This window comes from Kluyvera ascorbata ATCC 33433, assembly GCF_000735365.1.
Lineage (GTDB): Bacteria > Pseudomonadota > Gammaproteobacteria > Enterobacterales > Enterobacteriaceae > Kluyvera > Kluyvera ascorbata.
In genome coordinates, this window is record NZ_JMPL01000015.1 from 1 (window position 1) to 57671 (window position 57671).

At 54.4% G+C, this 57671-nt stretch carries 52 protein-coding genes, 3 tRNA genes and 1 pseudogene (1 of these 56 running past the window's edge); 30 read left to right on the forward strand and 26 right to left on the reverse strand.

Annotation, left to right across the window (positions count from 1 at the left end; genetic code table 11):
• Nucleotides 1-2: 2 nt before the first annotated feature.
• The 4 genes from GKAS_RS06120 to GKAS_RS06135 form a co-directional block, all read right to left on the reverse strand.
• Nucleotides 3-74: transfer RNA gene (locus GKAS_RS06120), tRNA-Gln, on the reverse strand.
• Between the two features lie 23 nt (nucleotides 75-97).
• Nucleotides 98-182, reverse strand: a tRNA-Leu gene (locus tag GKAS_RS06125).
• Between the two features lie 9 nt (nucleotides 183-191).
• Nucleotides 192-268: transfer RNA gene (locus GKAS_RS06130), tRNA-Met, on the reverse strand.
• 200 nt (nucleotides 269-468) lie between these two features.
• A complete protein-coding gene (locus GKAS_RS06135) occupies nucleotides 469-834 on the reverse strand; it encodes a hypothetical protein (protein ID WP_035892675.1) in 366 nt (121 codons plus the stop codon).
• A 206-nt stretch (nucleotides 835-1040) separates the two neighbouring features.
• Here GKAS_RS06135 and GKAS_RS23720 point away from each other — a divergent pair, with 206 nt between their 5' ends.
• Genes GKAS_RS23720 through GKAS_RS06160 form a run of 5 tightly spaced genes read left to right on the forward strand, consistent with a single transcriptional unit; the run spans nucleotide 1041 to nucleotide 4756 of the window.
• The gene (locus GKAS_RS23720) at nucleotides 1041-1367 is read left to right on the forward strand and encodes an HMA2 domain-containing protein (protein ID WP_072011359.1); all 327 of its coding nucleotides are present in this window, start codon (nucleotides 1041-1043) and stop codon (nucleotides 1365-1367) included.
• A 19-nt stretch (nucleotides 1368-1386) separates the two neighbouring features.
• Nucleotides 1387-2085 (forward strand): YtxH domain-containing protein, encoded by a 699-nt coding sequence (locus tag GKAS_RS06145; protein ID WP_051910728.1) that lies wholly within the window; start codon nucleotides 1387-1389, stop codon nucleotides 2083-2085.
• Entirely contained in the window at nucleotides 2069-2380 is a 312-nt protein-coding gene (locus GKAS_RS06150; protein ID WP_035892677.1) for a magnetosome protein MamC family protein, read from the forward strand. The genes GKAS_RS06145 and GKAS_RS06150 overlap by 17 nt, the downstream gene beginning before the upstream one ends.
• Nucleotides 2367-2675 carry a YtxH domain-containing protein gene (locus GKAS_RS06155; protein WP_035892678.1) on the forward strand — a complete coding sequence of 103 codons (309 nt, stop codon included), beginning with the start codon at nucleotides 2367-2369 and terminating at the stop codon, nucleotides 2673-2675. The genes GKAS_RS06150 and GKAS_RS06155 overlap by 14 nt, the downstream gene beginning before the upstream one ends.
• Nucleotides 2672-4756: a heavy metal translocating P-type ATPase gene (locus GKAS_RS06160; RefSeq protein WP_035892679.1), complete on the forward strand. Its 2085-nt coding sequence runs from the start codon at nucleotides 2672-2674 to the stop codon at nucleotides 4754-4756. Before GKAS_RS06155 ends, GKAS_RS06160 begins: the two co-directional genes overlap by 4 nt.
• 74 nt (nucleotides 4757-4830) lie before the next feature.
• On the opposite strand, the gene asnB is transcribed toward GKAS_RS06160, so the two are convergent.
• From asnB to nagB, 5 genes are all read right to left on the reverse strand, one after another.
• Nucleotides 4831-6495, reverse strand: a complete 1665-nt coding sequence (asnB, locus tag GKAS_RS06165; RefSeq protein ID WP_035892681.1) for an asparagine synthase B — start codon at nucleotides 6493-6495, stop codon at nucleotides 4831-4833.
• A 389-nt stretch (nucleotides 6496-6884) separates the two neighbouring features.
• Nucleotides 6885-7637, reverse strand: a complete 753-nt coding sequence (locus tag GKAS_RS06170) for an HAD-IIA family hydrolase (RefSeq protein ID WP_035892682.1) — start codon at nucleotides 7635-7637, stop codon at nucleotides 6885-6887.
• Nucleotides 7638-7705: 68 nt separating this feature from the next.
• Entirely contained in the window at nucleotides 7706-8926 is a 1221-nt protein-coding gene (nagC, locus tag GKAS_RS06175; protein ID WP_035892684.1) for a DNA-binding transcriptional regulator NagC, read from the reverse strand.
• 8 nt (nucleotides 8927-8934) lie between these two features.
• Nucleotides 8935-10083 carry an N-acetylglucosamine-6-phosphate deacetylase gene (gene nagA / locus GKAS_RS06180; RefSeq protein ID WP_035892685.1) on the reverse strand — a complete coding sequence of 383 codons (1149 nt, stop codon included), beginning with the start codon at nucleotides 10081-10083 and terminating at the stop codon, nucleotides 8935-8937.
• 57 nt (nucleotides 10084-10140) lie between these two features.
• Nucleotides 10141-10941: a glucosamine-6-phosphate deaminase gene (nagB, locus tag GKAS_RS06185; RefSeq protein WP_035892686.1), complete on the reverse strand. Its 801-nt coding sequence runs from the start codon at nucleotides 10939-10941 to the stop codon at nucleotides 10141-10143.
• A 341-nt stretch (nucleotides 10942-11282) separates the two neighbouring features.
• On the opposite strand from nagB, the gene nagE reads away from it, so the two are divergent.
• From nagE to GKAS_RS06205, 4 genes are all read left to right on the forward strand, one after another.
• On the forward strand, nucleotides 11283-13232 hold the full coding sequence (nagE, locus tag GKAS_RS06190) for a PTS N-acetyl glucosamine transporter subunit IIABC (RefSeq protein ID WP_035892687.1): 1950 nt from the start codon (nucleotides 11283-11285) through the stop codon (nucleotides 13230-13232).
• A gap of 187 nt (nucleotides 13233-13419) precedes the next feature.
• Complete coding sequence (gene glnS, locus GKAS_RS06195) at nucleotides 13420-15078, forward strand: glutamine--tRNA ligase (RefSeq protein ID WP_035892688.1); 1659 nt, start codon at nucleotides 13420-13422, stop codon at nucleotides 15076-15078.
• Nucleotides 15079-15545: 467 nt separating this feature from the next.
• Entirely contained in the window at nucleotides 15546-16952 is a 1407-nt protein-coding gene (chiP, locus tag GKAS_RS06200) for a chitoporin ChiP (RefSeq protein ID WP_035892689.1), read from the forward strand.
• Between the two features lie 49 nt (nucleotides 16953-17001).
• On the forward strand, nucleotides 17002-17337 hold the full coding sequence (locus tag GKAS_RS06205; protein ID WP_035892691.1) for a ChiQ/YbfN family lipoprotein: 336 nt from the start codon (nucleotides 17002-17004) through the stop codon (nucleotides 17335-17337).
• A 111-nt stretch (nucleotides 17338-17448) separates the two neighbouring features.
• On the opposite strand, the gene fur is transcribed toward GKAS_RS06205, so the two are convergent.
• From fur to ybfF, 4 genes are all read right to left on the reverse strand, one after another.
• Nucleotides 17449-17901: a ferric iron uptake transcriptional regulator gene (gene fur, locus GKAS_RS06210; RefSeq protein ID WP_035892692.1), complete on the reverse strand. Its 453-nt coding sequence runs from the start codon at nucleotides 17899-17901 to the stop codon at nucleotides 17449-17451.
• Nucleotides 17902-18197: 296 nt separating this feature from the next.
• Nucleotides 18198-18728 (reverse strand): flavodoxin FldA, encoded by a 531-nt coding sequence (gene fldA, locus GKAS_RS06215; RefSeq protein ID WP_035892693.1) that lies wholly within the window; start codon nucleotides 18726-18728, stop codon nucleotides 18198-18200.
• A gap of 150 nt (nucleotides 18729-18878) precedes the next feature.
• Complete coding sequence (gene ybfE, locus GKAS_RS06220; protein WP_035892694.1) at nucleotides 18879-19172, reverse strand: LexA regulated protein; 294 nt, start codon at nucleotides 19170-19172, stop codon at nucleotides 18879-18881.
• A 129-nt stretch (nucleotides 19173-19301) separates the two neighbouring features.
• Nucleotides 19302-20066 (reverse strand): esterase, encoded by a 765-nt coding sequence (ybfF, locus tag GKAS_RS06225; protein ID WP_035892695.1) that lies wholly within the window; start codon nucleotides 20064-20066, stop codon nucleotides 19302-19304.
• A gap of 182 nt (nucleotides 20067-20248) precedes the next feature.
• On the opposite strand from ybfF, the gene seqA reads away from it, so the two are divergent.
• A complete protein-coding gene (seqA, locus tag GKAS_RS06230) occupies nucleotides 20249-20821 on the forward strand; it encodes a replication initiation negative regulator SeqA (RefSeq protein ID WP_035892696.1) in 573 nt (190 codons plus the stop codon).
• A gap of 38 nt (nucleotides 20822-20859) precedes the next feature.
• The gene (pgm, locus tag GKAS_RS06235) at nucleotides 20860-22500 is read left to right on the forward strand and encodes a phosphoglucomutase (alpha-D-glucose-1,6-bisphosphate-dependent) (protein WP_035892697.1); all 1641 of its coding nucleotides are present in this window, start codon (nucleotides 20860-20862) and stop codon (nucleotides 22498-22500) included.
• Nucleotides 22501-22540: 40 nt separating this feature from the next.
• On the opposite strand, the gene GKAS_RS06240 is transcribed toward pgm, so the two are convergent.
• The 10 genes from GKAS_RS06240 to kdpF form a co-directional block, all read right to left on the reverse strand.
• Entirely contained in the window at nucleotides 22541-23017 is a 477-nt protein-coding gene (locus GKAS_RS06240; RefSeq protein ID WP_035892698.1) for a pyridoxamine 5'-phosphate oxidase family protein, read from the reverse strand.
• Nucleotides 23018-23078: 61 nt separating this feature from the next.
• The gene (potE, locus tag GKAS_RS06245) at nucleotides 23079-24395 is read right to left on the reverse strand and encodes a putrescine-ornithine antiporter (protein WP_035892700.1); all 1317 of its coding nucleotides are present in this window, start codon (nucleotides 24393-24395) and stop codon (nucleotides 23079-23081) included.
• Complete coding sequence (gene speF, locus GKAS_RS06250) at nucleotides 24392-26587, reverse strand: ornithine decarboxylase SpeF (RefSeq protein ID WP_035892701.1); 2196 nt, start codon at nucleotides 26585-26587, stop codon at nucleotides 24392-24394. Before speF ends, potE begins: the two co-directional genes overlap by 4 nt.
• Before the next feature lie 366 nt (nucleotides 26588-26953).
• On the reverse strand, nucleotides 26954-27058 hold the full coding sequence (gene speFL, locus GKAS_RS24785; RefSeq protein ID WP_115074594.1) for a leader peptide SpeFL: 105 nt from the start codon (nucleotides 27056-27058) through the stop codon (nucleotides 26954-26956).
• Nucleotides 27059-27335: 277 nt separating this feature from the next.
• On the reverse strand, nucleotides 27336-28013 hold the full coding sequence (gene kdpE / locus GKAS_RS06255) for a two-component system response regulator KdpE (RefSeq protein WP_035892702.1): 678 nt from the start codon (nucleotides 28011-28013) through the stop codon (nucleotides 27336-27338).
• Entirely contained in the window at nucleotides 28010-30697 is a 2688-nt protein-coding gene (kdpD, locus tag GKAS_RS06260) for a two-component system sensor histidine kinase KdpD (RefSeq protein ID WP_035892738.1), read from the reverse strand. The genes kdpE and kdpD overlap by 4 nt, the downstream gene beginning before the upstream one ends.
• A gap of 2 nt (nucleotides 30698-30699) precedes the next feature.
• A complete protein-coding gene (gene kdpC / locus GKAS_RS06265) occupies nucleotides 30700-31275 on the reverse strand; it encodes a potassium-transporting ATPase subunit KdpC (RefSeq protein WP_035892703.1) in 576 nt (191 codons plus the stop codon).
• A 10-nt stretch (nucleotides 31276-31285) separates the two neighbouring features.
• Nucleotides 31286-33334 (reverse strand): potassium-transporting ATPase subunit KdpB, encoded by a 2049-nt coding sequence (kdpB, locus tag GKAS_RS06270; RefSeq protein WP_035892704.1) that lies wholly within the window; start codon nucleotides 33332-33334, stop codon nucleotides 31286-31288.
• A gap of 20 nt (nucleotides 33335-33354) precedes the next feature.
• Nucleotides 33355-35034: a potassium-transporting ATPase subunit KdpA gene (kdpA, locus tag GKAS_RS06275; RefSeq protein WP_035892705.1), complete on the reverse strand. Its 1680-nt coding sequence runs from the start codon at nucleotides 35032-35034 to the stop codon at nucleotides 33355-33357.
• Nucleotides 35035-35124 (reverse strand): K(+)-transporting ATPase subunit F, encoded by a 90-nt coding sequence (gene kdpF / locus GKAS_RS24520; RefSeq protein WP_035892707.1) that lies wholly within the window; start codon nucleotides 35122-35124, stop codon nucleotides 35035-35037.
• Nucleotides 35125-35429: 305 nt separating this feature from the next.
• Here kdpF and GKAS_RS06285 point away from each other — a divergent pair, with 305 nt between their 5' ends.
• Both GKAS_RS06285 and phrB read left to right on the forward strand, forming a co-directional pair.
• Nucleotides 35430-35636 (forward strand): YbfA family protein, encoded by a 207-nt coding sequence (locus tag GKAS_RS06285; protein ID WP_035892708.1) that lies wholly within the window; start codon nucleotides 35430-35432, stop codon nucleotides 35634-35636.
• A gap of 177 nt (nucleotides 35637-35813) precedes the next feature.
• Nucleotides 35814-37234, forward strand: a pseudogene (gene phrB / locus GKAS_RS06290) (deoxyribodipyrimidine photo-lyase).
• Between the two features lie 57 nt (nucleotides 37235-37291).
• On the opposite strand, the gene dtpD reads toward phrB, so the two are convergent.
• Nucleotides 37292-38773 (reverse strand): dipeptide permease DtpD, encoded by a 1482-nt coding sequence (gene dtpD / locus GKAS_RS06295; RefSeq protein WP_035892709.1) that lies wholly within the window; start codon nucleotides 38771-38773, stop codon nucleotides 37292-37294.
• A 281-nt stretch (nucleotides 38774-39054) separates the two neighbouring features.
• On the opposite strand from dtpD, the gene GKAS_RS06300 reads away from it, so the two are divergent.
• The 6 genes from GKAS_RS06300 to nei all read left to right on the forward strand — a co-directional run bounded on the left by GKAS_RS06300 (nucleotide 39055) and on the right by nei (nucleotide 43468).
• Complete coding sequence (locus GKAS_RS06300; RefSeq protein WP_035892710.1) at nucleotides 39055-39798, forward strand: type 2 GTP cyclohydrolase I; 744 nt, start codon at nucleotides 39055-39057, stop codon at nucleotides 39796-39798.
• A 15-nt stretch (nucleotides 39799-39813) separates the two neighbouring features.
• Nucleotides 39814-40470, forward strand: a complete 657-nt coding sequence (gene pxpB / locus GKAS_RS06305) for a 5-oxoprolinase subunit PxpB (RefSeq protein ID WP_035892711.1) — start codon at nucleotides 39814-39816, stop codon at nucleotides 40468-40470.
• The gene (gene pxpC / locus GKAS_RS06310) at nucleotides 40464-41396 is read left to right on the forward strand and encodes a 5-oxoprolinase subunit PxpC (protein WP_035892712.1); all 933 of its coding nucleotides are present in this window, start codon (nucleotides 40464-40466) and stop codon (nucleotides 41394-41396) included. The genes pxpB and pxpC overlap by 7 nt, the downstream gene beginning before the upstream one ends.
• Complete coding sequence (gene pxpA, locus GKAS_RS06315; RefSeq protein WP_035892740.1) at nucleotides 41386-42120, forward strand: 5-oxoprolinase subunit PxpA; 735 nt, start codon at nucleotides 41386-41388, stop codon at nucleotides 42118-42120. Before pxpC ends, pxpA begins: the two co-directional genes overlap by 11 nt.
• Nucleotides 42121-42376: 256 nt before the next feature.
• A complete protein-coding gene (locus tag GKAS_RS06320) occupies nucleotides 42377-42532 on the forward strand; it encodes a Hok/Gef family protein (RefSeq protein ID WP_035892715.1) in 156 nt (51 codons plus the stop codon).
• Nucleotides 42533-42676: 144 nt separating this feature from the next.
• Nucleotides 42677-43468 carry an endonuclease VIII gene (gene nei, locus GKAS_RS06325; RefSeq protein WP_035892716.1) on the forward strand — a complete coding sequence of 264 codons (792 nt, stop codon included), beginning with the start codon at nucleotides 42677-42679 and terminating at the stop codon, nucleotides 43466-43468.
• A gap of 101 nt (nucleotides 43469-43569) precedes the next feature.
• Here the strand turns inward: nei and GKAS_RS06330 are convergent, their stop codons facing one another.
• Nucleotides 43570-44853, reverse strand: coding sequence for a citrate synthase (locus tag GKAS_RS06330; RefSeq protein WP_035892717.1), 1284 nt, complete (start codon nucleotides 44851-44853; stop codon nucleotides 43570-43572).
• Between the two features lie 204 nt (nucleotides 44854-45057).
• Nucleotides 45058-45165 carry a hypothetical protein gene (locus tag GKAS_RS25520; protein ID WP_420828620.1) on the reverse strand — a complete coding sequence of 36 codons (108 nt, stop codon included), beginning with the start codon at nucleotides 45163-45165 and terminating at the stop codon, nucleotides 45058-45060.
• A 324-nt stretch (nucleotides 45166-45489) separates the two neighbouring features.
• Here GKAS_RS25520 and sdhC point away from each other — a divergent pair, with 324 nt between their 5' ends.
• The 11 genes from sdhC to cydB form a co-directional block, all read left to right on the forward strand.
• Nucleotides 45490-45894, forward strand: coding sequence for a succinate dehydrogenase cytochrome b556 subunit (sdhC, locus tag GKAS_RS06335; RefSeq protein ID WP_035892718.1), 405 nt, complete (start codon nucleotides 45490-45492; stop codon nucleotides 45892-45894).
• On the forward strand, nucleotides 45888-46235 hold the full coding sequence (gene sdhD, locus GKAS_RS06340) for a succinate dehydrogenase membrane anchor subunit (protein ID WP_035892719.1): 348 nt from the start codon (nucleotides 45888-45890) through the stop codon (nucleotides 46233-46235). The genes sdhC and sdhD overlap by 7 nt, the downstream gene beginning before the upstream one ends.
• Nucleotides 46235-48001, forward strand: a complete 1767-nt coding sequence (gene sdhA, locus GKAS_RS06345) for a succinate dehydrogenase flavoprotein subunit (protein WP_035892721.1) — start codon at nucleotides 46235-46237, stop codon at nucleotides 47999-48001. Before sdhD ends, sdhA begins: the two co-directional genes overlap by 1 nt.
• 15 nt (nucleotides 48002-48016) lie before the next feature.
• On the forward strand, nucleotides 48017-48733 hold the full coding sequence (gene sdhB, locus GKAS_RS06350; RefSeq protein WP_035892722.1) for a succinate dehydrogenase iron-sulfur subunit SdhB: 717 nt from the start codon (nucleotides 48017-48019) through the stop codon (nucleotides 48731-48733).
• 294 nt (nucleotides 48734-49027) lie between these two features.
• Complete coding sequence (gene sucA, locus GKAS_RS06355) at nucleotides 49028-51829, forward strand: 2-oxoglutarate dehydrogenase E1 component (RefSeq protein ID WP_035892723.1); 2802 nt, start codon at nucleotides 49028-49030, stop codon at nucleotides 51827-51829.
• 13 nt (nucleotides 51830-51842) lie between these two features.
• Entirely contained in the window at nucleotides 51843-53063 is a 1221-nt protein-coding gene (gene odhB, locus GKAS_RS06360; RefSeq protein ID WP_035892725.1) for a 2-oxoglutarate dehydrogenase complex dihydrolipoyllysine-residue succinyltransferase, read from the forward strand.
• 93 nt (nucleotides 53064-53156) lie between these two features.
• Complete coding sequence (sucC, locus tag GKAS_RS06365) at nucleotides 53157-54323, forward strand: ADP-forming succinate--CoA ligase subunit beta (RefSeq protein ID WP_003022927.1); 1167 nt, start codon at nucleotides 53157-53159, stop codon at nucleotides 54321-54323.
• A complete protein-coding gene (sucD, locus tag GKAS_RS06370; protein ID WP_035892726.1) occupies nucleotides 54323-55192 on the forward strand; it encodes a succinate--CoA ligase subunit alpha in 870 nt (289 codons plus the stop codon). The genes sucC and sucD overlap by 1 nt, the downstream gene beginning before the upstream one ends.
• A 57-nt stretch (nucleotides 55193-55249) precedes the next feature.
• The gene (locus GKAS_RS25440; protein WP_281630966.1) at nucleotides 55250-55378 is read left to right on the forward strand and encodes a hypothetical protein; all 129 of its coding nucleotides are present in this window, start codon (nucleotides 55250-55252) and stop codon (nucleotides 55376-55378) included.
• A gap of 665 nt (nucleotides 55379-56043) precedes the next feature.
• Nucleotides 56044-57606 (forward strand): cytochrome ubiquinol oxidase subunit I, encoded by a 1563-nt coding sequence (gene cydA / locus GKAS_RS06375; RefSeq protein WP_035892727.1) that lies wholly within the window; start codon nucleotides 56044-56046, stop codon nucleotides 57604-57606.
• 15 nt (nucleotides 57607-57621) lie between these two features.
• Nucleotides 57622-57671, forward strand: partial view of a cytochrome d ubiquinol oxidase subunit II gene (gene cydB, locus GKAS_RS06380; RefSeq protein WP_035892728.1) — the 5' end (the start) only. 1090 nt of this gene lie beyond the right edge of the window; only the first 50 of its 1140 coding nucleotides appear in the window; its start codon is at nucleotides 57622-57624; the stop codon falls past the right edge of the window.

The following is a 57671-nucleotide window of genomic DNA, read 5'->3' on the forward strand; positions in this document are numbered from 1 at the left end:
GGCTGGGGTACCTGGATTCGAACCAGGGAATGCCGGTATCAAAAACCGGTGCCTTACCGCTTGGCGATACCCCATCCGTGCAACGCTTATTGGTGAATGGTGCGGGAGGCGAGACTTGAACTCGCACACCTTGCGGCGCCAGAACCTAAATCTGGTGCGTCTACCAATTTCGCCACTCCCGCAAAAAAAGATGGTGGCTACGACGGGATTCGAACCTGTGACCCCATCATTATGAGTGATGTGCTCTAACCAACTGAGCTACGTAGCCATCTTTTTTTTCGCGTTACCTTATCGGCGTTGCGGGGCGCATTATGCGTATTGAGCCCAATACCGTCAACACCTTTTTCAATGAAATTCACCGGAATGTGACTGTTTGGTTGGGTTGTGAACAGCCTGGCGCATTATTCGGCAATTATTGGTTATTTCGCGTTAAATCATGCCATCAATACATCCGGATTCACTGCAAGGTTATCGCGTTAATACGCTAACAAGAGAAACCACCGGACCACCCACGGTACGCTTAAGCGCGCCGAAAGCCAGCGTTTTTAATAAATGACTGGCCCCTACGCGTAGGGTGTTCTCGATGTAGCTTTTATCTTTCTGGCTGCTAAGCCATTGCGCCTGTTCCAGCTCATTAAGCAGGGTTGAGGCAGAAATACGCGCGGGATCGAAGCTTACCGCCACGGAACCGGCATATAAGCGGTGAATCACCTCTTTAATACCGTCACGGGCGCGCAGTTGCTCAATCAACTTTTCAACCTCGTGCGGATGGCGCTGTATCCAGCTTGAGCGGATGCGGATGCGATTGGGAGTCTGGTGCAGGTAAGGAGTCATAGCCGCCTCATTTTTACTTATATAGTGGTAATGAGAGTAATTTATATTTGCATTCCGCCCATGTCCAGCCTTCACCGCACGCAGCGCAAAAAAGAATCGGACGCTCCCTTTTGACGCATCGCAAGAGAAGGGCGATTAGTGCTATCTGGCGTTTTCTATCTGTGATTTCATTAATACCACCTATAAATATCAGGGTATTAAATGATATGCCTGCTGAATCCTTGGGCGACTTACTGACTTTGCGCCGCTTTGTTGAAGTGGCACACCATATCCCCGGGCGCTTACGCCTGCGGTTTTCCAACAAGCTTATAGCCAGCCTTAGCCAGGGGAAGCTCAAGCAGCTTGATGCTTATTGCTCTCCTGAAGGGTACCTCCGGCGTTATCAGATCAATAGCGATACCGGCTCTATTGTCCTTGAGTACGATGCAGCCGCGATTCGCCCGCACATCCTCAATCAGCTGTTTGGTCAGGATGGCGAGCAGGCCCAGCAGGCGCTGGAGCAACTGGCCGCCATTCTTAGCCCCTCTCACTAAATGAAAAAGGACAGTCATCATGAGCACCAATGACAACAACGCACAGCAAGTTCCACCGGCCGGTTACTATCCGCCATACGGCTACCCGTGGTATCCGTACCCACCAATGCCGCAGGGAATGGCGTGGCCGCAGAACGGGCAGGTTCCTCCTCAGCCACAGATGCCACCGCAGCCGCAAATGCAGATGCCACCACAAATGGCGATGGGGTTCCCACCTATGGGCTTCCCTCCGGCACCTCAGGGCGCGGTGCCTCCACAGTTTGCTCACCCGCATCACCATCATCACCATGCTGCCGCGCAGCAGGGCGTGGACTGGAGCCAGTACGCGCAGCACGTAGTTGATGGCGCGATGGGCGACCAGGCTGGCCTGCTGAAAAATATCATCAGCACCGTTGGGATGGACGACAAAGAGTTCTGGAAAGGGGCGATGGTTGGGGCGGCAGTGACGCTGCTGCTGACTAACGATTCCGTGCGCGGCATGCTGATGCAAACGCTGGCGGGCGCAGGTGACATGCTCAAAGCCGGTTCCAGCAAAGTCAAAGACGGCGTGAAGAATAGCTCTGAGGCCATCAAAGAGACGGCAACCTCCAGCGCGGCTATCTTTCGCGACACCATGAAAGCAGGAAAAGAGGGCTTTCAGGAGTCCGTAGAGCGCCATCGCCAACCGGGTGCCATGCCGTTTGATGATGAGGACGTAGCGGATGAACAACAGCCGTGACAGACAAAACCGAGTAGGCCGCGCCGCTATTGCCGGCGCGCTTGTCGGGGGAAGTGCTGCCTGCGCGCGTGAATGGCAGCGCTACCAGGAAAATGAACAAACGCTGAATGAAGCGGCCTGCACGGTGATGAAGGCGACGGCGAAGGCCAGTCTTATCAGCGGAACGGTGATGGCGATAGCGGATGCCAATAAGACCCGTCCGCTGCAGTCCGTGCTGACCCTTATCGGGGTGGGTGCCGCTTCTCTTTATCTTATGGATGCGATAGCTAAGCGAGGAAACGATGAATCAGCCTGAATACCTGTACAACCCATGGACCGGTGCGTGGGAACGTAATCCGGCAGCCATGCCGGTGCAGGCACCAGCGGCAACGACAAGCAATAGCCGCACCCACCTGTTAACCGGGCTGGTGGCCGGTGCGGCAATCACCTATCTTCTGACCAACCGTAACGTACAGCAGGGGATCACCAATACGGCGAGTAAAGCCTGGGGTACCGTGCGAGGCGAAATGGAAGAGATGAAAGAACGCATTGCCGATCTGCAGGCGGAACTGGACTACTACCGTAGCCAGAATAAGGATGAGATCGAGTGAGTGCGGTAGGCGAACGGGTTACCGTCGTTCACCAGATCCCCGGACGTGTGCGCCTGCGAATCGCGGCGCTAGGTGACTATCCGGATGCCGCTGGGTGGCTGAAACAGCAGATCCTGACGCTGCCCGGCGTCAGCGGTGTGCGCATTCGTCCTTCGGCGCGCAGTGCGGTGATCCAATGGGATCGCGCGCGAACGTCACTTGCCGCCATTGTGGCGGCGGTGGAAACGCTGGACTGGCAAGCGGCGGACGACTGCGAGTTTGAAACCGAATACTGCGGCGGCGATAACCTCCTCAACCTCGCTGGGTTGGCGCTAACGCAGGTGCTGCCGCCTCGCTGGGCGCGTCTACCGGCGGCGCTGTTGACCGCTCCAACTATCCTGGAAGGGGCGAACACCCTAAGCCAGGGGCAGTTGAAGGTCGAAGTGCTGGATGCGCTGGCGTTGAGTTTGTCGATGCTGCGCGGGGATAACCGTACCGCCATGCTGACGCAGTCGCTGCTGACGCTTGGTGAGTACATGGAGCAGGAGACCAGCCGTCACTCCGATGCGTTGCTGGCTGACCTGATGCAGCCGCGCGAGCACCCGGTATGGGTTGAGCGCGATGGCGAAAGCGTGGAGATCAACAGCAGTGAGCTGGTGGCGGGCGATGTGATGCTGCTTGGTCCGGGGGATAATATCCCGGCCGACGGCACGGTGCTGCGCGGTATTGCTCAGGTCAATCAGGCGTCGATGACCGGGGAAAGCGTGCCGGTACGTCGTGAACCGGGCTCCTGGGTCTATGCGGGAACGCAAATCCAGGACGGAAATGTCGCGATTACCGCCGAGCAGGTTGGGGAGTCTTCCTCGACGGCGCATATTCGCCGCTTTATCCGCGATTCGCTGACCCAGCGTAGTGAAACCCAGCAGGTCACTCAGGCCATGGCCGACCGTCGCGTTGGCATCACGCTTGGCGTGGGCGCGGCGGTGTTTGCCATGACTCGTAGCTGGCAGCGTCTGGCCTCCGTCTTCCTCGTGGACTATTCCTGTGCGCTGAAGCTCAGTACACCAATCGCTTTTAAATCGATTATGTACCGGGCTGCGCAGAACGGTCTGTTGCTGAAAGGTGGGCGAGCGATCGAGAAGCTGGCGGATGTCGATACGGTGGTGTTCGATAAAACCGGTACCCTGACTCACGACGAGATGCAGGTGACGGATGTCATCAGCTTCAACGACCAACTGGTGCAGGCCAAGCGTCTGCTGGCGATTGCTGCCTCGGTAGAAGAGCACAGTAATCATCCGCTGGCCCATGCGGTCGTGGCGGCGGCAGAACACCACGAACTGCCGCATATTGCGCATGGTGAAGTGGAGTATGTCATTGCACATGGTCTGCTTTGCGCGCTGGAAGATCATCAGCTGGTGATTGGCAGCCGCCACTTCCTGGATTGCCACTACGACATCGATTTCACGCCGTATGAAGCGGAGATCGATGAACTGGCGGCCCAGGGGCGGCACCTGCTGTTTATCGGTTTTGATAATCAACTGGTGGGGATGATCGGCCTGCAGGATCATCTGCGCGATGAAGCCTCTGAAGTGATTGAGCAGCTTAAAGCGTCCGGCATTCGCCAGGTGGTCTTGCTGACTGGCGATCGCGCTGAGAAGGCGTGCCAGCTTGCAGAACGCGTAGGCATTGACCGCTACGTTGCCGAAGCCACGCCGGAGAGTAAGGTCGAGGTGGTGAAAGCGTTGCAGGAGGCGGGGCACAAGGTGATGTTCGTGGGCGATGGTATCAACGATGCGCCGGTGCTGACGCAGGCGGACGTTGGTTTAGCCATGAACCAGAGTACAGAGCTGGCGCAGCAGGCGGCGGACGCCGTGCTGTTACAGGACAACCTGTATGGCGTGGTTACCGCGCGTCAACTCTCACTGGAGGCAATGAAGCTGGTGAACAGCAACATCAAGCTGACCGAGTGGGTGAACAGCGCCATTATGCTGGCAGCGGCGCTGGGCTGGTTGACGCCGGGGGCGAGTGCCATGTTGCATAATGGGACGACGCTGGGCGTGTTGCTGCGATCGCTGGCGGCGAAGAAGGGGCGTAGGGAGTAGTTTTGCTCTCACCCCGGCAAATAAAAAGCCCCTGATGTCACCATCAGGGGCTTTTTTCTATCTCACTGCCATGCTTACTTGTAAGCCGACTGGTGCACGCCTACCGCACGACCAGAAGGATCGTCCATGGTTTTGAACGCTTCATCCCACTCAATCGCTTTCGCGGAAGAGCATGCAACGGATGGGCCGCCTGGAACGCATTCCGCAGCGCTTGGCACCGGGAACAGCTCTTCAAAGATTTCACGGTACAGATAGCCTTCTTTAGACGTTGGCGTGTTGTACGGGAAGCGGAAGTGCGCAGTTTCCAGTTGCTGATCGGTCACCTGTTTCGCCGCCACTTCTTTCAGAGTATCAATCCAGCTATAGCCTACGCCGTCGGAGAACTGCTCTTTCTGGCGCCATGCAACGCTTGCTGGCAGATACGATTCGAAGCACTCACGCAGCACGTGTTTTTCCATCTTGCCGTTGCCGCACATTTTGTCCTGTGGGTTGATGCGCATCGCCACGTCGAGGAATTTTTTATCCAGGAACGGTACACGCGCTTCCACGCCCCAGGCGGACATCGCTTTGTTGGCGCGGGCGCAGTCGTACATGTGCAGCGCCTGCAGTTTACGCACGGTCTCTTCATGCAGTTCTTTGGCATTTGGCGCTTTGTGGAAGTACAGGTAGCCGCCAAACACTTCATCAGAACCTTCACCGGACAGCACCATTTTGATGCCCATCGCTTTGATTTTACGTGACATCAGATACATCGGCGTTGAGGCACGAATGGTGGTCACGTCGTAGGTTTCGATGTGATAAATCACGTCGCGAATCGCATCCAGGCCTTCCTGCACGGTGAAGTGAATTTCATGGTGCACGGTACCCAGGTGGTTTGCCACTTCCTGCGCGGCTTTCAGGTCAGGAGACCCTTCCAGGCCGACGGCGAAGGAGTGCAGCTGCGGCCACCAGGCTTCTGAGCGTTCCTGATCTTCTACACGGCGCGCGGCGAATTTCTTGGTGATTGCCGAGATAACCGAAGAATCCAGGCCGCCGGAAAGCAGCACGCCGTACGGTACGTCAGACATCAGGTGGCTTTTCACCGATTCTTCCAGCGCCTGGCGCAGTTCGTTTTTGTCGGTTACGTTGTCTTTAACCGCATCGTAGTCGAACCAATCACGCTGGTAATACTGACGGATTTCACCGTCTTTGCTCCACAGATAGCTACCGGCAGGGAACTCCTGAATGGTGCGGCAAACTGGGGTCAGTGCTTTCATTTCAGAAGCGACGTAGAAGTTACCGAATTCGTCGTGACCCATGTACAGCGGGATAATACCGATATGGTCGCGGCCAATCAGGTACGCGTCTTGCTCGCTGTCGTACAGCGCGAAGGCGAACATCCCTTGCAGATCGTCGAGGAATTCTGGACCTTTTTCCTGATACAGCGCGAGGATGACTTCGCAGTCAGAACCGGTCTGGAACTGGTAACGGTCGCCGTATTCAGCGCGCAGTGCCTGATGGTTGTAGATTTCACCGTTGACGGCCAGAGCGTGCGTTTTCTTTTCGTTATACAGCGGCTGGGCACCGGCGTTGACGTCAACAATCGACAAGCGTTCATGTGCGAGAATCGCTTTATCACTTGCGTAGATCCCAGACCAGTCCGGGCCACGGTGGCGCATCAGGCGGGAGAGCTCAAGCGCCTTTTTACGCAGCTCGACCGCATCAGTTTTAATATCCAGTACACCGAAAATAGAACACATAGACTTCTCCGTTAACCCTGTTGTGCTGTGAAATTGTGCGGCGCTGTACTGTCGCAGCGTCTTTGCATGACTAAAAAAATGCCGCAAAGGGCGAGCAGGCGCAAGGTTTTTTCAGCCCCTGAAAGAAATAATGCAATAGGGGTTAATGAATACTAAAAAATACGTACGTTAACTTCTCTATTATTGATGAATTGTTATTTTAAACGTGTTTTTTTTAGTGAATATGTTTTCTGTGGGGCAAGTTGTTAGCCAACTCTTCAGATATTGCCGGGTGACGTTAGAACGGGTCTAAGCAACAGAAAAAAAGAAGAGAGAAGTCAGAGGGATTCGTTGGACCGATGCCCGAGCGGGCACCGGTGTTGCCGCTGCCATTTGCAGCGGCTGGATCATTAAAGGATATCGATTTCGGCAACCGATGGGTAAATCCACGATGGCCTGAACGGCATATTGTCGATGTCATCAACGGTGGAGACGCCAGAGAGAACCAGAATGGTCTCGAGCCCTGCCTGGAAGCCAGCCAGAATATCGGTGCGAAGATTATCGCCGACGATAACCGTCTGCTCAGAGTGGGCCTGCATTTTGTTCAGTGCGGCGCGGATGATCCACGGGCTTGGCTTGCCAACAACAAACGGCTTACGGCCAGAGATTTTTTCGATACCGGCGCACAGTGCGCCACAGGCTGGGTAATAGCCGCGGCCATGGGTGTCTGGGTTTGTGGCGATGAAGCGAGCGCCATTGGCGACGAAGAATGCCGCCTTGTGCATCATTTCCCAGTTAAAGGAACGTGTTTCACCCACGATAACGAAGTCCGGGTTGACGTCGGTAATGGTGAACCCGGCTTTATAGAGCTCGTGGATCAATGCCCCTTCACCAACCACGTACGCTTTTTTCCCTTCCTGGCGGCGCAGGAAATCGGCGGTTGCCATGGCGGAGGTATAAAACACGCTGTCAGGCACGTCGATGCCTGCGGTGGCGAAGCGGTTTGCCAAATCCTGGCCCGTCTGTGAAGGGTAGTTGGTCAGACAGAGAAACGGCATACCTTTATCCAGTACGCGTGCGACGAATTCCGCCGCACCCGGCACGGCAACGTTGTCGTGCATCAGCACGCCGTCAATATCACAGATTACATTCTGAATGGTCATGGACTACCTGGCGTTTGTTTTTAAAGAGGCGTAATTATACACGTTATCCCCGGCGTTGCCTCTTAGGACTAACCTTCCAACAAATGTTGTAGCAGGATACCGTTGAGCATTGCGCGCTTGACCAGCGCAAATGCGCCAATCGCGGAGCGGTGGTCGAGGGTTGAACGTACCACCGGCAGATTCTTGCGAAAAGCCTTTAAAACCTGCGTGTTAATGCAGCCTTCAATGGCGGGCAGCAGCACGCGGTCGGCCTCGATGATTTCACCGGCAATTACCACTTTCTGCGGGTTAAACAGGTTAATGGCAATGGCGATGGTTTTACCGAGATGACGGCCTACATGCTCAATCACTTCGGTTGCCAGCGCGTCGCCCTTGTTAGCGGCTTTGCAGATAGTTTTGATGTGGCAATCGTCGAGCGTTACACGGCTTTGGTAGCCCTGCTCCAGCAGATGACGCACGCGTTGCTCAATAGCGGCATTGGCGGCCACGGTTTCCAGACAGCCAAAGTTACCACAGTGGCAGCGCTCGCCGAGCGGATCGACCTGAATATGACCAATCTCACCGACGTTGCCGTTGCGGCCGATAAAAATGCGCCCGTTGGAGATAATGCCTGCGCCGGTGCCGCGATGCACACGCACCAGAATGGAGTCTTCACAGTCCTGGCTTGCACCAAAGTAGTGCTCGGCCAGCGCCAGGCTGCGGATATCGTGACCCACAAAACAGGTCACTTTGAAGCGTTTTTCCAGCGCTTCAACCAGACGCCAGTTTTCCACCGGGATGTGCGGCATATAGCGAATAACGCCGCTCTCAGGGTCAACCAGCCCAGGCAGAATTACTGAAATAGCAATCAGCTCACGAATTTTACGCTGGCACGATTCAATAAAAGTACCGATGGTGTTAAGCAGGGCATGTTCCAGCGTTTCCTGGGTGCGCTCAGGTAGCGGATAATGCTCTTCAGCAACCGCTTTACTGCTTAGATCGTACAGCGTGAGGGTCGTGTCGTGACGGCCAAGACGAACGCCAATGGCGTGGAAATTACGGGTTTCGGTAATGATGGAGATAGCGCGGCGGCCTCCGGTGGAGGCCTGCTGATCGACTTCTTTGATCAATCCGCGCTCAATAAGCTGACGCGTGATTTTGGTCACGCTGGCGGGAGCAAGCTGGCTCTGCTCGGCAATCTGAATACGCGAGATTGGCCCATGCTGGTCAATCAGGCGGTAAACGGCCGCGCTGTTAAGCTGTTTTACGAGGTCAACATTACCAATTTGAGCTTGTCCGCCTGATGTCATACTTTCTCTTACTCAGTAACGACCTCGTTGCCATTAACGATGGTCTTGATGATTTTAAAGTCGTGCGTGAATGCGGTCAGGTTCGCGACCTTGCCCGGTGCAATGCTGCCGAGACGTTTTTCAACGCCAATGGCGCGAGCAGGGTAGAGCGTTGCCATGCGAAGCACTTCGTCGAGCGCAATATTGGCATGTTCTACCAGATTGCGAACGCCTTCGATCATGGTCAGCGAGGAACCGCTCAATGTACCGTTTTCATCAACACAGAGTCCATTACGGTAGTATATTGTTTTACCAGCAAAAATGAACTGATCAATATCGGCGCCTGCCGGTGCGGTGGCATCGGTTACCAGACACAGCTTATCGCCTTTCAGGCGCTTGGCGTTACGGATATTGATGTAGTCCACGTGCAGGCCGTCAGCAATGATGCCGCAGTAGATTTCGTTCGCATCCAGGATAGCCCCGGTCAGACCCGGTTCGCGGCCAGACATATAAGGCATCGCGTTAAACAGGTGCGTCGCGAAGGTGATACCTGCGCGGAAACCTACGCGTGCTTCTTGCGCGGTGGCGTTGGAGTGGCCCGCAGAAACGACGATACCGGCATTGGCCAGCGCGGTGATGACTTCCGGTGCAACCATTTCGGGTGCCAGGGTCACTTTGGTGATGACGTCTGCGTTATCACAGAGGAACTTCACTAATTCAGCATCGGGTTTACGCACGAAGCTTGGGTTGTGAGTGCCTTTTTTCACCAGATTCAACCACGGGCCTTCAAGGTGCAGACCCAGCGCCTGGTTAGGATGCTTCGCCAGATATTCGCGCATCACGCGGATACCCTGTTTCATCAGGTCGTCGCTGGTGGTGATGAGCGTAGGCAGATAGTTGGTGCAGCCTGATTTCTCGTTGGCTTTCTGCATGATTTCCAGCGTTTCAACGGTGACCGCTTCGGCGGTGTCGTTGAACTGAACGCCGCCGCAGCCGTTAAGCTGAACGTCGATAAAACCAGGGGCGAGAATGGCGCCATTAACAGAACGCTGTTCGACGTTCGCTGGTACATCGGCCAGTGGGCAAATACGTTCAATAAGGCCATTGGCGACGATAATCGCATGGTCATCCAGAATTTCGTGGCCGGTATAGATTCGGCCATGGGTTAATGCATACATTACGACCCCCGGTGTTCTAAAAATTTGTCCCGCGGTAGACCACGGGACGATAAGACATTACAGGCCTTTAATATTTTCAGCTTCTAATTCATTGAAATATTTCAGGGTCTTGACCTTCAACTCCATGGTAGAAGGTTCGTCGCAGACAATCAGCGATTTCGGATGCAGCTGCAGACAGGTGATGGTCCACATATGGTTAACGTTGCCTTCAACCGCTTGCTGCAGCGCCAGCGCTTTAGTTGATCCCTGCACCAGAATCATCACTTCTTCAGCGTCCAGCAGTGTACCTACGCCAACGGTCAGCGCATATTTTGGTACCAGTGCAACGTCGCCGTCAAAGAAACGGGAGTTTGCGACGCGGGTTTCATGCGTCAACGTTTTGATACGGGTACGGGAAGAAAGGGAAGACGCCGGTTCGTTGAACGCGATGTGACCATCGTTGCCCACGCCACCCATAAACAGGTGAATTTTACCGTAAGAACGAATTTTTTCTTCATAACGACGACATTCTGCGTCAACATCCGGCGCGTTGCCGTTCAGCAGGTTGATATTTTCTTCTGGGATATCAATGTGGTCGAAGAAGTTGCGGTGCATGAAGCTGTAATAGCTTTCCGGATGCTCTTTTGGCAGACCAACGTATTCGTCCATGTTGAAGGTGACGACATGCTTAAAGCTCACCTGGCCCGCTTTATGCATTTCAACTAATACTTTATAGGTTGCCAGCGGGGTGCCGCCGGTTGGCAAGCCGAGGACGAACGGACGGTCCGCGGTAGGTTTGAAAGCATTGATACGGTTAACGATGTGGCGGGCAGCCCATTTGCCGACTTGTTCAGCGTTAACGAGAGGAATCAGTCTCATTCTTCACCTCAAAATGTAAAATGTAAGAAGTTGGCGGATGGCATCTCCGTACACGCTTTAAGCGTCACCTGTTTGCATCGTCAGGGAGCAATCCGTTTTGATTTTTTGAATCATAAAATAAGTTTTCATGGTTAGCCAGCGAAAGGGAGTGGTGATAACAATATTTGGTGACAATAGTCACAAAAAACACGTGTTTAATTTGCGATACGAATTAAACTTCCACACACTCATAATCCTCAGAGTTGTGATTGCAGTTTACAAGACATCGCAGTGTCATGCTTTTTTGCACAATAAAAAAATGGCTTAAATGAGCCGTATCGGGGGCTCGTAGGGGGAATAAGATGAATATTTTAGGGTTTTTCCAGCGACTAGGTAGGGCGTTACAGCTCCCTATCGCCGTGCTGCCGGTGGCGGCGCTGTTGCTGCGATTCGGTCAGCCAGACTTACTTAACGTGCCGTTCATCGCGCAAGCGGGCGGGTCTATCTTTGATAACCTGGCGCTGATTTTTGCCATCGGTGTGGCATCCAGCTGGTCTAAAGACAGCGCGGGTGCAGCAGCATTGGCAGGCGCGGTCGGTTATTTCGTACTGACTAAAGCAATGGTCACCATCAACCCAGCCATTAACATGGGTGTCCTGGCAGGTATCATTACCGGTCTGGTCGGTGGTGCCGTTTATAACCGTTGGGCGGGTATCAAACTGCCTGACTTCCTGAGCTTCTTCGGCGGCAAACGCTTCGTGCCAATCGCCACTGGCTTCTTCTGTCTGGTGCTGGCAGCCATCTTTGGCTACGTGTGGCCACCGGTGCAGAACGCCATCCACGCAGGTGGTGAGTGGATCGTTGGCGCTGGCGCGCTGGGCTCCGGTATCTTTGGCTTCATCAACCGTTTGCTGATCCCAACCGGTCTGCATCAGGTGCTGAACACCATCGCCTGGTTCCAGATTGGTGAGTTCACCAACGCGGCCGGTGCGGTCTTCCACGGTGACATCAACCGCTTCTATGCGGGTGACGGCACTGCGGGTATGTTCATGTCCGGCTTCTTCCCAATCATGATGTTTGGTCTGCCGGGTGCGGCGCTGGCGATGTACTTCGCAGCACCGAAAGCGCGTCGTCCAATGGTTGGCGGTATGCTGCTGTCCGTGGCGGTCACCGCATTCCTGACCGGTGTAACCGAGCCGCTGGAATTCCTGTTCATGTTCCTGGCGCCGGTACTGTACCTGCTGCACGCGATTCTGACCGGCGTTAGCCTGTTCATCGCAACGCTGCTGGGTATCCACGCAGGCTTCTCCTTCTCCGCAGGCGCTATCGACTACGTGTTGATGTACAGCCTGCCGGCAGCAAGTAAGAACGTCTGGATGCTGGTGGTAATGGGTCTGGTGTTCTTCGTTATCTACTTCGTGCTGTTCAGCGTGGTTATCCGCATGTTCAACCTGAAAACACCAGGTCGTGAAGATAAAGACGACAACGTGGTGACTGAAGAAGCCAACAGCAACACCGAAGAAGGTCTGAATCAGCTGGCAACTAACTACATTGCCGCGGTTGGTGGTACTGACAACCTGAAAGCGATTGATGCCTGTATTACCCGTCTGCGCCTGACCGTAGGCGACTCCGCGAAGGTGAGCGACGCGATGTGTAAACGTCTTGGCGCTTCCGGTGTGGTGAAACTGAACAAACAAACCATCCAGGTTATCGTGGGTGCGAAAGCTGAGTCTATCGGCGACGCGATGAAGAAAGTCGTTGCTCGTGGCCCGGTTGCCGCAGCAGCAGCGGAAAGCGCAGCGCCAGCAGCACCAGCGGCGGCAAAACCGCAGGCTGTGGCTAACGCCGCGACCGTAGAAACTCTGGTTTCTCCGATTACCGGTGATGTGGTTGCGCTGGAGCAGGTTCCTGATGAAGCCTTCGCCAGCAAAGCGGTCGGTGACGGTGTGGCGGTTAAACCAACGGATAAAACCGTAGTTTCCCCAGCAGCGGGCACCATCGTGAAAATCTTCAACACCAACCACGCGTTCTGCCTGGAAACTGACAAAGGCGCGGAAATCGTTGTCCACATGGGTATCGATACCGTGGCGCTGGAAGGTAAAGGCTTCAAACGTCTGGTTGAAGAGGGGGCAGAAGTGAAAGCGGGTGAGCCAATCCTGGAAATGGACCTGGACTTCCTAAACGCCAATGCGCGCTCGATGATTAGCCCGGTAGTTTGCAGCAACAGCGATGATTTCGGTGGTCTGGTGATCAAAGCCGAAGGTCATGTGGTTGCCGGTCAAACGCCACTGTATGAGATTAAAGGTAAATAACTGCTCCTGAGTAAAGTGAGTTAAGTGCCTTAAGCGGCGGGGGGAAATCCTCCGCCGCTTTTTTTTGCAGCAAATACCCCCATATTCGATATTCCATCGCCTTTTTTGTGCAACAAATAGTTGTCTCCGGGCGCGGCTTATAAGATCATGTGCCGTTATACGTTGTTTACGCTTTGAGGAATCCACGATGAGTGAGGCTGAAGCCCGCCCGACTAACTTTATTCGTCAGATCATTGATGAAGATCTGGCTACCGGTAAGCACAACACGGTGCATACTCGTTTTCCGCCAGAGCCGAATGGCTATCTGCACATCGGCCATGCGAAATCCATCTGCCTGAACTTTGGCATTGCGCAAGATTATCAAGGCCAGTGCAACCTGCGTTTCGATGACACCAACCCAGTTAAAGAAGACATCGAATACGTTGAGTCCATCAAAAACGACGTCGAGTGGTTAGGTTTTCACTGGTCTGGCAACGTCCGTTACTCTTCTGATTACTTCGATCAGCTGCATGCCTACGCGGTCGAGCTTATCAACAAAGGCCTGGCGTACGTTGATGAACTGACGCCTGAGCAGATCCGCGAATACCGCGGTTCGCTGACCGCACCGGGCAAAAACAGCCCGTACCGCGATCGCAGCGTGGAAGAGAACCTGGCGCTGTTCGAAAAAATGCGTACTGGCGGCTTTGCTGAAGGTACTGCCTGCCTGCGCGCTAAAATCGATATGGCTTCGCCGTTTATCGTCATGCGCGATCCGGTGCTGTACCGCATTAAATTTGCCGATCACCACCAGACCGGCACCAAGTGGTGCATCTACCCGATGTACGACTTTACTCACTGCATCAGCGATGCGCTGGAAGGCATTACGCACTCCCTGTGTACGCTGGAATTCCAGGACAACCGTCGTCTGTACGACTGGGTGCTGGACAACATCACCATCCCGGTTCACCCGCGCCAGTACGAATTCTCGCGCCTGAATCTGGAATACACCGTGATGTCCAAGCGTAAGCTGAACCAATTGGTAATGGAAAAACACGTAGAAGGCTGGGATGACCCACGCATGCCGACCATTTCCGGTCTGCGTCGTCGTGGTTATACCGCGGCGTCTATCCGTGAATTCTGTAAGCGCATCGGCGTCACCAAGCAGGACAACACCATTGAGATGGCTTCGCTGGAATCCTGCATTCGCGAAGATCTCAACGAAAACGCGCCGCGCGCGATGGCGGTTATCGACCCGGTTAAACTGGTTATCGAAAACTACCCGCAGGGCGAAAGCGAGCTGGTTTCTATGCCTAACCATCCGAATAAGCCGGAAATGGGTAGCCGTGACGTGCCGTTTAGCGCTGAGATCTGGATCGACCGAGCGGACTTCCGCGAAGAAGCTAACAAGCAGTACAAGCGCCTGGTGATGGGTAAAGAAGTTCGTCTGCGTAACGCCTATGTGGTGAAAGCAGAGCGCGTAGAGAAGGATGCTGAAGGCAATATCACCACCATCTTCTGTACCTACGATGCTGATACCCTGAGCAAAGACCCAGCAGATGGCCGTAAAGTGAAGGGCGTCATTCACTGGGTTAGCGCGGCACATGCGCTGCCGGTTGAAATTCGTCTGTACGACCGTCTCTTCAGCGTGCCAAACCCTGGTGCCGCAGAAGACTTCCTGTCGGTAATGAACCCAGAGTCACTGGTTATCAAGCAGGGCTACGCTGAGCCGTCTCTGCAGGCCGCTGAAGCCGGTAAAGCGTTCCAGTTCGAGCGTGAGGGTTACTTCTGCCTGGACAGCCGCTACACCACGGCTGAGAAGCTGGTGTTTAACCGTACCGTTGGTTTACGAGACACCTGGGTGGGGTAATTAACACCCAATAATAAAAACGCCGCCCATGCGGCGTTTTTTTTGCCTCGTTTTTAACGAAAACTTTCGTTGGAATAACGGTGTTCTTTCGGATGAAAAAATACGTCCCCTCATAGTTTCGCGTAGCGAATTAATGCAAACCTTCTAAGCCTAAGCGCTTCTTCATTTTTGATCTCTTCTATCACAGAAACATTATGTAAACGCTCTCATTCACATTTAACCCAGAGCCCACAAGGCCTGACGTGAATATGTTTCAATAACGCACGCTGTTACAAACAGAAACCAAATATGTGCGCTTTGTCATAATCCTGCACTCTCGTTGAGGAAAAGGATTGATAATTCGCGTCGCGAAAAATAGTCTATCGGTGTAGCGAAACACCTTTTTTAAGAAGTTCATTTTTTTTAAAGTTTTTATTTTTTGCTTCTGCTTTGCAGCGGCATTTTTAAAAGTCAAAGAGGATATAACTATGCGTACGTTTAGTGGCAAACGTAGTACGCTGGCGCTGGCTATCGCCGGTGTGACAGCAATGTCAGGCTTTATGATGACCCCGGAAGCAAAAGCAGAAGGTTTCATCGATGATTCTACACTGACCGGCGGTATCTATTACTGGCAGCGTGAGCGTGACCGTAAAGATGTCACCGATAATGACAAATACAAAACCAACCTTTCTCATTCCACCTGGAACGCCAACCTCGACTTCCAGTCTGGCTATGCTGCCGATATGTTCGGTATCGATATTGCTGCGTTCACCGCAATTGAAATGGCGGAAAGCGCAGAAAGCGGTCACCCGAACGAAATTGCGTTCTCCTCTAAGAACAAAGGCTACAGCGAAGATTACAGCGGCGATAAGAGCGGTATCAGCCTGTATAAAGCGGCAGCTAAATTTAAATTAGGGCCTGCATGGGCTCGCGCAGGTTACATCCAGCCAACCGGTCAGACGCTGCTGGCGCCGCACTGGAGCTTTATGCCAGGTACCTATCAGGGTGCTGAAGCCGGGGCCAATTTCGACTACGGTGATGCTGGCGCGCTGAGCTTCTCCTACATGTGGACCAACAACTACAAGGCGCCTTGGCACCTTGAAATGGACAACTTCTATCAGAACGATAAGAAGACCAAAGTTGATTACCTGCACTCCATCGGTGCGAAATACGATTTCAAAAATGACCTGGTGCTGGAAGCCGCATTTGGTCAGGCAGAAGGCTATATCGATCAGTACTTCGCCAAAGGTAGCTACAAATTTGATATCCCTGGCGGCCCGCTGACCACCAGCTACCAGTTCTACGGTACCCGTGACAAGGTGAGCGATCACGGCGTCAACGACATCTATGACGGCACCGCATGGCTGCAAGCATTAACCTTCGGCTACAAGCTGCAAGAAGTCTTCGACTTCCGTCTGGAAGGGACCTGGGTTAAAGCAGAAGGCCAGCAGGGTTACTTCCTGCAGCGTATGACGCCAACCTACGCCTCCTCTAACGGTCGTCTGGATATCTGGTGGGATAACCGCTCTGACTTCAACGCCAACGGCGAAAAAGCGGTCTTCTTCGGTACTATGTATGACCTGAAAAACTGGGATCTGCCGGGTTGGGCAGTGGGTGCTTCTTACGTTTACGCATGGGATGCTAAGCCAGCGACCTGGCAGATGAACCCGGATGCGTACTACGACAAGAACAACAAGATCAAAGAGTCTGCCTACAGCCTCGATGTGGCATACACCGTACAGGATGGTCGTGCGAAAGGTACGCTGTTCAAACTGCACTTCACTCAGTATGACAACCACTCCGATATCCCAAGCTGGGGCGGTGGTTACGGCAACATCTTCCAGGATGAGCGTGACGTGAAATTCATGGTTATCGCACCGTTCACCATTTTCTGATGCTAACGCGGCAGGGGGAAACCTCTGCCGCCGCTAAGAGGCTCATCGTATGAAAAAACTGATTATTGTTGCGCTGATGGCCGCCGGGTTAACCGCCTGTGCGCAATCTCCTGCGCCGAAGGAAGATAGCAAGCTGAAGGATGCCTACAGCGCCTGTATTAACACCGCAGAAGGCAACCCGGATAAAATTCAGGCCTGTCAAAGCGTACTGAATGTGCTGAAGCAAGAGAAAGCACACGAGCAGTTCGCGAACCAGGAAAGCGTGCGCGTCATCGACTACCAGAAATGCATTAACGCTAGAAAAATGGGTAATGATGAAGCAGTAGCAAAAAACTGCGATAAGATCTGGCAAGAAATTCGCAGCAACAATACGCCGCAGAAATAGGCTTATGCTGATAATAAAAAACCGCTGCTTGCAGCGGTTTTTTTGTGGGTGTCGTAAACGCAGGGCATAAAAAAACCAGCGCATAGGCTGGCTTTTCGAGAGGCAGTACGCTTATTTTGCGACTGCGTCATGCGCGTGTTCATCTTCACGGCAGTCGCCTTCAGCGCAGTGACCGTAGAGATAAAGACTGTGGTTCGTTAAGCGAATACCATGCTTCGACGCGATTTCACGCTGACGAGCTTCGATGGAATCATCGCTGAACTCGATCACTTTGCCGCAGTCGAGGCAAATCAGATGATCGTGGTGATGCTGCTGGGTCAGTTCGAAAACGGATTTACCGCCTTCAAAATTATGACGAGTCACGATGCCGGCGTCATCAAACTGGTTAAGTACGCGGTAAACCGTGGCCAAACCAATCTCTTCACCCATGTCGATCAGGCGTTTATATAAGTCTTCCGCGCTGACATGGTGGTTATCCGGTTCCTGAAGGACTTCCAGAATCTTTAACCGTGGAAGTGTGACTTTCAGGCCAGCCTTCTTTAATGCGGTATTGTTGTCAGTCATGCGGAATCTGTCCTGTTGCTAAACGATCAACTTCCATCAGTGAAAGTATCACAGAGAATGCACCCGAATTAATGCGTCTCATTATAGAATGACCCTATTGAAATGAAAACAGCAAGAGCCGGGTAAACTAAGCTATCAAAAACGAGGCTTCACCGACAAAGTTACGATGAGACCGCGCTAAATCAGAAGATATTGTACAGGTATGCGCTAAAAAGTTAAAAAATTGTAGCTATTATTTTAATTGCTTTTACCTATTAATGAGGCGTAGTTTCATCACTACGCCTCACTGTTTTGCATCAGGCGTTTTTGATCTCTTCCAGGTGCAGCTCTTCTGCAACCTGCTTAACCCATTTTTCAACGCGTTCAGCGGTCAGCTCAGGCTGACGGTCTTCGTCGATGGCCAGACCAACAAAGTGGTCGTCATCGGCCAGGCCTTTAGACGCTTCGAAATGGTAACCTGCCGTTGGCCAGTGACCGACGATGGTCGCGCCGCGTGGTTCAATGATGTCGCGAATGGTACCCAGCGCATCACAGAAATATTCAGCATAGTCTTCCTGGTCGCCGCAGCCAAACAGCGCGACCAGCTTGCCGTTGAAGTCCACTTCTTCCAGCGTTGGGAAGAAATCGTCCCAATCGCACTGCGCTTCGCCGTAGTACCAGGTTGGGATACCCAGCAGCAGAATATCGAATGCTTCCAGATCTTCTTTGCTGCTCTTGGCAATGTCGTGAACGTCAGCGACATCTTTACCAAGCTGTTTTTGAATCATTTTTGCGATATTTTCGGTGTTCCCGGTATCGCTACCGAAAAAGATGCCAACGATTGCCATGAGTAAAATAACCTCTTGAAACTTAATGATATGGTGGTGGCTTATTGCCCACAGATAAGGGCAATCATAGCAGAACTGAGAAGCGTGCGGAAACCGCTATCGTGCCGTACTGCACACTCTGCTACATGAAAGTGTGTTTTGGGGGGATTTTCAGACTTTCCCCTGTCCGTGTAGCTGGGCCAACTGGCTCATCAACATCTCTTCGATGAGTTCGCTACGGCTCATATCACGGGCAGTCGCCAGCTCGTTGAGCGCATCAACGGCTTCGTTATTCAGCTTCAGCTCCACGCGTTTCAGACCGCGCACTTTGTCGCGTTTTAACTGATTACGCTTATTAATGCGCAGCTGTTCGTCACGCGAAAGCGGATTGGTTTTTGGTCTTCCCGGCCGACGCTCATTTGCGAACAAATCTAAGGTCGTACGGTCCGTTTGTTCTTTTGCCATGGTTCTGAGTGACTTCGGGGAAACAAGCTACCGGGCGGTGCCCAGTGCAGACAGCGCGCAATCATACATCAGTGAGACCCACACGCCAACGACCACGGCCATTCTGGCGCGCGGTCGATGCATTTTTAATCATTCACTGAGGTAACGACGGATAGCCCGCAGTACCGCGTCCGGTTTTTCGGCGTGAACCCAGTGGCCCGCACCGGCGATGACGTGTGCTTTTGCCTGGGGGAATTGAGCCAGCAGCGCGCTGCGGTAGGCTTCGGTGACGTACGGTGAATTGCCGCCGGGAATAAACAGAGCAGGGTGGTCCCAGGCCGGAATGGCTTCCCAGCCCACGATATGCGGGTATTGCTCCCACAACACCGGTACGTTAAAGCGCCAGGCGCCGTCGACGAAGGATTTCAGCAGGAACTGAATCACACCTTCTTCTTTTAAGTATTCGCGCATTACCGTCGCGGCCTGCTGGCGAGTTGCCACACCGGCGCTGGTGACGGCGTTAATGGCCGCAAAAATCTCATCGTGGCGACGGACGTGATAATCCACCGGTGCAATATCAATTGCGACCAAGCGGTCGATGCGTTCTGGGGCCAGCGCGGTAAGCGCCATCACCGCTTTGCCACCCATGGAATGGCCGATAACCGTGGCTTTTCCGATGCCGTTGGCATCAAGCGTGTCGAGAAGATCCTGAGCCATGGCGGGATAGGTCATCTCATCGGCACGCGGTGAGAGGCCATGGTTACGCATGTCGACCTGGATGATATCGTGATCGGTAACCAGGTCGCGGGCCAGGATACCCAGATTATCGAGGCTGCCGAACAGGCCGTGGACGAGAACGATGGGAGAATTATTGTGCAGGTTTTGTGCAGATTGCGCTCGGACATTCAATTTCATAGCAAAGTTCTTTTTTTCGCATTGTCGGGTTAGGGTATCATGTTGGACATTCTAACGCTCAGGGGCAAGAGAGGAACTCATCCGAATTTTGCCGTCTTCCTGGTTTGGCGCTACCCGCTGTTGGGTTTTGACTTTATAATCCCAATGAATTGTATTCAGAAAAATTATCGCACCGGATTAAGATGAAAACGATCGAAGTTGATGACGAGCTCTATCGCTATATTGCGGCTCACACTCTGCACATTGGCGAGAGCGCGTCCGACATTTTACGGCGTATGCTGAAATTCTCCGCCGCTTCCCAGCCCGTGGCTGCTGCCGCTGCGCCGGTCGTCAAAGCAGAACCGGCTCCTGCTCCGGCCCCGGCTGCTGCTCCCGTTGCTGACGTAAAAACGGTGAAAACCGCCAAAGATAAAGTTCGTGCCATGCGCGAGCTGCTGCTCTCTGATGAGTATGCCGAGCAGAAGAAAGCGGTTAACCGCTTCATGCTGGTTCTGACTACGCTGTACGCTCTGGACAACAAAGCGTTTGCAGAAGCTACCGAATCCCTTCACGGTCGTACCCGTGTCTATTTTGCGGCTGATGAGCAAACGCTGCTCAAAAACGGCAATCAGACAAAACCAAAACAGGTTCCGGATACGCCATACTGGGTCATTACCAATACCAATACAGGCCGTAAATGCAGCATGGTCGAACACATCATGCAATCAATGCAATTCCCGGCGGAATTGATTGAGAAGGTTTGCGGTACTATCTAATACTGACAATCTAACCCTTGCATAAGAAGGACCAGGCAATGGCAAACCATACCCGTGCAGGACAACCTGCACAGCAGAGTGATTTGATCAACGTCGCACAACTGACGGCGCAGTACTACGTGCTGCAGCCTGACGTGAGTAACCCGGAACATGCGGTGAAGTTCGGTACGTCCGGACACCGTGGGAGCGCGGGTCGTCACAGCTTCAATGAAAAGCATATTCTGGCCATTGCTCAGGCGATTGCTGAAGAGCGCGCGAAAAATGGAATTACGGGCCCATGCTATGTCGGGAAAGATACTCACGCGCTCTCTGAGCCGGCGTTTATCTCCGTTCTCGAAGTGCTGGCAGCAAACGGGGTGGATGTCATTGTTCAGGAAGACAATGGCTTTACGCCAACTCCAGCGGTATCTAACGCTATCCTGGTTCACAACAAAAAAGGCGGCAAGCTGGCCGATGGGATCGTGATTACGCCATCCCACAACCCACCGGAAGACGGCGGCATCAAGTACAACCCACCAAACGGTGGCCCGGCTGATACCAACGTCACCAAAGTGGTTGAAGACCGCGCGAATGCGCTGCTGGCAGCAAATCTGGAAGGCGTGAAGCGTATTTCGTACGACGCGGCACTGGCTTCCGGTCACGTGAAAGAAGTCGATCTGGTGCAGCCGTTTATTGAAGGGCTGGCGGATATCGTCGATATGGCGGCTATCCAGAAAGCCGGTCTGACCCTGGGCGTTGACCCGCTGGGCGGTTCCGGTATCGAATACTGGAAGCGTATTGCTAAGCACTACAACCTGAACCTGACCATCGTTAACGATCACGTTGACCAGACTTTCCGCTTTATGCACCTCGATAAAGACGGCGCGATCCGTATGGACTGCTCCTCCGAGTGTGCCATGGCGGGCCTGCTGGCGCTGCGTGATAAGTTTGACCTGGCGTTTGCTAACGACCCGGACTATGACCGTCACGGTATCGTCACGCCGGCTGGCCTGATGAACCCGAACCACTATCTGGCAGTGGCAATCAACTACCTGTTCCAGCATCGCCCGCAGTGGGGCAAAGACGTTGCCGTGGGTAAAACCCTGGTCTCTTCAGCAATGATTGACCGCGTGGTGAACGACCTGGGCCGTAAGCTGGTAGAAGTACCGGTCGGTTTCAAATGGTTCGTTGATGGTCTGTTCGACGGTAGCTTCGGCTTCGGCGGCGAAGAGAGCGCGGGCGCTTCCTTCCTGCGCTTCGATGGTACACCGTGGTCTACCGATAAAGACGGGATCATCATGTGCCTGCTGGCGGCGGAAATTACTGCCGTCACCGGTAAGAATCCGCAGGAGCACTACAACGAACTCGCGGCTCGTTTCGGCGCGCCAAGCTACAACCGTCTGCAGGCTAGCGCCACTTCCGCACAGAAAGCGGCGCTGTCTAAGCTCTCTCCAGAAATGGTGAGCGCCAGCACGCTGGCGGGTGACCCGATTACCGCGCGTCTGACGGCGGCACCGGGTAACGGCGCTTCTATCGGCGGTCTGAAAGTGATGACCGACAACGGCTGGTTCGCGGCGCGTCCATCCGGTACCGAAGATGCCTACAAGATTTACTGCGAAAGCTTCCTCGGTGCTGAACACCGTAAGCAGATTGAGAAAGAAGCGGTAGAGATTGTCAGCGAAGTGCTGAAAAACGCCTGAGTGATGGGGTAAGAAAAAGGGAGCCGAATGGCTCCCTTTTTTATCTCTCCGCGTGCTGGCGGCAGGTTAACATCTGGCAATCGATGCGCACGACGCAAACCGCTTTCAGCATGTCATCCCGATAGCTGAATGTTTGTCCCGGCACGGCCTGGCGCATAATGACATTTAGTCCGTGCACCATTTCCTCACGTTCATGCAAAATAGTCGCCCATCCGCTGGCAATAATACTGGAATAAGCAAAGCTATAGTCGCATGCATCGGCAGCCGGAATTAATTGGTGATCGCCATCAATTTCAAGACTAATAGCAGGGTCTTTACGCAGTAAACGCATCTTTTTTCCGCTACGCGCGCCGTGAAAATAGAACGTCCAGCGCCCGTCTTCATGCGTATAGCCGAAATTGACGGGCACAATATATGGGCTGTACTCATCGTTAAGGGCGATGCGGCAAATCTGATGGTGCTGAAGCAGACTACGAATTTTATCGGTGTCGCTGACGATGCGTTCTGGATTGCTCATGATGATGGTCTTATCAGAAAAGAAGAAAAGTGGGCTGCAGTGGTCTGCAGCCCGGATAGATTTAACCGTGTTTGTTTTTCAGTTCAAAGCGCGGCGATACCAGCCCGTACAGCGTCCAACCGAGGAACGTCACGATGGAACCGTACAGCATCGCTTCTTCGCCGGAAGAGTAGAGCGCATAGAAGCTATACATTGCCCCAATGAATGCTACGAAGTTGGCGATGCGTGCTTTGTTCACCGGCACGTTAGCCATCCGCTGGATAATCACCAGCGCAGCCATCGACAGGATGTACGGAATAATGTTGGTCACGACGGCCAGGTTAACCAGCACGTTGAACTGGTTGTTCAGCGACGGGCTAATGGTCATCAGCGACAGCCCGGACTGGATAATCACGATGACCAGCATCCCCTGAACCGGCGCATCAGCACTGCTGACGCGGGAGAAGATTTTCGGGAAGTAACCTTCGTCCGCCGAGGATTTGAACACCTGAGCAATGGTGAACTGCCAGCCGAGCAGCGAACCGCAACAGGACATCACCATCAGCGCCATGATCACTTTCCCGACTTCCGGGGTGAACATCTGCGCGAAGGCCAGGCCGAACGGCGCGGTGGAGTTGGCCAGGTCCATGTTTGGCACGATACCGGCAATCACGTTGGTGGAGACGATGTAAATCACCGCCGCCCCGAGCGTCCCGCCGAGCACGGCAATCGGCACGTTACGTTCCGGATTTTCCACCACTTCGGCGTTGGCACAGGCAGATTCCAGACCAAGGAACGCCCACAGCGTCATGGCAATAGAAGAACCGACGGCGCTAAAGAACGGCACGTGGTGCGGGTTCCAGGATTCGACGTACATTGTCGGGCTGAACCAGTACCAGCCGATGATGCACAGACCTACCACCGGAATAATGACGCCCCATACCGTGATGCTGCTGATCTGCCCGGTAATGCGCGCACCGCCGAAGTTAGCAACGGTACAGATCCACAGCACGCCGATGGTGGCAAGCCCGATCTGCACCGGGCTCAGTGCGGCACCGAAAAGCTCGGTACCGTAACCCACCGCCGAAATGGCGATAGCGACGTTGGCAATCAGCAGTGAAACCCCGTAGGTATAGTTAGCCATAAAGTTGCCCGACTTACCGAAGGCATACTCCGCGTAGCCGCCCATACCGCCGGGTTTCTTACTGAACATCCCACATTTTGCAAAGGCCCAGGCCAGCGCCATCGAGCCGACGGCGGTGACCAGCCAGGAGATAATGGAGATGGTGCCGACTTCAGCGAGTTTGGTGGGCAGCATGATAATCCCGGAGCCCATCATGTTCACCATTGTCAGGATGGTGAGCTGAACAACACCCATCTTATTGTTGGCTTTGCTCATAATTTCTCCCCTTTCAGCAGGGCAGGTTGCGGCTGCTGAGTCTCAATCACGTTGCACCACACTTCTTTGCGGCCGTCGTGTTCCTGGATATAAACCCCCTGCAGCTCTGGCGCGAAGCCTGGCAGCAGGTTGATGCCTTCTTCCAGCGCTTTGAAGTAACGCAGAACGGAATCACCCCAGATTTCCCCAGGAACAACGCACAGCACGCCTGGAGGATACGGCAGGGCACCTTCGGCGGCGATTTTGCCTTCCGCCATCGACAGCGGTACCAGCTCAACCTGACCACGAAGGTAGGCGTAGTTGGCGTCCTGCGGATTCATGCTGACGCGTGGGAAGTGTGATTTACGGAACATCTCTTTTTGCAGCTGTTTCACGTTGTGACGCGCATACAGGTCATGCATTTCCTGGCAGAGCTGGCGCAGGGTGTAACCGGCATAGCGGTCTTTATGCTGACCGTAGAGCGATGGCAGAACCTCTTGCAGCGGCGCATCGGCTTCCAGCAGCGTTTCGAAACGGACCAGCAGCGCGACGAGCTGTTGCAGCTTGGCCATATCTTCCGCTGGCGTCAGCAGGAACAGGATGGAGTTGAGGTCGCATTTTTCCGGCACCACGCCGTGTTCACGCAGGTAGTTCGCCAGAATGGTGGCCGGTACGCCGAAGGTGTCATATTCGCCTTCAGCATTAATGCCCGGGGTGGTCAGCAGCAGTTTGCATGGGTCGACAAAGTACTGATGTTCAGCATAGCCTTCAAAACCGTGCCAGCGCTCGCCCGGTACGAAGTGGAAGAAGCGCAGATCGTTGGCAATGGTTTCGGTCGGCCATGACTGCCATGCTTTACCGTCAATTTCGCCTGGTACGAACGGGCGAATATGGTGGCAGTTATCGAGGATAAGCTTACGCGCTTCGATACCGTTGGAAACGCAGTCCATCCACATATTGCGGCCAGCCTGACCTTCATGCATACGGGCGTTCACGTCCAGGGCGGCAAACAGCGGGTAGAACGGACTGGTGGAGGCGTGCATCATAAAGGCGTTATTGAGGCGTTTATGCGGAACATAGCGCTGTTGGCCTTTGATATGGCTATCTTTCTTGTGAATCTGTGAAGTCTGAGAGAAGCCTGCCTGCTGTTTGTGCACCGACTGAGTGACCAGAATCCCTGGGTCGTTTTCGTTGAGTTCAAGCAGCAGCGGCGAGCAGTCGGCCATCATCGGAATAAACTGTTCATAGCCAACCCACGCGGAGTCGAACAGGATGTAGTCGCAGAGATGACCAATTTTATCAACCACCTGACGGGCGTTATAGATGGTGCCGTCGTAGGTGCCAAGCTGAATCACCGCCAGGCGGAACGGGCGCTGATTACGCGCGCGGTTTGGCGCAACTTCGGCAATCAGTTCACGCAGATAACCCTCTTCAAAACAGTGGGCATCGATACCACCGATAAAGCCGTACGGGTTGCGCGCGGTTTCCAGATAAATTGGCGTAGCCCCCGCCTGTAACAGCGCGCCGTGGTGGTTGGATTTGTGGTTGTTGCGGTCAAACAGCACCAGGTCACCCGGGGTGAGCAGGGCGTTCAGCACCACTTTGTTAGAAGACGAGGTGCCGTTCAAGACGAAGTAGGTTTTATCAGCGTTAAACACTTTGGCGGCGTGCTGCTGTGCAATGCACGGCGCACCTTCGTGGATAAGCAGATCGCCCATCGCCACGTCGGCGTTGCAAAGGTCAGAGCGGAACAGGGTTTCGCCAAAGTATTCAACAAACTGGTTGCCCGCAGGGTGACGGCGGAAGAATTCACCCCCCTGATGCCCCGGGCAGTCAAACGCGCTGTTACCCTGTGCCACGTAATCAACCAGCGCGCTGAAGAACGGTGGGCGCAGGTTCACTTCATACTTGTGCGCGGCCGATTCCAGCTGACGACCATAGAAGTCATTGCGGGTTTCGTCATGCTCGAATACCCCTTGAATACGTGAGAGATATTCGGCGGGAACAATCTGGTCTTTATTAATAGCAATAAATACTGGCAGGTTATAACCCGTCGCATCTATTTCATCGAGTTTACCGCACTCAACGTCTTCAATAGATAATACGGCAGCAGCAACATCAATAAAGTGAGTGTCGCAGGTATTGATAATAGCGCGCTGGGTAGTAAAACAGTCCGGGCAAGTACGGCTTACGGCAATTTTTAATTCAGACATTTTTCATCTCTTTATTTTAGGTAATAGCAGTCCCTCAATTTCCCGAATGAGAAATTGATATCGCCGGAAAAAAAGCAAAACGATCTCGCTGACAATAACGTCAGGGCGTGAGCTTCTTTTGAATGTGGCAAACCCAGCCGGTCCGGTGGCCGGAAGCTTTTACCCGTCATACTTCAAGCTGCAAGTGCGTTGGCTGCGTTCGTTCACCCGAATGACTTACTAGAGTAAGCTCATCGGGATTCACTCTCTTGCCGCCTTCCTGTAACTCGAATTATTTAGGGTATAGGTTTGTCAGAGCGAGCGCTGGCTACAGGCGTGAGCCCGTATTAGCAGGGAATAACTGCGAGGCGCCCGAAGTCGGGAGACTTATCGGGCGTTAAAGAAGTGAAAATCGAAACTACTGCGATGGGCAAACATCATAATATGTGTTGTCCGTCGAATATGAGGCATCAATCGGTTATTGTTTTCCATTTCGTATACCTTCGATGAATATCTTATGGCGAGGTCATTTTATCTCTGAATTGGTTCAAAACTGTGAGATTGATCAATATAACAAGATCAATAGTGAAATTATCCATTATTGGTAGTGGTGATGCCAGGATTAAATGCTGTTTTGTTTAAATATTGTAAATAAACTGTTTAATAATTATTTTAAATAAGGGTAATGACGCCGAGTAAATATTTTCGGCTTGAGGTTAATCTTGCGGTGAAATAATAAATAAAGAATAGAGAGGTTATGAATAAATATTCATAACATAAACCGATAACCAATTCCGGTTTCGGTTAATAAATGCTGTGGGCGCGCGGGATCTATTTCCAGCTTCTGGCGAAGGTGCCCCATATAAATGCGCAAATAGTGACTATGTTCTACGGCGTTGGGTCCCCAGACCTGGTTAAGCAGTTGGCGCTGGGTGAGCACTTTTCCCGCGTTGTTGAGCAGCACCGCCAGCAGACGGAATTCAATAGGGGTGAGGTGAATTTCTTCTCCGCCGCGAGTGATACGACGCGCGGCGAGGTCGACGGTGGTATCTGAAAAGGTCACGATAGGATCATTCGGCTGGCTGCCCGCATGGCGGCGTAGCGCAACGCGCAGACGAGCCTGAAGCTCGCCAATACCAAAAGGCTTACTGAGATAGTCATCCGCACCCGCGTCGAGCGCGGCAATTTTATCGCTCTCTTCGCTGCGCGCTGACAGCACGATAATCGGCACCGGGCTCCACTGGCGAATATCACGGATAAAATCCAACCCGTCGCCATCGGGCAGACCGAGGTCGAGAATGATCAGGTCAGGCTTGCGCGTGGCGGCTTCCAGCAGGCCTCGCTGTAGCGTGGGGGCGTCAAAAACGCGCAGGTCTTCTGCCTCCAGCGCGGTGCGCAGAAAACGGCGGATGGCTTGTTCATCTTCAACAATTAAAACGCTGGTCACAGGCCGTCGTGTCCCTCATCAAGTTCTGGCGGTTGTTCTAACGCTAGTGTAACACGAAAACAGGCGCCGCCTTCCGGGCGGTTGCTGGCGGTGAGTGTACCGCCGTGAATATCGACGATCGCCTGGCAGATAGCGAGCCCCAACCCCACGCCGGGGATCGCAGACTCTTTATGCCCACGGGTAAACTTGGCAAAAAGATGTTCTTCCTGCCCGCCGGGAATGCCGGGGCCGCTGTCCCAGACGTCTAGCAGCAGATGGTCATCTTTGGTGGTGGCAGCGATACCGATCTCCGCTTCGCTACCCGCGTATTTCACGGCGTTCTCCAGCAGGTTAATCAGCACGCGCTCGAACAACGGGCCGTCGATATGTACCAGCATCAGCGGGTCGGGCAGGGAGAGGGCGATATGCCGACCGTTAAGGCTCGGCTCCAGCATACGCAGCGCGCTACCGACCACTTCCTCAAGCGTCAGCCACTCTTTATGCAAATTAAAGCCGCCCGACTGTAGTCGCGCCATATCCAGCAAATTGTTCACCAACCGGGTGGTGTTGAGCACGTGCTGGCGAATTTCGTTGGCCTGAGGCGCGTACGGCGAGCCGCTGCTGGCAAGGTCGAGCGTCAGGATTTCCGCCTGGCCGAACAGCACGGTCAGCGGTGTGCGCAGATCATGAGAAAGCGCTGCCAGTAGCGAGTTGCGCAGGCTCTCGCGGGCGCTGATAAGCCGCGACTGCGCTTCGCTTTCGGTTAACGCCAGGCGTTCCAGCGCGCTGGCAACCAGCAAGGTGAAGGTTTCCAGCAGACGCTGCTGCTCGGGGATCATCAACTGGCGCAGGTTATTGGGTTCGACCACGATAAGTCCGTAGGTTTTATCGGCGCTGCGCAGCGGGAGGAGCAAGTAGGGCACGCCGGGCAGGGTATCGGTTCCCGCACCGGCCGGTAGCCCTTTATCAAAGCTCCAGTGGGCGATGGCTTCATCCCACGGCGTCATGCCCTCCTGGTGGGTCAGTGACGTCAACGCGCCGTGTTCATCCGGCATCAGTACCTGGCTACGGGCGTGGAAGGTGGTGCGAATATACTGCTCGCAGGTGTGGGCGATATCGTGGGCGTTGCGGCCCACGGCAAGCGCTTTGGACATCTCATAAAGATGACGGGTGCGTTGCTCACGATAGCGTGCAACGCGCGCCTGATAACGGACGCCCGCGGTAAGATTACCAATAACTAACCCCACGGTGAGCATTACGCCGAAGGTGAGCAGGTACTGCACGTCGGAGACGGCAAGCGTCCCGCGTGGGGCGATGAAGAAGAGGTCGAAGCTGACCACGTTAATCACCGTGGCGAGCACCGATGGCCAGCGGCCGTAAAATAGCGCGACAATCACCACGCCCAGCAGATAAAGCATCACCAGGTTGGCGGCCTCAAAGGCCATCAGCCATTGGTTGGCAATCAGCGTAATACCGGCGCACAGCCCCAGCGCCACCAGACAGCCGCGAATCTGTACCCGCCACTTATCCATAAATGGTCGCTGATCGCGCGATCGCTCCGGCAGGGGAAGCGGCGATTCATCGACGCCGACGACCAGCAGATCCAGCTCTGGTGCATGGCGGGCGAGCCGCTCACCAAAGCGTTCGCCTCGCCACCAGTGGCGCTTTTTCTGACGGCCAATCACGATTTTGCCAAGATTGTGCTCGCGCGCGTAGCGGATCACCGCCGCCTCTTCCGACGGCTCAGAAAGCGTAGCCGTTTCGGCACCCAGCTCTTGCGCCAGACGCAGGGCGTTGAGAATAGCCCGACGCTGAGGTTCGGGCAGGCGGTGCAGGGTAGGGGTTTCCACATATACGGCATGCCAGACGCTGCCAAGGCGGGCCGCCAGGCGCGCGGCGGAGCGCACCAGCTTTTCGCTGCCGCTGTGGTGGCCGATACACAGCAAAATGGCATCACGGGTGTGCCAGACTTTTTCTTGCCCTTGACCATCGCGCCAGGCGCGCATTTGATCGTCCACGCGGTCGGCGGTACGGCGCAGCGCCAGTTCGCGCAGGGCAATCAGATTACCTTTGCGGAAAAAATTCTCGATGGCGCGTTCGGCCTGCCCGGCAAGATAGACCTTACCTTCGTTCAGGCGCTGACGCAGATCGTCCGGGGGAAGGTCGACCAGCACCACCTCGTCGGCGGCATCAAAGAAGGGATCGGGTACCGTTTCGCGTACCTGAATACCGGTGACGCCGCTGACGATATCGTTGAGACTCTCCAGATGCTGAACGTTAACGGTGGTGAAGACATCGATGCCCGCTTCCAGCAGTTCATCGATATCCTGCCAGCGTTTAGGGTGACGCGAGCCGGGCGCATTGCTGTGTGCCAGCTCGTCCATCAATACCAGCGCCGGACGACGGGCGAGGGCGGCATCGAGATCAAACTCGTAAACGTAGCGCCCGCGATAGGCGCTGCGCTTTGGTGGCAGGAGGGTGAGGCCGCTGAGCATTGCGGCGGTCTCTTTACGTCCGTGTGTCTCCACCACGCCCGCCAGAATATCGAGCCCTTGTGCCCGCAGACGCTGCGCCTCGGCCAGCATCGCCCAGGTTTTTCCTACCCCAGCACAGGCACCGAAGAAAATCTTCAGCTTACCGCGGTGCGCTTCGGCGGTTTGTTCCAGCAGGCGGTCCGGGTTGGGACGCAGCGGCTCGTCGGTCATCATCAGTTATCCTTGTGGGCATCCAGCGCCATATTCAGCTTAGTAATATTTACCACAGGTTGTCCGAGAAAGCCGAGCAGCGGAGAGTTTGTCGCGGCTTCAACTTCTTTACGCAGCCACTCCGCCGGGACGTTACGCGCTTTGGCAATACGCGGTACCTGCCACAGCGCGGCGGCTGGCGTCAGATTCGGGTCCAGGCCGCTGGCGGAGGCGGTAACCAGCTCAACCGGTACTTCATGGCTGGCATCCGGGTTAGCGGCACGCAGCGCGGCGATACGGTCGGTAAACAGTTTATCCAGCGCCGGGTTGCTGCCCGCGAGATTACTGCCGCCGGATGCCATCGGGTTATCCGGGGCGTCCGAGGTCGCGGAAGGGCGACCCTGGAAATAGCGGGGATCGGTAAAGTTCTGCCCGATCAGATACGATCCGCGAATCTCATGGTTTTCGATAATTAATGACCCTCCCGACTGCGCCGGGAAGAACCACTGCCCCAGCGCGGTGGTCAGCAGAGGGTAGAGCCCCCCGGTGATAAGCGCCAGGAACAGAAAAATCACGATAGCAGGACGTAATGCAGACATGGCTATTTCCTCAGACCAGACCCAGCAGGGTCAGCAGTAAATCGATAACTTTAATGCCAATAAACGGCACAACCAGACCACCTGCGCCGTAGATCCACAGGTTACGGCGCAGCATGGCCGAGGCGGAGAGCGGGCGGTAGCTCACCCCTTTTAGCGCCAGCGGCAGCAGGAAGACGATAATCAGGGCGTTGAAAATCACCGCGCTCAGAATGGCCGAGTCAGGCGAGTGCAGGTGCATGATGTTGAGCACGCCCAGCTGCGGCCAGCTTGCCGCGAACGCCGCTGGAATGATGGCGAAGTATTTGGCGACGTCGTTGGCGATACTGAAGGTGGTCAGGGAACCACGAGTCATCAGCATCTGTTTACCGATATGCACGACTTCAATCAGTTTGGTGGGGTTTGAGTCCAGATCCACCATGTTGCCAGCTTCTTTCGCCGCCTGGGTCCCGGAGTTCATCGCCACCGCTACGTCGGCCTGCGCCAGCGCCGGAGCATCGTTAGTGCCGTCGCCGGTCATCGCCACCATGCGACCTTCAGACTGATACTGACGAATCAGCGCCAGTTTGGCCTCCGGCGTGGCTTCGGCCAGGAAATCATCCACGCCCGCTTCGGCGGCTATCGCGGCCGCGGTGAGGCGGTTGTCACCGGTGATCATCACCGTTTTGATACCCATTTTGCGCAGCTGAGCGAAGCGCTCTTTAATGCCGCCTTTGACGATATCTTTCAGCGAGATAACGCCGAGCACGCGAGCCCCTTCGGCTACCACCAGTGGCGTGGCACCAAGGCGGGCAACGCTCTCGACTTTTTGCTCCACGTCCTGCGGGAAGCTGCCGCCGTTGCTCTCAATATGGCGGCGAATGGCATCGACGGAGCCTTTACGGATCATGCGGTTGTCGATGTTGATCCCGCTCATGCGGCTTTGGGCGGTAAACGGCACAAAGGTGGCATGCAGCGTTTGCAGATCCCGCTCGCGTAGATTAAAGCGCTGTTTTGCCAGCACCACGATGCTGCGGCCTTCCGGCGTTTCGTCCGCCAGCGATGAGAGCTGTGCGGCATCGGCCAGCGTTTTCTCGTCCACGCCATCGGCTGGCAGGAACTGGGAAGCCTGACGGTTGCCGAGGGTGATGGTGCCGGTTTTATCCAGCAGTAGCACGTCCACGTCGCCCGCCGCTTCTACTGCGCGACCGCTGGTGGCAATCACGTTAGCGCCGAGCATACGGCTCATCCCGGCCACGCCGATGGCGGAGAGCAGGCCACCGATGGTGGTAGGAATCAAACACACCAGCAGCGCAACCAGCACGGTGACGCTAATCGGCGTGCCGCTCCAGGCGGAGAACGGCCAGATGGTGGCCGTCGCCAGCAGGAATACGATAGTCAGCGCGACTAACAGAATAGTCAGGGCAATTTCGTTAGGCGTTTTACGACGCTGCGCGCCTTCAACCATGGCGATCATCCGGTCAAGGAAGGTTTCGCCTGGGTTGACGCTACAGCGCACGACCAGCCAGTCGGAGAGAATGCGCGTCCCACCGGTGACGGAGGCAAAGTCACCGCCGGACTCGCGGATTACCGGTGCAGATTCCCCAGTAATGGCGCTTTCATCCACCGACGCACCGCCCTCAATAACTTCGCCGTCGCAGGGAATGATATCTCCGGCTTCCACCAGCACCACATCGCCTTTACGCAGTTCGTCTGCCGGGACGTGATCCATTGCGGCACCGTAGCGGGCCTCGCGCAGTTTGCGGGCAAACGCCGTTTTCTTGACCCCTTTCAGGCTGTTGGCCTGCGCCTTGCTGCGGCCTTCCGCCATCGCTTCAGCAAAGTTAGCGAACAGTACGGTAAACCACAGCCACAGCGCGATAGCACCGCTGAACCAGGCATTACCCGGCAGGGTTCCCAGCGCCATGGCGACGGCCAACCCGCTGGTGAGTACGCTGCCTATCCAGACGATAAACATCACCGGGTTACGCCACTGAATGGTAGGGCTCAGTTTCTTCACGGCATCGATCAACGCCTGGCGAACCAGAGAGGGTTCGAACAGGGCCAGTTGTTTGCGACTCATAACCAATAGCTCCGCATCACTCAAAACAGGGAAAGATGTTCCGCAACAGGGCCAATCGCCAGGGCGGGAATAAAGGTCAGGGCACCGACCAGCAGTACGGTCCCCATCAGCAGGCCGATAAACAGCGCGTCATGGGTGGCAAGCGTACCAGGGGTAGCAGGCTGGATTTTTTTGCTGACCAGCGAACCGGCAATTGCCATCACCGGTACGATGACGCCGAAGCGACCGACGAACATGCAGAACGCCAGCAGGCAGTTCCAGAACGGTGAGTTGGCGCTAAGACCGGCAAAGGCGCTACCGTTGTTGTTGGCGGCTGACGATACGGCGTACAGCACTTCGCTAAAGCCGTGTGAACCGGGGTTAGCCATCGCGCTGCGGCCCGCGTCTGTCATCATCGCGAGCGCAGTGCCAAGCAGTACCAGCGTCGGGGTGACCAGAATCGCCAGCGCGGTCATCTTCATCTCCGGCACGTCGATTTTTTTACCGAGATATTCCGGAGTGCGGCCAATCATCAGACCGGCAATAAACACTGCCAGCATCACGAACAGCAGCATGCCGTAGAGACCAGAACCGACGCCGCCGAATACCACTTCACCAATCTGCATCAGCCACAGCGGGATCATGCCGCCGAGTGCGGTAAAGGAGTCGTGCATGGCGTTGACCGCACCGCAGGAGGCGGCGGTAGTCACCACGGCGTACAGGCTGCTGGCAAGAATGCCAAATCGGCTCTCTTTACCTTCCATATTGATGCTGCTGTCGGCACCGAAGGCCAACAGGTGCGGGTTACCGCGGGTTTCAGCCCACATCACCACTGCCACGCAGATGATAAAGATAAGCGTCATAGCCCAGAGAATGGCGCGGCCCTGGCGGTTATCGCCCACCGCTTCGCCAAAGGCAAAGCACAGCGCGGCAGGAATCAGGAAAATAGCCAGCATCTGCACAAAGTTGGTGAGTGCCGTTGGGTTTTCAAACGGATGCGAAGAGTTGGCGTTAAAGAAGCCGCCGCCGTTGGTACCAAGCATCTTAATGGCTTCCTGAGAGGCGACCGGCCCCATTGGCAGCAACTGATGCGCGCCCTCAATGCTGGTAAACGGCTGGTAGGGCAGGAAGTTCTGCAATGCCCCTTGCTGGATGAAGAACAGCGCCAGCAGCAGGGAAATCGGCAGCAGCAGCCACAGCGTGATGCGGGTGATATCGACCCACGCGTTACCCAGCGTGTTCACGCTGTGGCGGGCAAATGCACGCACCAGCGCAAACAGCACGGCGATCCCGGTGGCGGCAGAGAGGAAGTTCTCTACCGTCAAACCCGCCATCTGGCTGAAATAGCTCAGGGTGGTTTCACCGCTATAGGACTGCCAGTTGGTGTTGCTGACAAAGCTAACGGCGGTATTAAGCGCCAGATGCCATGACAGCCCCGGAAGGTTTTGCGGGTTCAGTGGCAGCACGCCCTGCAGCATCAGCATGGCGAACAGCACCAGCAGCCCGACCAGATTCAGCAGCAGAATGGCAATGGTATAACGCCCCCAGCTCATCTCCTGGCCGGAAATGCCCATGACGCGCCAGAGCCCGCTTTCACAGCGGGCAAGCCCCGGCAGCGGCGTGTTGTTGATCATCCCTGCCAGCACTTTGCCCAGCGGACGGGCGAGCACAAACAGCACCAGCAGGAAGCTGGCAACGAGTAAAAATCCTTGAGCAGCCATTTACAGCGCCTCCGCCTTGAAAAGGGCATAAACCAGATACGCCAGTAACAGGAACACCAGCACCGTGCCGGCTATTACGCCTGTAGTCACAATCCACCTCCGGTTGGTTGAGTTATTGCGCTAAGCGTAGGTTTTTGGGTGCAAAAATTTCGCAAAAATAGAATGGCGGGGTGTAAAAAAAGTATAAAAATGGCGTAATCCACAATTTAACTAATGATTAGTATTAATTTAACAATCATGTAACTCAATTACGGCATGAATGTAAATAAACACTAAATGCACAAAAATTAGTGGTCGGATGAGTAGTAAAATTACACAAATAACGGTACTCTTTTAGTCAGATTACTGAGCTTCATTTTCCGGCGTGCGTTGCCGGCCAACTTAGGGGAGAGAATATGGACCTGTATAGAAAATATCCTGCACACATTGTGTTGTTGCGTCGTACTTTCGCCGTGGTGGCGGGGATTGTCGCATTACCGGTGATGCTGTTCTGGAAAGATCGCGCCCGCTTCTACAGCTATCTGCACCGCGTCTGGTCGAAAACCAGCGATAAGCCGGTCTGGATGGCGCAGGCTGAAGAGGCCGCCTGCGACTTCTATTGATAGTGTCGTGCTATTCCCGGCGACGCTTCGCTTGGCCGGGCTACAAAGCCGTCCTTACCAGGGCGGCTTTTTTGTTTTTGTAGGCCTGATAAGCGCAGCGCCATCAGGCTGTCGAGCCGCACGTTATTGAATAATTGTGTAATATGAATGTATTAGATAAATACATTCAGGATATTTATGTCTACCCATTTGGTCTGGTTTCGCGCCGATCTCCGACTGCACGACAATTTTGCCCTTGCTGCCGCCTGCCGCGATCCCGATGCGCAGGTGCTGGCGCTGTTTATTGCGACTCCTGAACAGTGGAAAGCGCACCATATGGCTCCGCGCCAGGCGGCCTATATCGCCGCGCAGGTGAATGCGCTGCGTCAGGCGCTGGCAGAGAAAAATATCCCGCTAATTTTTCATGAGGTGGCCGACTTTGCCGCCAGCGTCGAAATCGTAAAAACGGTTTGTCAGCAGCACGAGGTGACGCAGCTTTTTTATAACTACCAGTATGAATTCAACGAGCGCCAGCGTGACGCCGCCGTAGAGCGGGTGCTGACGGACACGGTTTGTCAGGGCTTTGATGACAGCGTGATCCTACCTCCCGGCGCGGTGATGACCGGCAATCACGAAATGTATAAAGTTTTTACGCCGTATAAAAATGCCTGGCTGCGGCGCTTAAAAGAGCACATGCCGGAATGCGTGCGTGCTCCTGGGTCACGGAATACTTCGGCGGTAACCGACGCGGCAACCATTCATTTTCAGTATCCCCAGCAGCCCTTTGACCCGGCGCTTTCCCTGCGGATGAAAAGGCAGCTATCGGCCAGCTTCGCCGTTTTTGTCAGGACGGCGCGGGTGAATACGAGGCTCAGCGCGATTTCCCGTCGATTGAAGGCACCAGCCGCCTGTCGGCCTGCCTCGCGGTTGGCGTGCTTTCACCTCGCCAGTGCCTGTACCGTCTGCTGGCGGAACAACCCGAAGCGCTGAACGGCGGCGCGGGTAGCGTCTGGCTGAACGAACTTATCTGGCGCGAGTTTTACCGCCATCTGATGACCTACTTTCCTCGACTTTGCAAACATCGCCCGTTTATCGACTGGACCGATCGCGTGCGCTGGCAAGAACCGTCAGAAGCACTTATCGCCTGGCAGGAAGGGCGTACCGGTTACCCGATTGTGGATGCGGCGATGCGACAGCTTAATGCAACCGGCTGGATGCATAATCGGTTGCGGATGATTGTTGCCAGCTTCCTGGTCAAAGATTTGCTGATCGACTGGCGACAGGGCGAGCAGTATTTTATGTCACAGCTGGTGGACGGCTGCCTGGCGGCTAACAACGGCGGCTGGCAGTGGGCGGCCTCGACGGGAACGGATGCAGCGCCTTATTTTCGAATTTTCAATCCCACCACTCAGGGGGAGCGTTTTGATAAAAGCGGCGCATTTATTCGTCAGTGGCTACCGGAATTAGCCGAGGTTCCGGAGAAGGCGATTCACCAGCCGTGGGTGTGGGCGGAAAAGCAGAAGGTTGAGATTAACTATCCGCGACCCATTGTCGATCACGCTGAGGCGAGGGTAGCAACGCTTGCTGCTTACGAAGCGGCAAAAAAACACGGGATGTGATACTGGAGAATTCCCGGAGTCGGCGCTAGCGCGCCTCTTCCGGGATACAGGTTGTGGTTACGCTTCGGCGGCCAGGCGGCGGGAGCGAACTTTCACCGAATGGTACAGCCAGATAACCAGCACGACGGCGACACAGGCCAGAGCGCCCCAGGTTATCTGATCGAACACGTCAATGTAGGCGTTGATGGAGTAATCCACCGCGCCCGCAGCGTCGAATGAACCCTGAGAGGTCTGGTCGGCGATAATCCCTGCCACGTAGTTTGCCACCGCACCGGAAAGCAACATATAGATGCCGGTCAGCACGCCGGTGACGCCCGGGATCTGGATGCGGGTGATTTGCGACATCGCCACCGGGTCAATAAACAGTTCGGCAAAGCCCATCACCGACAGCCCCAACAGCATCAGCGGCATGGAGGAGTGGCCGTAGCTTGCGGACAAACGTGCGCTCAGGGTCAGAATGCAGAAGCCTGCACTCATCAGGCCAAGGCCTAATGCGTATTTGCCCCACAGACGCAGATCGCGGTTGGTGGTCACTTTTTCTTTGATCAGCCAGGCCAGTACGATACCGCACAGCATCACGGCAAAGGCGTTAACCGACTGGAACATCGCGGTTGGCACTTCATAGCCCAGCACATTACGGTTAACGAAACGGTCGATATAGAGGCTGATGGAGCTGCCGCCCTGCTGAGCAAACGCCCAGAACAGCAGGCTAAAGAAGGTCAGTACGACAATCAGGCGCAGGTCTTTACGTTGTTCGGCGGTTTCGGCACGACGATAAATTTTTGCCAGCACCACCAGACCGATGATTGACGCCACGATCAGCGCATAGACCGACCACTCTTTCCAGAACAGCACGGTAATAAACAGCGGCGCAACCACCAGCAGCACCAGCAGCCAACCCCAGTTGGGCAGCAGGAACTTCTTCGCGCACAGCACTTCTTTGTTCACACCGGCAGTGTGGGCAAAGTGACGACGGCCGCTGATGAAGATAACCAGACCCGCCAGCATACCCACTGCCGCCAGGGTGAAGCCCATGGCCCAGCTATACTGCTCCTGTGCGAAACCACAGGCGATAGGCGCGACGATAGAACCGACGTTACCCGCCGCATAAAGCAGCGAGAAACCGCCGTCACGACGTGGATCGGTAGGTTCGTACAGTTCACCCAGCAGGCAGCTGATGTTGGATTTAAACAGCCCGTAGCCGCAGACGATAATCGCCAGCGACAGATAAAGGAACATCGGCGCCACTTCACTGGCCCCAAGCACCATATGGCCTATGACCATGAGCAGGGCACCCAGCATCACCGCCATCCGGTTGCCGAGCACTTTATCGGCCAGATAGCCGCCAAGAATTGGCGTGACGTAAACCAGTGAACAGTAGGCGCTGAACAGCTCGTAAGCGTGGGTATCGTTGTATTTCAGTTGATTGGTGAGATACAGGATCAGCAGTGCGCGCATGCCGTAGAAACTAAAGTATTCCCAAATTTGCAGCGCGACAACGTAGTAAATTGCCTTAGGCTGCGAATGTGATTTATTCATTACCAATTAGACCTCGAAACCCGGCAACATCACGCTACGCAAGGCTTTGTTTCATTTATGTAATAATACGAGGATAATCGTATTATCTTTGTAATATGCGGTATGGTTGCATAAATATACATGATTTTGGTCACACAAAAACAGACAAATTGTGTTGTTTAAGCACTTATTGCGCGTAATTAAGCGGGTCCGGAAAGAGGTTAACGAATTGTGTATCGACGCAATGCGCTGGGGACGCTATTTTATCCTGTAGTAAAGCATCACTTTTGAAGAGAGCGACGATGAAAAATACCGAACTAGAACAATTGATTAATGAAAAACTCAACGGTGCCGCCTTCAGCGATTACGCCCCTAACGGCCTGCAGGTTGAAGGACGTGAAACGGTGCAGAAAATTGTCACCGGCGTGACCGCCAGCCAGGCGCTGATTGATGAGGCCGTGCGTCAGCAGGCGGATGCGGTGATCGTGCATCATGGCTATTTCTGGAAAGGTGAGTCGCCGGTGATTCGCGGTATGAAACGTAACCGTCTGAAAGCCCTGCTGGAAAACGATATTAATCTCTATGGCTGGCATTTGCCGCTGGACGCGCATCCTGAGCTGGGCAATAACGCGCAGTTGGCACAGCTTCTTGGTATCAACGTGATGGGGGAAATCGAACCGCTGGTGCCTTGGGGTGAGCTGTCGATGCCGGTATCTGGTCTGGAGCTGGCGTCGTGGATTGAAGCCCGTCTGGGGCGTAAACCGCTATGGAGTGGGGATACCGGGCCAGATAAGGTCTCTCGTATTGCCTGGTGTACCGGTGGCGGTCAGGGCTTTATCGACAGCGCAGCTCGTTTTGGCGTCGATGCGTTTATTACCGGTGAAGTGTCAGAACAGACTATTCATTCTGCCCGCGAGCAGGGGCTACACTTTTATGCAGCGGGCCACCATGCCACGGAGCGCGGCGGTATTCGCGCCCTCGGCGAGTGGCTCACTGAAACGACCGATCTGGATGTCACCTTCGTGGACATCCCCAATCCGGCCTGATGATGAGGGAATAAAGTGCAGCGAGCGCGTTGTTATCTGTTAGGTGAAACGGCTGTCGTACTGGAGCTGGAGCCGCCGGTGACGCTGGCGGCGCAGAAACGAGTCTGGCGTTTGGCTCAGCGGGCGGCAAAGTTGCCGGACGTGGTGGACGTCATTCCGGGCATGAATAATATCACGGTCACGCTACGTGACCCGCAGAGCCTGGCGCTGGATGCGATTGAACGTCTTCAGCGCTGGTGGGAAGAGAGCGAAGCCCTGGAGCCTGAATTTCGGGCCATTGATATTCCCGTAATTTACGGCGGTGAACAGGGGCCTGATCTTCCTGAAGTGGCCCACATTAGCGGCCTGACGCCGCGGCAGGTGGTGGAGCTGCACGCATCGGTTGACTACGTCGTGTGGTTCCTCGGCTTCCAGCCGGGTTTTCCGTATCTCGGTGGGCTGCCGGAACCCCTGAGAATGCCACGTCGCGCCGAGCCGCGGTTAAAAGTACCCGCGGGCTCCTTGGGCATCGGTGGCCAGCAAACCGGAATTTATCCACTGTCCACGCCGGGCGGCTGGCAGCTGATTGGCCGCACTTCTTTGCCGCTGTTCTCGCCTAATCGTGAGGAGCCGATTTTACTACGCCCCGGTGATACGGTGCGCTTTGTGCCGCAAAAGGAGGGCGTATGCTGAAGGTGACTCGTGCAGGCATGTATACCTCGGTTCAGGATGCAGGCCGCGAAGGATTACGGCAGTTCGGCGTAAGCCGCTGCGGGGCGTTGGATAAACCGGCGCTGGTAACGGCGAACCTGTTGGTTGGTAATGATGCCAACGCCGCGGCGCTGGAGATAACTCTGGGCATGGCAACCTTCACCTTTGTGCGTGAAGGTTGGTTTGCCCTTACCGGGGCAGGCTGCGAAGCCACGCTCGACGGTGAGGCGGTGTGGAGCGGCTGGCGGCACTGGACGAAAGCCGGGCAGACACTGACGCTCAAGCGTCCGAAGCACGGTATTCGTAGCTATCTGGCGCTGTCTGGCGGCATTGATGTGCCTGCCGTGATGGGCTCACGTAGTACCGATCTTAACGTCGGCGTAGGCGGCTTCGAAGGTCGGTGTTTGCAAGATGGTGATGTGCTGCCATTGGGTCAACCTGTGCGTACGTTCCGCGAGCCACGCGGCGTCAAGCCGCTTATCGCCAGCAACCGTATTCGTGCGCTGCCGGGGCCGGAATATCAGGAGTTTGACGCCACTTCTCAGGAGACCTTCTGGCGATCTCCGTGGCAGTTAAGTCCGCAAAGTAACCGCATGGGTTACCGTCTGAAAGGGCAGCCGCTGGTGCGTGACAACGTTCGCGAGCTGGTATCTCATGGTCTGGTGCTTGGCGTGGTTCAGGTGCCGCATAATGGCCAGCCCATTGTGTTGATGAACGACGCGCAGACCACCGGGGGGTATCCGCGTATTGCCTGCATTATCGAGGCCGACATGTTTCAACTGGCGCAAATCCCGCTCGGACAGCCGATACACTTTATCCAGTGTTCGCTGGAAGAGGCGCTAAAAGCGCGACACGATCAGCAGCGTTATCTGGAACAACTGGCCTGGCGACTGAATGATGACGATTGATCTTAACGCCGACCTCGGTGAAGGCGCGGCTAGCGATGCAGAACTGCTCACGCTGGTGTCATCGGCCAATATAGCCTGCGGCTTTCACGCTGGGGATGCAAGCACGATGCTGACCTGTGTACGTGCCGCGCTGAGAAATGGCGTGGCCGTGGGGGCGCACCCAAGCTTCCCCGACCGGGAAAATTTTGGCCGTACCGCGATGCAGCTACCGCCGGAAACGGTCTATGCCCAGACGTTGTATCAAATCGGTGCGCTGTCGGCGATAGTCCAGGCTGAAGGCGGCGTACTGCGTCACGTGAAGCCGCACGGTATGCTCTATAACCAGGCCGCTAAAGACCCTGCTTTAGCGGACGCTATCGCTAAGGCGGTGTTCGCGGCCAATCCGATGCTTATTCTGGTCGGCCTGGCGGGAAGCGAACTGATTCACGCCGGAACGCGCTACGGACTCGCCACGCGTCAGGAAGTGTTTGCCGACCGCGGCTATCAGTCTGACGGTTCTCTGGTACCCCGCGGCCAGCCGGGCGCGTTGATTAGCGATGAAGACCAGGCGCTGGCGCAAACGCTGGAGATGGTGCAGCGCGGGCGAGTGAGAAGCGTTGACGGTCAGTGGTCCAGGGTAACGGCGGAAACGGTCTGCTTACACGGCGATGGCTCACATGCGCTGGCGTTCGCTCGTCGCTTGCGGCGTGAATTTACGGCGCAGGGTATTCAGATAACGGCATGATGTTGTTAAGCGAGCACTGACAAACCCACTGGTAATTCGGAATTCATCAAGGCTGAAACGGGCGGGTATTGCAGTACACTCTCGGCGGGTGCTTGAGGCTATTTGTCTCAGGCATTAGCCGAAAGGCAGATAGAGAAAAGCCCCAGATAACCTTCAACGTCTTGCAGGACGTTAAACATTAATCTGAGGCCAAATCTAATGCTAGACCCATTAAGGTTAGCCTCTTACCGACCTTCGGGTCAAGGAGTAGCAGGCTATGAAACAGGAAAAGGCGATGGTTATCGCCCTGATTGTTATCTGTATCACTTTCGTTCTGGTGGTGCTGATCACAAGAGAAGATCTCTGCGAGGTACGGCTCCGAACCGGCCACGCGGAGCTCGCTGTCTTCACAGCTTACGAATCTGTTAAGTAAGAGCGCCGGCGGGGAGTCATCCCCGCCTTTTTTCGGTGTTGTTGCTATCCTCATGCACCCGTTCTTGTATTCGACGCGCCGTGTGCGAGCCAAACGTATTATTGATAATATTGTTGCCTTGACGTTTGAAAGGGAGCCATCACTATGCCTGAAGGTCCAGAGATCCGCCGGGCGGCGGACAGCCTGGAAAAGGCGATTCAGGATAAACCGCTGACTGAAGTCTGGTTTGCCTACCCTGAATTATCCTCTTATGCCCCCGATCTGATAGGCCAGCACGTCACCCACGTTGAAACCCGCGGTAAAGCGCTGCTGACCCATTTTTCTGGTGGCCTGACGCTCTACAGCCACAATCAACTCTACGGCGTGTGGCGAGTGGTTAATGCCGGGGAGATGCCAGATACCACGCGGGTGCTGCGGGTAAAATTACAAACCGCGGACAAAGCGATTCTGCTCTACAGCGCTTCTGATATTGAGATGCTGACGCCAGAGCAGGTAAAAACGCACCCGTTTTTACTACGTGTCGGGCCCGATGTGCTTGATATGGCCTTAACGCCGGAGGCGGTAAAAGCGCGGCTGCTGTCGGCAAAATTCCGCAACCGCCAGTTCTCTGGCCTGTTGTTGGATCAGGCGTTTCTTGCGGGGCTGGGTAACTATCTTCGGGTTGAGATCCTCTGGCAGGTGAGATTAACCGGGAATCATAAAGCTTCGCAGCTGGATGAACAGCAGCTTGAGGCGCTGTCGCATGCGCTGCTCGACATTCCTCGGCTCTCCTACAACACGCGCGGGCAGGTGGATGATAACAAGCATCACGGCGCGTTGTTCAGCTTTAAGGTGTTTCATCGCGATGGCGAGGCGTGCGAGCGCTGCGGTGGCATTATTGAGAAGACGATGCTGTCCTCAAGACCGTTTTATTGGTGTCCGGGGTGTCAGCATTAAGCGGTGAGATCTCCCGGGCGAGCGCAGCGACCCCGAGAAAAACGCCCACCACAGCCATAAAAAAAGCGCCCGCAGGCGCTTTTTTACTCTCAAACTCTCGATTACTTCTTGAGGTCTGATTTGAAGTCACGCTGCGTATAGCCAGTGTACAGCTGACGCGGACGCGCAATCTTCATGCCGTCGGTGTGCATTTCGTTCCAGTGCGCAATCCAGCCAATGGTACGCGCCATCGCGAAGATAACGGTAAACATGGACGATGGAATACCCATCGCTTTCAGGATGATACCGGAGTAGAAATCGACGTTCGGATACAGTTTCTTCTCGATGAAGTACGGGTCGTTCAGCGCAATGTGCTCAAGCTCCATCGCCACTTCCAGCAGATCATCTTTAGTGCCCAGTTCTTTCAGCACTTCGTGGCAGGTTTCACGCATCACGGTGGCACGCGGGTCATAGTTCTTGTAGACACGGTGACCGAAGCCCATCAGGCGGAAAGAGTCGTTCTTATCTTTCGCACGACGCACGAATTCAGGGATGTGCTCAACGGAGCTGATCTCTTCGAGCATCTTCAGTGCTGCTTCGTTGGCACCACCGTGTGCTGGCCCCCACAGAGAAGCGATACCGGCCGCGATACACGCGAACGGGTTAGCACCAGAAGAACCGGCGGTACGCACGGTAGAGGTGGATGCGTTCTGCTCGTGGTCAGCATGCAGGATCAGAATACGATCCATCGCGCGTTCCAGGACCGGGTTCACTTCGTAATCTTCGCATGGGGTCGCGAACATCATACGCAGGAAGTTACCGGCGTAGGAGAGGTCGTTGCGTGGATACACAAACGGCTGACCGATGGAATATTTGTAGCACATCGCGGCCATGGTTGGCATTTTCGACAGCAGGCGGAATGCGGCAATTTCGCGATGACGCGGGTTATTCACATCCAGAGAGTCGTGATAGAACGCCGCCAGCGCACCGGTAATCCCGCACATCACCGCCATAGGGTGAGAGTCGCGACGGAACGCATGGAATAAACGGGTGATCTGCTCGTGGATCATGGTGTGGCGAGTTACGGTAGTCGTGAACTCGTCAAATTCAGCCTGGGACGGTTTTTCACCGTACAGCAGGATGTAGCACACTTCGAGATAGTTAGATTCTGTGGCTAACTGATCGATAGGGAAGCCGCGGTGCAGCAAAATCCCTTCGTCGCCATCAATAAAAGTAATCTTAGACTCGCAAGATGCGGTAGAGGTAAAACCAGGGTCAAAGGTAAAAATGCCTTTCGAACCCAGACTACGGATATCAAGAACATCCTGACCGAGCGTGCCTTTTAGCACATCCAGTTCAATAGCAGTATCACCTGATAGAGTGATTTTTGCCTTCGTATCAGCCATTTACGGTCTCCTTAGCGCCTTTTTGCTTAAGACTGCTGGATGCCGGATTTGCAATTCAAAACATATTTCGACGTTGCCAGTTTGTTATTTGGCTCACGGCTCTGCTGTAGAGATGAAGCGAGGGTACAGAGCAAGGGCGCTTGACGGTGCACGTCTAATCTACAGTGAAACAACAGCAAATCAGGGTCTTAGCAATCCGATGATTCAAACCTGTATAACACTAATAACTGTCCTGATAAGTTCGGTCAATACCGTCACACTGTTACATAACTTATTATCAGGTGAAAGAGTGACCCCATAACTTTTGAGCATTATATGCTTTTACAGGTGATGGTTGTAACAATAATGTTTAATATTTGTCAAATCACGTGATTAATTTTTAAAAAATTGTTTTAATCGTGAGCATGATCACTGTTCTGCATAAAACCGGACAAACTATATGTAGGTTAATTGTAATGATTTTGTGAACGGCCTATACTGCCGCCAGGTCTCCGGAATACCCTGCAATCCCGAGCCACCCAGCGTTTTAACGTGTCGATTTAGCATCTGTGAGCAGATTTAACCATGACGCGAAGTTATAGAAAGGACGCTGCTTGACCCGCCTGCGGACCGGAGGAAGGAAATAATAAGAACAGCATGTGGGCGTTATTCATGATAAGAAATGTGAAAAAACAAAGACCTGTCAATCTGGATTTGACAACAATCCGGTTCCCAATAACAGCGATAGCGTCCATTCTCCATCGCGTATCCGGTGTGATCACGTTTGTGGCGGTCGGTATTTTGCTATGGCTGCTGGGCACCAGTCTCTCCTCCCCGGAAGGCTTCCTGACCGCTTCCTCTATTATGAGCAGCTTCTTCGTTAAATTCATTATGTGGGGCATCCTTACTGCGCTGGCGTATCACGCTGTCGTAGGTATTCGTCACGTGTTAATGGATTTCGGTTATATCGAAGAAACCCTCGAAGCCGGTCAGCGCTCTGCGAAAATTTCTTTTGTTATTACTGTCGTGCTTTCAATTCTTGCAGGAGTCCTCGTATGGTAAGCAACGCCTCAGCATTAGGACGCAACGGCGTACATGACTTCATCCTCGTTCGCGCCACCGCTATTGTCCTGACTCTGTACATCATCTACATGGTGGGTTTTTTTGCGATTCACGGTGAAGTCACCTGGGAAATCTGGAGCGGTTTCTTTGCCTCTGCGTTCACTAAAGTGTTCACCCTGCTGGCTCTGTTTTCTATCTTGATTCATGCCTGGATCGGCATGTGGCAGGTGTTGACCGACTACGTTAAACCACTGGCTCTGCGCCTGACGCTGCAACTGGTTATTGTTGTGGCCCTGCTGGTTTACGTTATCTATGGATTTGTTGTGGTGTGGGGTGTGTGATGAAACTGCCAGTCAGAGAATTTGATGCTGTTGTGATTGGTGCCGGTGGCGCAGGTATGCGCGCGGCGCTGCAAATTTCCCAAAGCGGCCAGACTTGTGCGCTGCTGTCTAAAGTGTTCCCAACCCGTTCCCATACCGTATCTGCGCAAGGTGGTATCACCGTTGCGCTCGGTAATACCCATGAAGATAACTGGGAATGGCACATGTACGACACCGTAAAAGGGTCGGACTACATCGGTGACCAGGACGCTATTGAATACATGTGTAAGACCGGGCCGGAAGCGATTCTGGAACTGGACCACATGGGGCTGCCGTTCTCCCGTCTGGAGAATGGGACCATCTATCAACGTCCGTTTGGCGGTCAGTCGAAAAACTTCGGCGGCGAGCAGGCGGCACGTACCGCAGCGGCGGCTGACCGTACCGGTCACGCACTGCTGCACACGCTTTATCAACAGAATTTGAAAAACCACACCACTATTTTCTCCGAGTGGTATGCGCTGGACCTGGTGAAAAATGCCGATGGTGCCGTTGTGGGTTGTACCGCACTGTGCATCGAAACCGGTGAAGTGGTTTACTTCAAAGCGCGCGCAACCGTGCTGGCAACCGGCGGGGCAGGGCGTATTTATCAGTCCACCACTAACGCCCACATCAATACCGGTGACGGCGTTGGTATGGCTATTCGCGCCGGTGTTCCGGTGCAGGATATGGAAATGTGGCAGTTCCACCCAACCGGTATCGCCGGCGCGGGCGTTCTGGTGACAGAAGGCTGCCGTGGTGAAGGTGGTTACCTGCTGAACAAACACGGTGAGCGCTTCATGGAGCGTTATGCGCCGAATGCGAAAGACCTGGCGGGTCGTGACGTGGTGGCGCGCTCCATCATGATCGAAATCCGTGAAGGTCGTGGCTGTGACGGCCCATGGGGTCCACACGCCAAGCTGAAGCTGGATCACCTGGGTAAAGAGGTGCTGGAATCCCGTCTGCCGGGCATTCTGGAGCTGTCTCGTACCTTCGCACACGTTGACCCGGTTAAAGAACCTATTCCGGTTATCCCAACCTGCCACTACATGATGGGCGGTATTCCGACCAAAGTAAGCGGTCAGGCGCTGACCGTGAACGAGCAGGGCGAAGATGTAGTGATTCCTGGCCTGTTCGCAGTAGGTGAAATTGCCTGCGTATCCGTTCACGGTGCAAACCGTCTGGGCGGTAACTCGCTGCTTGACCTGGTGGTCTTTGGCCGCGCTGTGGGCCTGCATCTGCAAGAGTCTATCGCCGAGCAGGGCGTACTGCGTGATGCGACCGAAGAAGAAATCGACGCTTCTCTGGAACGTCTGAATCGCTGGAACGGTAACCGTGACGGTGAAGATCCGGTCGAAATTCGCAAAGCGCTACAGGAATGTATGCAGCATAACTTCTCGGTATTCCGTGAAGGCGATGCGATGGCCAAAGGTCTTGAGCAACTGAAAGCGATTCGCGAGCGTCTGAAAAATGCCCGTCTTGATGACACCTCAAGCGAATTCAACACTCAGCGCGTTGAGTGTCTGGAGCTGGATAACCTGATGGAAACGGCTTACGCCACCGCGGTGTCTGCAAACTTCCGTACCGAAAGCCGTGGCGCACACAGCCGCTTCGACTTCCCGGATCGTGATGATGAAAACTGGCTGTGCCACTCCCTGTATCTGCCAGAGTCGGAATCCATGACGCGTCGTAGCGTCAATATGGAACCGAAACTGCGTCCGGCATTCCCGCCGAAGATTCGTACTTATTAATGCGGAGACAGGAATATGAAACTCGAGTTTTCAGTTTATCGTTATAACCCGGACGTTGACGATGCTCCGCGCATGCAGGATTACACCCTGGAAGCGGAAGAAGGTCGCGACATGATGCTGCTGGATGCATTGATGCAGCTGAAAGAAAAAGATCCAAGCCTGTCGTTCCGCCGCTCCTGCCGTGAAGGGGTTTGTGGTTCTGACGGTCTGAACATGAACGGGAAAAACGGTCTGGCATGCATCACGCCGATCTCCGCGCTGAATCAGCCGGGTAAGAAAATTGTTATCCGTCCGCTGCCTGGATTGCCGGTTATCCGCGATTTGGTGGTAGACATGGGGCAATTCTACGCACAGTATGAGAAGATTAAGCCTTACTTGTTGAATAATGGGCAAAATCCTCCGGCTCGTGAGCATCTGCAGATGCCAGAGCAGCGTGAGAAACTCGATGGCCTGTACGAGTGTATTCTCTGTGCATGCTGTTCGACCTCTTGCCCATCATTCTGGTGGAACCCGGACAAGTTTATCGGCCCGGCAGGCCTGCTGGCTGCGTATCGCTTCTTAATTGATAGCCGTGATACCGAAACCGACAGCCGCCTGGAAGGGTTAAGTGACGCTTTCAGCGTATTCCGCTGCCATAGCATCATGAACTGCGTCAGTGTATGTCCGAAAGGTCTGAACCCGACGCGCGCCATCGGTCACATTAAGTCGATGCTGCTGCAACGTAGTGCGTAAGTAGTCATTGTTGCCGGATGGCGACGTACCGTCTTATCCGGCCTACATCCCCCGTAGGCCTGATAAGCGAAGCGCCATCAGGCAACAAAAATGCAGGAAACCTTTAAAAACTGTCAAATCTGCTTTCTCTCATGAGAAAGGGTGAGCGCAAAGCGCTTAAGACAGTTTCTAAAGGTTCCTTCGCGGGCCAGTGCAAATACAAGAGCTCGCAAGTGAACCCTGGGACGTGTGCTATACCGGCGTACGTCGTAGTTATCCACGGCGAAATAAGCATAAGATGCTTAAGGGATCACGATGCAGAACGGCGCAATGAAAGCCTGGCTGGACTCTTCTTACCTCTCTGGCGCGAACCAGAGCTGGATAGAACAGCTCTATGAAGACTTCTTAACCGATCCTGACTCTGTCGACGCTCACTGGCGTTCAATGTTCCAGCAGTTACCTGGTACCGGAGTCAAACCGGATCAATTTCATTCCAAAACACGTGATTATTTCCGTCGTCTGGCGAAGGATGCCTCACGTTACTCTTCTTCGATTTCCGACCCTGACACGAATGCGAAGCAGGTTAAAGTCCTGCAGCTTATCAACGCTTATCGCTTCCGTGGTCACCAGAACGCGATCCTCGATCCGCTGGGACTGTGGCAGCAGGATAAAGTGGCTGATTTAGATCCCGCTTTCCACGATCTGACTGAGGCCGACTTCCAGGAGAGCTTTAACGTAGGTTCTTTCGCCATCGGCAAAGACACGATGAAGCTCGGCGATCTGATTGATGCTCTCAAACAGACCTACTGCGGCCACATCGGCGCGGAATACATGCATATCACGAACACCGAAGAGAAACGTTGGATCCAACAGCGTTTTGAAGCGGGGCATGCGACCTTTAGCGCAGAAGAGAAAAAACGCTTCCTGAGCGAACTGACTGCGGCAGAAGGTCTGGAACGCTACCTGGGCGCGAAATTCCCAGGGGCAAAACGCTTCTCGCTGGAAGGCGGCGATGCGCTGGTACCGATGCTCAAAGAGATGATCCGCCATGCGGGTAAGAGCGGTACGCGTGAAGTGGTGCTGGGTATGGCGCACCGCGGTCGTCTGAACGTGCTGATCAACGTTCTGGGTAAACAGTCCCAGGAGCTGTTTGACGAGTTCTCCGGCAAGCATAAAGAACACCTCGGCACCGGTGACGTGAAGTACCACATGGGCTTCTCCTCCGACATCGAAACCGAAGGCGGCCTGGTTCACCTGGCGCTGGCGTTTAACCCGTCACACCTCGAAATCGTGAGCCCGGTGGTTATTGGTTCCGTGCGTGCGCGTCTGGACCGTCTGGACGAGCCAAGCAGCAATAAAGTTCTGCCGATTACCATCCACGGCGACGCCGCGGTAACCGGTCAGGGCGTGGTTCAGGAAACCCTGAACATGTCCAAAGCGCGTGGTTACGAAGTGGGCGGTACCGTTCGCATCGTTATCAACAACCAGGTGGGCTTCACTACGTCTAACCCACTGGATGCGCGTTCAACCCCATATTGCACCGATATCGGTAAGATGGTGATGGCACCAATCTTCCACGTGAATGCGGATGACCCGGAAGCCGTTGCTTTCGTCACCCGTCTGGCGCTGGACTTCCGTAACACCTTTAAACGCGATGTGTTCATCGACCTGGTGTGCTACCGCCGTCACGGCCATAACGAAGCCGACGAGCCAAGCGCAACCCAGCCGCTGATGTATCAGAAAATCAAAAAGCATCCGACCCCGCGTAAAATCTATGCTGACAAGCTGGAAGCGGACAAAGTCGCGACGCTGGAAGATGCCACTGAGATGGTCAACCTGTATCGCGACGCGCTGGACGCGGGCGAATGCGTGGTGAAAGAGTGGCGTCCGATGAACCTGCACTCCTTTACCTGGTCGCCATACCTCAACCATGAGTGGGACGAAAGCTACCCGAACAAAGTTGAGATGAAGCGCCTGCAGGAGTTGGCTACCCGTATCAGTACCGTACCAGAAGCCATCGAAATGCAATCTCGCGTAGCGAAAATCTACGGCGACCGTCAGGCGATGGCGGCGGGCGAGAAGCTGTTCGATTGGGGCGGCGCGGAAAACCTGGCGTACGCCACGCTGGTCGATGAAGGCATTCCAGTCCGTCTGTCCGGCGAAGACGCTGGTCGCGGCACCTTCTTCCACCGTCACGCGGTAATTCATAACCAGTCTAACGGTTCTACCTACACTCCGCTGCAGCACGTGCATAACGGGCAGGGCGTATTTAAGGTGTGGGACTCCGTACTGTCTGAAGAAGCGGTTCTGGCATTCGAATACGGTTACGCGACGGCTGAGCCGCGCACGCTGACCATCTGGGAAGCGCAGTTCGGCGACTTCGCCAACGGTGCGCAGGTGGTTATCGACCAGTTCATCTCCTCCGGCGAGCAGAAATGGGGCCGTATGTGCGGTCTGGTTATGCTGCTGCCACACGGTTATGAAGGTCAGGGTCCGGAGCACTCTTCCGCGCGTCTGGAGCGCTATTTGCAGCTTTGCGCACAGCAGAACATGCAGGTTTGCGTACCGTCTACCCCGGCACAGGTTTATCACATGCTGCGTCGTCAGGCGCTGCGCGGGATGCGCCGTCCGCTGGTGGTGATGTCACCGAAATCTCTGCTGCGCCACCCGCTGGCGGTCTCTACGCTGGACGAGCTGGCAAACGGCACCTTTATGCCGGCCATCGGTGAGATTGACGAACTGGATCCGCAAAGCGTGAAACGCGTGGTGCTGTGCTCTGGTAAGGTTTACTACGACCTGCTGGAACAGCGTCGCAAGAACGATCAGAAAGATGTCGCTATCGTGCGTATCGAACAGCTGTATCCGTTCCCGCACCAGGCGGTACAAGAAGTATTGAAATCTTATGCTCACGTGCATGATTTTGTCTGGTGCCAGGAAGAGCCGCTTAACCAGGGTGCTTGGTACTGCAGCCAACATCATTTCCGTGATGTGATTCCATTTGGTGCTGGTCTGCGTTACGCAGGTCGCCCAGCCTCCGCCTCACCGGCGGTAGGGTATATGTCCGTTCACCAGAAGCAGCAACAAGATCTGGTCAATGACGCGCTGAACGTCGATTAATTAAGGATACAAAATGAGTAGCGTAGATATTCTGGTCCCTGACCTGCCTGAATCCGTAGCAGATGCGACCGTGGCCACCTGGCATAAAAAACCGGGCGATGCGGTAGTTCGTGATGAGGTGCTGGTAGAAATCGAAACTGACAAAGTGGTACTGGAAGTACCGGCGTCGGCGGATGGCATTCTGGATGCCGTTCTGGAAGATGAAGGTACTACCGTCACCTCCCGTCAAATCCTGGGTCGCCTGCGTGAAGGCAACAGCGGTGGTAAAGAAACCAGCGCTAAAACTGAAAGCAAAGAGTCTACTCCGGCTCAGCGCCAACAGGCCTCACTCGAAGAGCAGAATAACGATGCGCTGAGCCCGGCGATTCGTCGCCTGCTGGCTGAGCACAATCTGGATGCCAGCGCGATTAAAGGCACTGGTGTTGGCGGTCGTCTGACCCGTGAAGACGTTGAGAAACACCTGGCGAAAGCACCGGCGAAAGCCGCTGCTGCACCGGCTGCGGCAGCCGCAGCGCCGGTTGCTCCGCTGGCAGGTCGCTCCGAGAAACGTGTTCCGATGACCCGTCTGCGTAAGCGCGTAGCCGAGCGTCTGCTGGAAGCGAAAAACTCTACCGCGATGCTGACGACCTTCAACGAAGTTAACATGAAACCAATCATGGACCTGCGTAAGCAGTACGGTGATGCGTTTGAAAAACGTCACGGTATCCGTCTGGGCTTCATGTCCTTCTACGTGAAGGCGGTAGTCGAAGCGCTGAAACGCTACCCAGAAGTGAACGCGTCTATCGATGGTGAAGACGTGGTTTATCACAATTACTTCGATGTGAGCATGGCGGTTTCTACGCCACGTGGCCTGGTGACTCCAGTACTGCGTGACGTTGATGCGCTCGGCATGGCTGACATTGAGAAGAACATTAAAGAGCTGGCGCTGAAAGGCCGCGACGGCAAACTGACTGTAGAAGACCTGACCGGCGGTAACTTTACCATTACCAACGGCGGCGTTTTCGGCTCCCTGATGTCTACCCCGATTATCAACCCGCCTCAGAGCGCGATCCTGGGTATGCACGCCATTAAAGACCGTCCGATGGCGGTTGATGGCAAAGTGGAAATTCTGCCGATGATGTACCTGGCACTGTCCTATGACCACCGTCTGATCGATGGGCGCGAGTCTGTAGGCTTCCTGGTGGCAATTAAAGAGCTGTTAGAAGATCCAACCCGTCTTCTGCTGGACGTGTAGTAAAGAGTCGCCCGAGCGTTGTTCCGCTCGGGCTATCTGAACGAAAAAATCCAGATAACAACTCAACAACATTTTATAGGATGGATAGAACACATGAACTTACATGAATATCAGGCAAAACAACTCTTTGCCCGCTATGGCTTACCGGCTCCGGTGGGTTATGCCTGTACTACTCCGCGTGAAGCAGAAGAAGCCGCTTCAAAAATCGGCGCTGGCCCGTGGGTAGTGAAATGTCAGGTTCACGCTGGTGGCCGCGGTAAAGCGGGCGGTGTGAAGGTCGTAAACTCTAAAGAAGACATTCGCGCTTTTGCAGAGCATTGGCTGGGTAAACGCCTGGTAACGTACCAGACGGATGCACATGGCCAGCCGGTTAACCAGATTCTGGTTGAAGCCGCGACCGACATCGGTAAAGAACTGTATCTGGGCGCGGTTGTTGACCGTAGCTCCCGTCGCGTGGTCTTCATGGCCTCTACCGAAGGCGGCGTAGAAATTGAAAAAGTAGCGGAAGAAACCCCGCACCTGATCCACAAAGTAGCGCTGGATCCGCTGGCAGGTCCAATGCCTTACCAGGGTCGCGAACTGGCGTTCAAACTGGGTCTGGAAGGTAAACAGGTTCAGCAGTTCACTAAGATCTTTATGGGTCTGGCGACCATTTTCCTCGAGCGCGACCTGGCGCTTATCGAAATCAACCCGCTGGTTGTGACCAAGCAGGGTGACCTTATCTGCCTCGACGGCAAACTGGGTGCTGACGGCAACGCGCTGTTCCGTCAGGCTGACCTGCGCGAAATGCGTGACCAGTCTCAGGAAGACCCGCGTGAAGCGCAGGCTGCACAGTGGGAACTGAACTACGTTGCGCTTGATGGCAACATCGGTTGCATGGTTAACGGTGCGGGCCTGGCAATGGGCACCATGGACATCGTTAAACTGCACGGCGGCGAACCAGCGAACTTCCTGGACGTTGGCGGCGGCGCAACCAAAGAGCGCGTGACCGAAGCGTTCAAAATCATCCTCTCTGATGACAATGTTAAAGCCGTTCTGGTTAACATCTTCGGCGGTATCGTACGTTGCGACCTGATCGCTGACGGTATCATCGGCGCGGTAGCAGAAGTGGGCGTTAACGTCCCGGTGGTTGTTCGTCTGGAAGGCAACAACGCGGAACTCGGCGCGAAGAAACTGGCTGACAGCGGCCTGAATATTATTGCAGCGAAAAGTCTGACGGACGCAGCACAGCAGGTTGTTGCCGCAGTGGAGGGGAAATAATGTCCATTTTAATCGATAAAAACACCAAGGTTATCTGCCAGGGCTTCACCGGTAGCCAGGGTTCTTTCCACTCCGAACAAGCGATTGCTTACGGTACGCAGATGGTTGGCGGCGTAACGCCAGGCAAAGGCGGTACCACTCATCTGGGCCTGCCGGTGTTCAACACCGTGCGTGAAGCGGTAGAAGCGACGGGCGCAACCGCAACCGTTATCTACGTTCCAGCACCGTTCTGCAAAGACTCCATTCTGGAAGCTATCGATGCAGGCATTAAGCTTATCATCACCATTACCGAAGGTATCCCTACGCTGGATATGCTGACCGTGAAGGTGAAACTGGATGAAGCCGGTGTGCGCATGATTGGCCCGAACTGTCCAGGCGTTATCACCCCAGGCGAATGCAAAATCGGCATCATGCCGGGTCACATTCATAAACCAGGTAAAGTGGGTATCGTCTCCCGTTCCGGCACCCTGACTTACGAAGCGGTTAAACAGACCACTGACTACGGTTTCGGCCAGTCCACCTGTGTGGGCATCGGCGGTGACCCGATCCCAGGTTCTAACTTCATCGACATCCTGAAGCTGTTCCAGGAAGATCCGCAGACCGAAGCGATTGTTATGATCGGTGAAATCGGCGGTAGCGCAGAAGAAGAAGCAGCCGCTTATATCAAAGATCACGTGACCAAGCCGGTTGTTGGCTACATCGCGGGTGTTACCGCGCCGAAAGGCAAGCGTATGGGCCACGCTGGTGCCATCATTGCCGGTGGTAAAGGTACCGCTGATGAGAAATTTGCTGCACTGGAAGCCGCTGGCGTGAAGACCGTTCGCAGCCTGGCTGACATCGGTGAAGCGCTGAAGTCCGTCATTAAGTAATCCTCTCTGCTCCCTCACCGAATTCCCGCTGCATACAGGGAAAAGAGGGAGCCTTATATGTCTAGTTTCGACATGGTTGGCCGCCCCTGGGTGGCCTTTTTTTTATCATGTTCTCCCGCCCTGAATGTTGCGCCGTTGATTTTATCTGCCATCGTCTTTATTGCTCGTTTTTTGCGCAAGCAATAGCGAGGAAAAATTATTCGTCAACAGTGGAAATCCGTTTAGATATCGGTAAATGTTAATTTATTAATATTTAAAGTAAATGAAATGTTATTTGCGTCATGCTGCAATGTTTGATGTGGAAAAAAATGACGGACGGTCTACTTTGAACTATACGGGCGATTTTACGTTATTCAGGTTTCTCGAGGTTAAATTCAATTACCTCTAAGTCCAATTTCACTTCAATTGATAACCATCAAAGTCAAATCGAAAACACATTGTTAACATTTTGTTCATCATAATATTCAATTAAAAACATAATTAACAATCTCACGTTAAGTTGATTTAAATCAATATGTAATCTCTGGCTATAAGCGACTAAAACGGCTAAATTGTTGTGGATCAAATTGGCCTAAAACAGTGTGATTCGCTATAAATTGATCACCGTCGAAAAACGTAAAACTTCTCCAATAAAAACCTGTTTATTGTAAGGGTTTTACAGCGTAATATATTTTAGGGATCAATTGAGTTTTTTATTAACACGTTTGTAACTTTCACTTATTGCTGTTTCCGCTGTTCACCAAGGGGCGGCAGTAGGGAAGGGGACAAATCAATTTGTATTGGGGCATGTGTTTGAATCCCGGTCTACGGGTTCATTCTCGGAGTCTTCATGCGATGAGCAAGGAGTCATGATGTTAGATATAGTCGAACTGTCGCGCTTACAGTTTGCCTTGACCGCGATGTACCACTTCCTGTTTGTTCCGCTAACGCTCGGTATGGCGTTCCTGCTGGCAATCATGGAAACGGTCTACGTCCTTTCCGGCAAACAGATTTATAAAGATATGACCAAGTTCTGGGGCAAGTTGTTTGGTATCAACTTTGCGCTGGGTGTGGCTACCGGTCTGACCATGGAGTTCCAGTTCGGGACTAACTGGTCGTACTATTCCCACTACGTGGGCGATATTTTCGGTGCGCCGCTGGCCATCGAAGGTCTGATGGCCTTCTTCCTCGAATCTACCTTTGTAGGTCTGTTCTTCTTCGGTTGGGATCGTCTGGGTAAAGTCCAGCACATGGCGGTGACCTGGCTGGTAGCCCTGGGCTCCAACCTGTCAGCACTGTGGATCCTCGTCGCGAACGGCTGGATGCAAAACCCGATTGCGTCGGATTTCAACTTCGAAACCATGCGTATGGAAATGGTCAGCTTCTCTGAGCTGGTCCTGAACCCGGTCGCACAGGTGAAATTCGTCCATACCGTGGCATCTGGCTACGTCTGCGGCGCGATGTTCGTCCTCGGCATCAGCTCCTACTATATGCTGCGCGGTCGTGACTTCGCCTTCGCTAAGCGTTCCTTTGCGATCGCAGCCAGCTTCGGCATGGCGGCTATCCTCTCCGTTATCGTTCTGGGTGATGAGTCCGGTTACGAAATGGGTGACGTTCAGAAAACCAAACTGGCTGCGATTGAAGCCGAATGGGAAACGCAGCCGGCACCGGCCGCCTTTACTCTGTTTGGTATTCCTGACCAGGATGCGCAGGAAAACCACTTCGCCATTCAAATTCCTTACGCGCTGGGCATCATCGCGACCCGCTCTGTTGATAAACAGGTTACCGGTCTGAAAGATCTGATGGTTCAGCACGAAGAACGTATCCGTAACGGTATGAAGGCTTACTCGCTGCTCGAACAGCTGCGTGGCGGCTCTACTGACCAGGCCGTTCGCGATCAGTTTAACAACGTGAAGAAAGACCTGGGTTACGGCCTGCTGCTGAAGCGCTATACGCCAAACGTATCTGATGCGACCGAAGCGCAAATTCAGATGGCAACCAAAGATTCTATCCCACGCGTTGCGCCGCTGTACTTCGCGTTCCGTATCATGGTGGGCTGCGGCATCTTGATGCTGCTGATTATCGCTACCTCCTTCTGGACGGTTATTCGTAACAAAATCGGCGAGAAAAAATGGCTGCTGCGCACCGCGCTGTATGCGATTCCGCTGCCATGGATTGCTATCGAATCCGGCTGGTTTGTAGCGGAATACGGCCGTCAACCGTGGGCGATTGGTGAGGTACTGCCAACGGCAGTGGCTAACTCCAGCCTGACCGCGGGCGACCTGATCTTCTCGATGTTGCTGATTTGCGGCCTGTACACCCTGTTCCTCGTGGCGGAGCTGTACCTGATGTTCAAATTTGCTCGCCGTGGACCTAGCAGCCTGAAAACCGGTCGTTACCACTATGAGCAGCCTACCGCTCAGCCGGCACGCTAAGACAGGAGTCGTCAAATGATCGATTATGAAGTATTGCGTTTTATCTGGTGGCTACTGATTGGCAT

Coding starts and splice junctions, on each gene's coding strand:
- GKAS_RS25440 (WP_281630966.1), top strand. CDS start 55,250: ATGTCTAGTTTCGACATGGTTGGCCGCCCCTGGGTGGCCTTTTTTTTA.
- chiP (WP_035892689.1), top strand. CDS start 15,546: ATGCGTACGTTTAGTGGCAAACGTAGTACGCTGGCGCTGGCTATCGCC.
- nei (WP_035892716.1), top strand. CDS start 42,677: ATGCCTGAAGGTCCAGAGATCCGCCGGGCGGCGGACAGCCTGGAAAAG.
- GKAS_RS25520 (WP_420828620.1), bottom strand. CDS start 45,165: ATGCTCAAAAGTTATGGGGTCACTCTTTCACCTGATAATAAGTTATGT.
- GKAS_RS06330 (WP_035892717.1), bottom strand. CDS start 44,853: ATGGCTGATACGAAGGCAAAAATCACTCTATCAGGTGATACTGCTATT.
- sucC (WP_003022927.1), top strand. CDS start 53,157: ATGAACTTACATGAATATCAGGCAAAACAACTCTTTGCCCGCTATGGC.
- kdpB (WP_035892704.1), bottom strand. CDS start 33,334: ATGAGTCGCAAACAACTGGCCCTGTTCGAACCCTCTCTGGTTCGCCAG.
- sdhA (WP_035892721.1), top strand. CDS start 46,235: ATGAAACTGCCAGTCAGAGAATTTGATGCTGTTGTGATTGGTGCCGGT.
- speFL (WP_115074594.1), bottom strand. CDS start 27,058: ATGGAAAACAATAACCGATTGATGCCTCATATTCGACGGACAACACAT.
- fur (WP_035892692.1), bottom strand. CDS start 17,901: ATGACTGACAACAATACCGCATTAAAGAAGGCTGGCCTGAAAGTCACA.
- potE (WP_035892700.1), bottom strand. CDS start 24,395: ATGAGCAAAGCCAACAATAAGATGGGTGTTGTTCAGCTCACCATCCTG.
- pgm (WP_035892697.1), top strand. CDS start 20,860: ATGGCAAACCATACCCGTGCAGGACAACCTGCACAGCAGAGTGATTTG.
- GKAS_RS06135 (WP_035892675.1), bottom strand. CDS start 834: ATGACTCCTTACCTGCACCAGACTCCCAATCGCATCCGCATCCGCTCA.
- sdhC (WP_035892718.1), top strand. CDS start 45,490: ATGTGGGCGTTATTCATGATAAGAAATGTGAAAAAACAAAGACCTGTC.
- sdhD (WP_035892719.1), top strand. CDS start 45,888: ATGGTAAGCAACGCCTCAGCATTAGGACGCAACGGCGTACATGACTTC.
- asnB (WP_035892681.1), bottom strand. CDS start 6,495: ATGTGTTCTATTTTCGGTGTACTGGATATTAAAACTGATGCGGTCGAG.
- nagA (WP_035892685.1), bottom strand. CDS start 10,083: ATGTATGCATTAACCCATGGCCGAATCTATACCGGCCACGAAATTCTG.
- GKAS_RS06155 (WP_035892678.1), top strand. CDS start 2,367: ATGAATCAGCCTGAATACCTGTACAACCCATGGACCGGTGCGTGGGAA.
- GKAS_RS06240 (WP_035892698.1), bottom strand. CDS start 23,017: ATGAGCAATCCAGAACGCATCGTCAGCGACACCGATAAAATTCGTAGT.
- kdpA (WP_035892705.1), bottom strand. CDS start 35,034: ATGGCTGCTCAAGGATTTTTACTCGTTGCCAGCTTCCTGCTGGTGCTG.
- nagB (WP_035892686.1), bottom strand. CDS start 10,941: ATGAGACTGATTCCTCTCGTTAACGCTGAACAAGTCGGCAAATGGGCT.
- ybfE (WP_035892694.1), bottom strand. CDS start 19,172: ATGGCAAAAGAACAAACGGACCGTACGACCTTAGATTTGTTCGCAAAT.
- cydA (WP_035892727.1), top strand. CDS start 56,044: ATGTTAGATATAGTCGAACTGTCGCGCTTACAGTTTGCCTTGACCGCG.
- seqA (WP_035892696.1), top strand. CDS start 20,249: ATGAAAACGATCGAAGTTGATGACGAGCTCTATCGCTATATTGCGGCT.
- pxpC (WP_035892712.1), top strand. CDS start 40,464: ATGCTGAAGGTGACTCGTGCAGGCATGTATACCTCGGTTCAGGATGCA.
- speF (WP_035892701.1), bottom strand. CDS start 26,587: ATGTCTGAATTAAAAATTGCCGTAAGCCGTACTTGCCCGGACTGTTTT.
- GKAS_RS06170 (WP_035892682.1), bottom strand. CDS start 7,637: ATGACCATTCAGAATGTAATCTGTGATATTGACGGCGTGCTGATGCAC.
- glnS (WP_035892688.1), top strand. CDS start 13,420: ATGAGTGAGGCTGAAGCCCGCCCGACTAACTTTATTCGTCAGATCATT.
- sucA (WP_035892723.1), top strand. CDS start 49,028: ATGCAGAACGGCGCAATGAAAGCCTGGCTGGACTCTTCTTACCTCTCT.
- GKAS_RS06150 (WP_035892677.1), top strand. CDS start 2,069: ATGAACAACAGCCGTGACAGACAAAACCGAGTAGGCCGCGCCGCTATT.
- GKAS_RS06285 (WP_035892708.1), top strand. CDS start 35,430: ATGGACCTGTATAGAAAATATCCTGCACACATTGTGTTGTTGCGTCGT.
- GKAS_RS06205 (WP_035892691.1), top strand. CDS start 17,002: ATGAAAAAACTGATTATTGTTGCGCTGATGGCCGCCGGGTTAACCGCC.
- ybfF (WP_035892695.1), bottom strand. CDS start 20,066: ATGAAATTGAATGTCCGAGCGCAATCTGCACAAAACCTGCACAATAAT.
- GKAS_RS23720 (WP_072011359.1), top strand. CDS start 1,041: ATGCCTGCTGAATCCTTGGGCGACTTACTGACTTTGCGCCGCTTTGTT.
- GKAS_RS06320 (WP_035892715.1), top strand. CDS start 42,377: ATGAAACAGGAAAAGGCGATGGTTATCGCCCTGATTGTTATCTGTATC.
- nagE (WP_035892687.1), top strand. CDS start 11,283: ATGAATATTTTAGGGTTTTTCCAGCGACTAGGTAGGGCGTTACAGCTC.
- sdhB (WP_035892722.1), top strand. CDS start 48,017: ATGAAACTCGAGTTTTCAGTTTATCGTTATAACCCGGACGTTGACGAT.
- GKAS_RS06145 (WP_051910728.1), top strand. CDS start 1,387: ATGAGCACCAATGACAACAACGCACAGCAAGTTCCACCGGCCGGTTAC.
- pxpA (WP_035892740.1), top strand. CDS start 41,386: ATGACGATTGATCTTAACGCCGACCTCGGTGAAGGCGCGGCTAGCGAT.
- dtpD (WP_035892709.1), bottom strand. CDS start 38,773: ATGAATAAATCACATTCGCAGCCTAAGGCAATTTACTACGTTGTCGCG.
- kdpC (WP_035892703.1), bottom strand. CDS start 31,275: ATGTCTGCATTACGTCCTGCTATCGTGATTTTTCTGTTCCTGGCGCTT.
- GKAS_RS06300 (WP_035892710.1), top strand. CDS start 39,055: ATGAAAAATACCGAACTAGAACAATTGATTAATGAAAAACTCAACGGT.
- sucD (WP_035892726.1), top strand. CDS start 54,323: ATGTCCATTTTAATCGATAAAAACACCAAGGTTATCTGCCAGGGCTTC.
- fldA (WP_035892693.1), bottom strand. CDS start 18,728: ATGGCAATCGTTGGCATCTTTTTCGGTAGCGATACCGGGAACACCGAA.
- nagC (WP_035892684.1), bottom strand. CDS start 8,926: ATGACATCAGGCGGACAAGCTCAAATTGGTAATGTTGACCTCGTAAAA.
- kdpD (WP_035892738.1), bottom strand. CDS start 30,697: ATGACCGACGAGCCGCTGCGTCCCAACCCGGACCGCCTGCTGGAACAA.
- odhB (WP_035892725.1), top strand. CDS start 51,843: ATGAGTAGCGTAGATATTCTGGTCCCTGACCTGCCTGAATCCGTAGCA.